We start from the raw sequence: 54,941 nt of genomic DNA on the forward strand, positions 1-54,941 counted from the left end.
TCCTGGCTGTTCGAACCGTACCGCTGGCACCTCGGAGCGCAGACCCGTGGCACCGTCCTGGCATCCGAGTTCGACGCGGAGCGCATCCGCGCCGCGTGCGCGCAGGACCCCGCGTTCGGCCTGGCGGTGACGAGCGGTGTCGCCCAGGTCATCGCCCGGCGGCTGGAGGCCACCCGCACCCGCCTGCTCGACCTCTACGGGCCCCCCGGCGGCGGGGCACCGTGACGACGCCCCTCCCGTACCGGGTGGTCGAACGCCAGGCCGAGACGCCCGACACCGCCACGATCGTCCTGGAGCCCGTCGGCACACCCCTCCAGCCCTTCGCCCCGGGGCAGTTCGCCATGGTGTACGCCTTCGGCACCGGGGACGTCCCGCTCTCGGTCAGCGGCCTCGACGGACATCGGCTGACCCACACCGTCCGTGCGGTCGGCGCGGTCTCCGGCAAGCTGAACGGTCTGCGGCCCGGCGAGACGGTCGGCGTACGCGGCCCCTTCGGCACCGGCTGGGACCTGCCCGCCGCGGCGGGGCTCGACCTGCTCGTGGTCGCCGGCGGCATCGGACTGGCGCCGCTGCGCCCGGTGGTCCGCGCCGCGCTCACCGGATCCGGGCGGAACGGGCGGCTGAACGTCCTGATCGGGGTCCGTACACCCGCTGATCTGCTCTACGCGGCGGAGGTGCGCGACTGGCAGGCTGCGGGGAAGGCCGCCGTCACCGTCGACCGCCCCGACGCGCAGTGGCAGGGGGAGGTGGGCGTCGTCACGAGCCTGCTCGTCCGGGCCGAGTTCGACCCGCGGGAGGCGGCGGCGTTCCTCTGCGGCCCGGAGCCGATGATCCGGGCCACCGCCCGCGACCTGGTGCGGCGCGGCGTCGACCCGGACCGGATCAGGGTCTCGCTGGAGCGCACCATGCACTGCGGGACGGGCCACTGCGGGCACTGCCAGCTCGGCCCGCTCCTGCTCTGCCGCGACGGCCCGGTCGTCAGCTGGACCCGAGCCCGACCTCTCCTAGCAGTCAGGGAGTTGTGACGATGCCGAACAGCTCCGACCGGCGACCTACGGTGGCCGTGTGGAAGTTCGCCTCCTGCGACGGCTGCCAGCTCACCCTCCTGGACTGCGAGGACGAGCTCCTCGCGATCGCCGAGCAGGTGGAGGTCTCGCACTTCCTGGAGGCCTCCAGCGCGAGCGCCCCGGGCCCGTACGACCTCTCGCTCGTCGAGGGCTCGGTCACCACCCCGCAGGACGCCGAGCGGATCCAGCACGTCCGCGCGGTGTCGCGGCGCCTGGTCACCATCGGCGCCTGCGCCACCGCCGGCGGTATCCAGGCGCTGCGCAACCACGCGGACGTGGCCGAGTTCCAGGCCGTCGTCTACGCGCGCCCGGACTACATCGACACGCTCGCCACCTCCACGCCGATCAGCGCCCACGTCCCCGTCGACTTCGAGCTGCGCGGCTGCCCCATCGACCGGCGCCAGCTCGTCGAGGTGATCACCGCCTACCTGGCCGGCCGCACACCGGACATCCCCGCCCACAGCGTCTGCTTCGAGTGCAAGCAGCGCGGCACGGTCTGCGTGACCGTGGCCCACGGCACCCCCTGCCTCGGCCCGGTCACCCACGCCGGCTGCGGCGCAATCTGCCCCGCGTACGACCGGGGCTGCTACGGCTGCTTCGGGCCCTCGAACTCCACGAACCTCCCCTCCTTCATCCCGCTGCTGCGCCGCGACGGCATGGACACCCTCGACGTGGTGCGGGTACTGCGCACCTTCAACACCGCCGCCCCCGAGTTCGACGCGGCCTCCCGGAAGGAACTCGAACGGTGACCCACCGCGGCTCCAGGACGCTCCACGTCGGGTCGCTCGCCCGCGTCGAGGGCGAGACCGCGCTGCACCTGCGCACGGACGGCGGCGAGGTCACCGAAGCCCGGCTGGCGATCTACGAACCCCCGCGGTTCTTCGAGGCGCTCCTCCGCGGACGCTCGTACACCGAACCACCCGACATCACCTCCCGGATCTGCGGGATCTGCCCGGTCGCCTACCAGATGACCGCCTGCCGCGCCGTGGAGGACGCCTGCGGTGTCACCGTCGACGGGCAGCTGGCCGCGCTGCGCCGGCTGCTCTACTGCGGCGAGTGGATCGAGAGCCAGGCGCTGCACATCCACCTCCTCCACGCACCCGACTTCCTCGGGTGCGACAGCGCCATCGACCTGGCCCGCACCCACCGCGCCGACGTCGAACGCGGCCTCCGGCTCAAGCAGGCCGGCAATACGATCATGGAACTGCTCGGCGGCCGGGCGATCCACCCGGTCAACGTCCGCCTCGGCGGGTTCCACCGCACCCCGACCACGGCCGAACTGAGGCCACTGGCCGAGCGGCTGCGCCGCGCCCTGGACGACGCACAGCGGACGGTGCGCTGGGTGGCGGGCTTCGACTTCCCCGACGCCGACTGCGACCACGACCTGCTCGCGCTGGCCGTCCCGGGAAGCTACGCCATCGAGTCGGGCACCCCGACGGTCATGCCGGCTCCCCGGGCCGCCGGGCTGCCGGCCGGGTCCGACCGGGCACTCCCCACGCGCACCTTCGCGGTCCGTGACTTCGGCGATCACGTCGTCGAGAACCAGGTGCCCCACTCCACCGCGCTCCAATCACTGCTGGACGGCCGCCGTCACCTCACCGGCTCGCTCGCCCGCTACGCGATCAGCGGGCGATGGCTCTCCCCGATCGCCGTCCAGGCGGCCCAGGACGCCGGACTCGGCGACCCACGGCAGGGCACCGTCTGCCGCAACCCGTTCCGGAGCATCGTCGTCCGGGCGGTCGAGGTGCTCTACGCGGTCGACGAGGCGTTGCGCATCATCGACGCCTACGAGCGCCCACCGCGTCCCCACGTCGACGTGTCACCACGGGCGGCCACCGGTCACGGCGCGACCGAGGCACCGCGAGGCCTGCTCTACCACCGCTACGCCGTCGACGGCGAGGGGACCGTCACCGACGCCGCCCTGGTCCCTCCGACCGCGCAGAACCAGGGCGCGATCGAGGCCGACCTGCGCCGCGTCGTGCAGGAGCGCCTCCGGGACGGCGAGCTCACCGACGCCGAACTGACCGCCCTGTGCGAACGGGCGATCCGCAACCACGACCCGTGCATCTCGTGCTCGGCCCACTTCCTCGACCTCACCGTCGAGCGCACCGCGTCCCGTGGCTGAACCGGCTACGGCGCCCCCGTTCGGATGCCGCCCCCGTGCATCCGGAGAGACCATGAGAGTGTCCGAGGACGTACCACGCCGGATCCGCCCGCCCCGCCGTCCGGCCGGGCAGGGACCGCCGTCCGGCGTGCCGCTCCGGAGGTGATGGCCGTGGCAGGCACCGAGACGTCGCCCGTCCGGGTGGAGGCCCGACTGGACCTTCCGCTCTCGCGCTGGCTCTGGCTGGTCAAGTGGATCCTGGTCATCCCGCACTGGATCGTCCTGTGCTTCCTGTGGGTGGCCTTCGTCCTGCTCACCGTGGTCGCGTTCTTCGCGATCCTGTTCACCGGCCGCTACCCGCGCGGGATCTTCGACTTCAACCTGGGTGTGCTGCGCTGGTCGTGGCGGGTGTCCTACTACGCCTACGGCGGCCTCGGGACCGACCGCTACCCGCCGTTCAGCCTCGGCGCGGAGCCCGACTACCCGGCGACACTGGACGTCACCTACCCGGGAGAGCTCTCACGCGGTCTGGTGCTCGTGAAGTGGTGGCTCCTGGCCCTGCCGCACTACCTGGTGGTCGGCATCTTCGCGGGCGGCTTCCAGGAGCGCTGGGGCGGCGGCGGGCTGATCGCCCTGCTGGCACTGTTCGCGGGGGTGGCGCTGGCCGCCACCACGCGCTACCCGCCGGGCATCTTCGATCTCCTGGTCGGTCTGAACCGCTGGGTGCTCCGGGTCGCCGCGTACGCGGCCCTGATGACCGACTCCTACCCGCCGTTCCGGCTCGACCAGGGGGGCCTCGGCCCGGCCGACCGGGACGTGCGGTGACACGGGCGCTCCGCCGACCGGCCGGTCTGACCGAGGAACGGGCCGCCCGGCTCCTGTCGGAGCACGGCCCGAACACGGTCGGGGCGGTGCCGAGCCCGCCGTTGTGGTCCCGGGTCGCCGCACAGTTGCGCGACCCCCTGATCCTGGTGCTGCTCGCCGCCGTGGTGCTGACCGTGGCCACCGGCGACCACGCGGACGCGATCGTGATCGGCCTCGTCGTCGTGGTGAACACCGCCGTGGGCGTCACGCAGGAGGTCCGTGCGGACAACGCGGTGGCAGCCCTCTCGGCGCTCTCCGCCCCCGCGGCCCGGGTGCTGCGTGACGGCCGGGAGCGCGAGGTGGCGGCCGCCGCCGTGGTGCCGGGGGACGTTCTGCTGCTCGCCGAGGGAGACATCGTCCCCGCCGACGCGGACCTGATCGAAGCCTCCGCGCTGTTGGTCGACGAGTCGATGCTGACCGGGGAATCCGTACCCGTCGACAAGGATGTGACCGCCGCGACCGGGCTCAGCGCCGGCACGGTGGTGGTCCGTGGCCGGGCGGTGGCGACCGTCACCGCCACCGGCGCCGGAAGCGCACTGGGCCGGATCGCGGCCTCGCTCCACCCGCGTCCCCGGGCCACCCCGTTGCAACGGCGACTCGCGGGGCTCGGACGGGTGCTGGCCCTGGTCACCGTCACGCTCTGTGCGGTGGTCTTCGTCCTCGGGCTGGCGCGCGGCCAGGCTCCGGAGGCGATGGCGGTCACCGCGATCAGCCTGGCCGTCGCGGCCGTACCGGAATCGCTGCCCGCGGTGGTGACGCTCGCGCTCGCGATCGGTGCCCGTCGGATGGCCGCCCGCCGTGCCGTCGTCCGCAGGCTCCCGGCCGTCGAGACCCTCGGCTCGGTCACCGTGCTCGCGACCGACAAGACCGGCACGCTCACCGAGGGGCGGATGGTGGTCGAGCGGCTCTGGGCACCCGGGTGGGAGGCCGCGGTGACCGGCACCGGCTACCGGCCGGAGGGCGAGGTCCTGGTGGAACCTCCGGACGGACGGGACCGGGCCCGGGCGCTGCTGAGGGTGGCGGCGCTGTGCAACGACGCCTCGTTGCGGCCGCCGCAGCCCGGCGGGGACGGGGAGTGGACGGCGTCGGGAGACCCGACCGAGGCGGCCCTCCTGGTGGCGGCGACCAAGGCGGGCCTGGACCCCGTTGTGCTCGCGGAGCTGTCCCCGCGGGTCGACGAACTCCCGTTCGACAGCATCCGCAGGCGGATGACGACGGTGCACCGCACGTCCTCCGGAGGCCTGGAGGTCTGCTTGAAGGGCGCTCCCGAAGCAGTTCTCGACAGCTCCCTGGTGGATGACGACGCAGGAACCCTCGCCCGGGTGGCGGAGCACGCGGCGCGCCTCGCCGCCGAGGGCTACCGGGTCCTGGCCGTGGCGTCCGCCCTACGGGAGCGCCCGGGCGGCACGGTCGAGTCGGGGCTGCGACTGCTCGGGCTGGCGGCGCTCAGCGACCCGCCCAAGCCGGCGGCCGAGGCCACCGTCGCCGCGTGCCGGCGCGCCGGAATCACGCCGGTCCTGATCACCGGCGACCACCCCGCCACGGCCCGCGCGATCGCCGAGCGGGTCGGCCTGCTGGAACGTGGGTCGGCGTCCGGCCGGGTGGCGACAGGCCGCGACCTCGCCGCAGGTCTGGTGCCCGACCCCACCGCCGTGCGCGTCTTCGCCCGGACGGACCCGCGGCAGAAGCTCGACATCGTCGAGGCCTGGCGCGCTGCCGGCGCCGTCACCGCGATGACCGGCGACGGCGTCAACGACGGCCCGGCGCTCCGGCACGCCGACATCGGCGTGGCCATGGGCCGGCGCGGCACCGAGGTGGCCCGCCAGGCGGCCGACCTCGTCCTCGCCGACGACGAGCTCGCCACCCTGGTCTCGGCCGTGGAGGAGGGGCGCCGGGTCTACGACAACATCCGCCGCTTCCTGCTGTACGCCATGTCCGGAGGAGCGGCGGAGATCCTGGTCATGCTGCTGGGCCCGCTGTTCGGTCTCGCACTGCCGCTGCGCGCCGGCCAGATCCTGTGGATCAACCTGCTCACCCACGGGCTGACCGGCGTCGCGGTCGGCGCCGAACCCGTCTCCGCGCGGGCCATGCGGCGACCGCCCCGAGCCCCGCAAGAGCACGTCCTCGGCGCCGGCCTCTGGCAGGGGGTTCTCGCGCTCGGCGCGGTGGTCACGGCGGTGAGCCTGACGGCCGCCCTGTGGGCCGATGCCGCCGGGCGGCCGTGGCAGAGCGTGCTGTTCCTCGCCCTTCTGGTGGCGCAGCTCGGCGTGGTCCTCGGGCTGCGAGAACGACTGTTCACCCGGGCCAACCCGTTCCTCCCGGTGGCCGTCCTGGCGTCGGCGGGGCTGGCGGCGGCCGCCCTGTACCTGCCGCTGCTCCAGGACGTCCTGCAGACCGAGCCGCTGTCCCGGACGGACGTCGGGGCGGCTGCGACGGCCGGACTGGCGGCCTTCGGCGCGGCAAGGCTGGGCGCACGCGGGCTGATCCTCCCGTCACGGCGACAGGGCCGAGCACGACCCGCCGCGGAATGAGATCACCGACTGATCGCTCACGGAGACCGGAGGGGCCGGCCCCGTCCGTGGTCGGGTCCTCGGCGTTCGAAGCCGCCGTCAGGGCCGCCCGTGGCGGAATCGGTCGGTGAGGGTGTCGGGGTCGATGATCGGTGCGGGGTAGCCCTCGGCGAACAGCCCCGGGCGGTGGACCGCGGGGCCCGGCAGATGGGCGAGTTCAGGGATCCAGCGGCGCACGTAGGCGCCGTCGGGGTCGTAACGGTCGGCCTGACGCAGCGGGTTGAGGACGCGGTTGGGCCGGGTGTCGGTGCCCGTGCCGGCCACCCACTGCCAGTTGAGCTGGTTGTTGGCCACGTCACCGTCGACCAGCAGGGAGAGGAAGTGGGCGGCGCCGATCCGCCAGTCCTGGTAGAGGCTCTTGGCGAGGAAGCTCGCGGTGATCAGCCGGGCGCGGTTGTGCATCCAGCCCTCGTGGGCGAGCTGGCGCATGCCGGCGTCCACGATCGGGTAGCCGGTGCGGCCCTGCCGCCAGGCCTCGACCTCCTCCTCGTCGTGGTGCCGGCGGTCGTCGTGGTCGCGGTAGTCCCGGCGGGCGGCGTCGGGGCGGGCGGCGAGGACCTGGTGGTGGAAGTCGCGCCAGACGAGCTGCCGGACGAAGGCCCGGGCGCCCTCGCCGTCGTGCCGCAGGGCGTGGGCGACGAGCTCCGTCGGGGAGAGACAGCCGAAGTGCAGGTACGGGGAGAGCCGGGAGGTGTCGTCCGCCGCCAGGTCGTCGTGGACGTCGGCGTAGGCGTCGACGTCCCATGCCCGCCACCGGGCCCGGCCCGCGCTCTCGCCCCCGGGCGGCAGGCCGGGGGAGGCGGTGCCACTCACCAGCAGGGTGTCGCTGCGGATGCCGCCCGGCGTGCGCAGCGCCCCGGGAGCCGCCAGCACGGTGCGGCGCGGTGCCTCCTGCCAGGCCCGGTGGTACGGGGTGAAGACCGCGTAGTGGTCGCGGCCGACCGGGGTGATCCGGCCGGGCGGCACCACGGTCACGGAGGCGTCGTGGACGTGCAGCCGGTCGCCGAACGCCTTGCGCAGCCGGGCCTCCCGGCGGTGGGCGAAACCGGTCACGCCGGAGGCGACGTGCACCGTGCTGGCCCCGGTCTCGGTGGCCAACCTGGCGGTCTGTTCGGCGGCGTCGCCCCGGCGCACGGTCAGCCGGGAGCCGATGGCGCGCAGCGAGGCGTCCAGGTCGGCGAGGCAGTCCGAGAGGAACGCCTGCCGGTTGGGGGTGGCGAAGCCCGCGGACTCGACGGCCGGATCGGACACGAACAGGGGGACGACCTGGTGGGCCGAGGTGTGCGCGGCGTGCAGCACGGGGTTGTCGTGCAGGCGCAGGTCCTGGGTGAACAGGGCGATCGAGACGGTCATGGAAGGGACCTCGGTGACGATGGGACTTTCGGGGTTCGGCGGGGTGGCAGGGGCAGGAAGCCGCTGGTACGGGCCGCGTAGTCGGCCCAGCCGGGCCGCTGAGCACCCAGCTGGCGCTCCAGCATGGGTTTGCCGCTGCCGAACGCCAGCAGGTAGGTCATCAGGAGGGGGCTCAGCACGAAGGCCCAGCCGATCGGAGTGTCCGCGGCGAGGAGGAACAGGCCCCACCAGACGCACGCGTCGCCGAAGTAGTTGGGGTGGCGGGTGTAGCGCCACAGCCCGCGGTCCATGATCCGGCCGCGGTTGGCGGGGTCGGCCTTGAAACGCGTGAGCTGCCAGTCGCCCACCGCTTCGAAGAACAGGCCGAGCGCCCACAGCGCGGTACCCGCCGCGGCGAGTGCGCCGGGGGGACCGGGCAGGTACTGGGCCGCCTGGACGGGCAGGGAGACGAACCACACGAGGGCGGCCTGGAGCAGGTAGACGATCCGCAGCGCGTACCGGGTGCGAGCCGCACCCTCGGGCGCGCGGGCGAGCATCCGGGCGTAGCGCGGATCCTCCGGTGCGCCCCGGGAACGCCACCAGATGTGCGCGGACAGGCGAAGACCCCACACCACGACGAGGACGGTCGCCAGCAGCCGCCGTTCCAGGTCGCCGTGGCCGTCAGAGAGGACGTAGCCGCTGAGTGCGACCGCGGTGAACGCCAGGCCCCAGGCGACGTCCGCACCGCGGTGGCGGCCGCTGCGCACGCCGACCGCGAACGCCACGAGGAACACGGCCAGGGCCGTACCGGCGCTGACGGCCACGTTGAGGGCGAAGGCGTCGCCGTTCACGTCAGACCTCCGATCCCGGGCCGACGGACCGTGCACGCGTTCCCGCCGCGGTGGTGCGCGACTCCGACGCCACCTCCCGAGCAGGGGCCGGCGAGCCGTAGGGGGCTTCCGGGGGCAGCGGCGGCGCGCCGTCGAGCACGCTGCCCGGCCCCCGGTCGAACGGGTCGGCGGTGCTCATGCCGCCACCTCGTCCCTGGTCAGCAGCAGTTGGTGGACATCGAGGTAGCCGGTGCGGAAGCCGGCCTCGGAGTAGGCCAGGTAGAACTCCCACGTCCGCCGGAACACCTCGTCGAAGCCGAGGCCGGCGAGCTGCGCGGACTGCTCGGTGAACCGCTCGCGCCACAGGCGCAGTGTCTCGGCGTAGTGCGGCCCGTACGCGTCGGCACGGGTGACCCGCAGCCGGGTGTGGCGCGCAGCGGTCTCCCGGATCGCGCGCACGGAGGGGATCTGGCCGCCGGGGAAGACGTACTTGAGGATCCAGGTCTGGGTGCGGCTGCTGGCGAGCATCCTGTCGTGCGGCATCGAGATCGCCTGCAGGGCGACCCGGCCGCCGGGTGCGAGGACCCGGTCGAGGGTCCGGAAGTAGTCCGGCCAGAACGGCCGGCCGACGGCCTCGATCATCTCGACGCTGACCACGGCGTCGTACACGCCCTCGGCGGCACGGTAGTCGCAGAGCCGGACCTCGGCGCGGTCGTCGAGCCCGGCCCGGGCGATCCGGCGGCGGGCGAGGACGAGCTGTTCCTCGGAGAGGGTGAGGCTGACCACGTGTGCGCCACGGGCGGCGGCCCGTACGGCGAGTTCGCCCCAGCCGGTGCCGATCTCCAGCAGCCTGGTCCCGGGACCGACGCGGGCGAGGTCGAGCAGGCGGTCGATCTTGCGGTGCTGGGCGGTGGGCAGCGCCTCCCGGCTCGCCTCCGGTGCGCCGTCGGGTGCGGTCGGGAAGACCGCCGACGAGTAGGTCATCGTCGGGTCGAGGAAGAGGGCGAACATGTCGTTGGACAGGTCGTAGTGGCGGTGGATGTTGCGCCGGGCGTTCGCGGCGGTGGGGAGATCCGCCGCCGGCGGCCGACTGACGTAGAGCCGGCGCAGCCACTGCGTGCCGCGCGGCACCAGGGTCTGCGGTGCGGTGGCCAGTTCGGTGAGAAGCGTGATCAGGTCGGGGCTGTCCCAGTCGCCGGCCTGGTAGGCCTCGCCGAACCCGATCAGACCGCCCTCGCCGACCCGGTGCAGGAAGTCCCCGGGGCGGTGCAGGCGCAGGACCGGAGTGCCGGGCGGGGCCGGTTGCCGGCACAGACCGGCGGGGTGTTCGATGCGCAGGCCTCGGCGGGCGGCGAGCCGGTGGAGCAGGCGTGCGGCGACCACTGCACGCAGCGGCACGTGCGGCACCCGGGCGACGTCCGGCCAGCGGGCGGGGTCGAGGGCGGGTGTCGGCGTCGTGGTCGTCGGGGCCGTGGTCGTCATGGTGCGGGGACCTCCTCGGTGGGCTCGGGGTGCTTGGCGGGGCGGGACGGGTCGGCCGTCGGACGGGGGTGGACGGGCAGGCCGCTGAGCCACAGGCGGATCCCCCGGTAGCGGATGTGCAGGGTGACGGCCCAGGTGGCGAACGGGTGGGTGAGGACGGCGTGCAGCAGCGCGGCGGGGCCGGCGGGTCGGCCGGTGCCGTGGACGGTGGCGGTGAAGGCCCGGGAGGCCCCGCGTTCGAGGTGGACGGTCAGGTTCAGCCGCTCGCCCGGTTCGGGCAGCACCATCCGGTAGTGGCCGTCGACGGGAAAGAACGGCGATACGTAGAAGTCCTTCGGAGTGCCGCCGCGGCCCGCGGGGTCGGGCGGCAGCAGGTAGCGGTGGCGGCCTCCGTAGGTGTTGTGGACCTCGGCGACCGTGCACAGCGGCCGTCCGGTCTCGTCGCGGCACCAGTACACGGTGAGCGGGTTGAACACGTGCCCGAGCGAGCGGGCCTGGGTCAGCATCAGGACCTGCCCCCGACCGAGCCGGACACCGTGGTCGGCGAGGTAGCTCTCCAGGTCCTGCCGGACGGTCGGTTCACCGTCGCCCGTTCCCAGGACGTGGTCCGCGTGCCGGAATCGGGCCAGTGGACGCAGTGGCCGCGGCACCGGTGGGAGGCGGTCGAGGTCGACCAGCCACAGGTAGCCGCGGTGCCGGAAGGCGGGCCGGCGGGGCGCGGTGCGCACGTGGGTGGTGCGGACCTCGTAGATCACCGCGCCCCACGGGCCGGGCAGGACGGTCACGGCGCGGCCACCCCCAGCAGGGCGCGGGCGGCCTCGACGCCGGACCGGCAGCCGTCCTCGTGGAAGCCCCAGCCGTGGTAGGCGCCGGCGAACGCCGTCCGGGCGGTGGTGAGTTCGGGAAGCCGACGCTGCGCGGCGACGGTGCGCGCGGTGTAGATCGGGTGCTCGTAGACGGTGCGCGAGACCACCAGGTGCTTGGGGACCGGGGCGTCCCGGTCCTCGTTGAGGGTGACCAGGTAGTCGTCGGCGGCGTCCAGGCGCAGCAGCCGGTTGAGGTGGTAGCTGACCCGTACCCGGTCCGACGGTGCCTCGCAGTGGGGCATCCGGTAGTTCCACGATCCGCGGGCCGGGCGCGCGGAGGGCAGGACGGAGGAGTCACGGTGGAGCACGGTCGGGTTGCGCGAATAGGTGAAGGCGCCGAGGACCTCCAGCTCGGCGTCGGTCGGGTCGGCGAGCAGCCGCAGTGCCTGGTCGGCGTGGGTGGCGATCACCACGGCGCCGGCCTCGGTGACGTGCCCGTCCCGTGTGGCCACGGTGACGCCGTCGGGGTGGCGGCGCACGGCCCCGACCGGGGTGGAACGGTGGACCGCGGTCAGCCGTTCGGCGATCTTCCGGACGTACGTGCGGGAGCCGCCGACCACGGTGCGCCAGGTCGGTGAGCCCGTCACGCTGAGCATGCCGTGGTTGTCGAGGAAGGTGAACAGGTAGCGTGCCGGGTAGTCGCCCACCAGGTCGGGGGCGCAGGACCACACGGCGGACACCACCGGGGTCATGAAGTGGCTGACGAAGTAGGGCGTGAAGCCCCCGGCGGTGAGGAAGTCGGCCAGGCTGGGGTCACCGGCGGCCGGGTCGGCGAGCAACTGCCGCGCCCGCCGGTGGAAGCGGGGCACCTCGGCGAGCGCCCGGAGGTACCGGCCGCGCACCACTGCGTCGCGCTTGGCGAACAGGCCGACGGGCCCGCGTGCGCCGGCGTACTCCAGGCCGCAGCCGTCGCAGCGCACGGACATGCTCATCTCGCTGTCCCGGGTCTGGACGCCGAGTTCGGCGAACAGCCGCACCAGGTGCGGATACGTCCGCTCGTTGTGCACCAGGAACCCGGTGTCGAGCGCGAGTCGTCGCCCGTCCGGGTCGGTCACCTGCTGGGTGTGGGCGTGACCGCCGAGCCGGGAGTCGGCCTCGAACAGCTCGACCTCCACCCCGGCCCGGGACAGCTCGTACGCCGCCGTGAGGCCGGCCACTCCGGATCCGACCACCGCCACCCTGCGTGGACGGCCGACGCCGAGCACGGCGGCGGCCGGGGTGGTGGATGTGGTGTCGAACGTGGATGTGGTGCCGGACACGGTCACGAGGAGCCCTCCCACCGGGGCCACGTGAGGCCCGCATAGTCGTTTCACGAAACCTTCGGAACCGGACCGGATGCGGATTGGCACGAGAACACGGCCGGCACGCGGCGACCGGAGGTGCGCAGCCGAGGCCTCAGCCCGTGACCGCGTCTTCGAGAAGGTCGACGGCGGCCGTGAGGGTACGGGGGCTGACGGTTCCGGAGGGGAGGCGGGTACGGGCCCAGCCTGGGCCGGCGGCCACCACCAGGGCCTGGCTGCGGGAGCCGTGCGGTCCCCACATGCTGCCGCTCACCTGGCCCACCAGCTCCGGGTCCGCGGTGCGGTGGTCCTGGGACCAGATCATCGCGGCGCCCGGTCCGAGTCGGTGGACGGCGTCCAGGAGCGCTCGGGGCGGGACGGTCGCACCGAGCATGCGGAAGGGAAGGGCGCGCTCGGTCAGTGCCGCGGCGGTGGCTTCGAGCGGCAGGGTGTGCTGCTCGGCGGGCATCGCCGCGAGCAGTACCGGCTTCACGGGCCGGGCAGCGGCCGGCCCGACCGCCACACCGCGCAGGACGCTGGAGACGTGCCATGACAGCAGGTGCTCCACCTCGACGTACTGCTCGCCGTCCGCCGCCCACTTGCGACCCGCGGCCCGCAGGGCCGGCATCATGACCTCCGTCCATGCGTCGATCACCCCGAGCGCCGCCACCGCTTCTCGCAGGATCCTGGCGATCTCCGGCGCATCGAGCCGAACCGCGGCCCGGGACAGGCCGCGGCACTCGGGGCGCACCGTCCCGACGCGCAGGGCGCGGCTGCCACCCGGGGCTCTGCCGCCGCCCGCGGCACCGGCGGGTCCGGGCCGGGACCGGACGGGGATCGGGCCGGTGTCACGGCTCGCCGCGGCGCGTTCGGCCAGCACCGCTCGAGCGGCTTCACCCGGCGGCACTCCGCGGGCCGTCAGCCGGCACATGGCTTCCAGGACGGCGATGTCCTGCGGGCTCCACCGGCGGTGGTGCCCCTCCTCGCGATGAGCGGGGCCGATGCCGTAGCGGCGTTCCCAGGAGCGGACGGTGGTCGGTGACACGCCCAGGCGCTGGGCCACGCCTCCGGTGGCGAGGCCCACGGCCTCGGCGGAGCGCGCCGTTCCGTGCGGGCCGTCGTCCCGCGCCTCGGCCTCGTGCCCGGTCGACGGCGTCACCATCCCGCGATCCTCCCCACCGCGAAGCCCACGCAGCACAGGACCAGGACGGTGATGACCGCCAAGGGGATCCAGCCGGGCCAAGCCGTGTGCAGCTCGACCGACTCCGGAGTGGAGATCCCCGCACACGTGGAGGCCTCGCATTCGGGCGTCTCCGCCGGCGGACTCACCGGAACGGCTCGCTCGTGGACGGAGGCCTGTTGGCCGGGTGTCATGACGTCCTCCCGCAGTGGTGGTTCCGGGGTTGGGGGGCCTGGACGCGTCATCGTCGGGCTCCGACCCGTTGGCCGGGTGGGCTGAGCAGTGCCGGCGACCGGCCCGGTCGATCGGGGACGCCCGCGAAGACGGCCCTGAGACGGGTCAGGCCGTCGCGGATCCGGGTCTTGACGGTGCCCAGCGGTACGTCTGTCAGACGCGCGATCTCCCGCTGCGAGTACCCACCGTAGTAGGCCAGGACCACGGCTTCGCGCTGTACGCGGCTCAGAGCCGCGAGAGCGGACCTGACCCGCACCCGCTCCAGGGACCGGACCACCTGGTCGTCCAGAGGGTCACCGTCGGCGGACTCCCGGAACGCCATGCGGTGGTCTCGCGCGGTGGCGGCCGTGGCGGCGCGCACCCGGTCCACCGCACGGTGGTGTGCGATGGTCAGGACCCAGGTCATGACCGACCCTCGCTCGGGCCGGTAGGCCGCGGCGCAGCGCCACATCTCCAGCAGGACCTCCTGGGCGACCTCCTCGGCGTGGGCCGGATTGCGCAGCGTTTGAAGGGCCACTCCGCAGATCGGCCCGGCGACCGCGTGGTGGAGCAGCTCGTAGGCGGCCTGGTCGCCGCGCGCCGAGAGCGCGAGTAGGCCGCGCAGATCGTCGGCCGTCGGCCGCCGCGGCCGACCGGCGGAGCACGCGTCCTCGTGGCTTTGCGTTTGCGGAGTCACGCTGTCCACGGTGCAGCGATTCACCGGGCGGGGGCCACTTGGAGCGTTTGTGCATCGTTTTCACCGACGCCGTGGCCGGCGCGCCGGCTCGGATGCTGCGGCGGCGCAACCTCTTCCGCCCCGCGCGAGCGGGCGTCGGACGACCCGGCCGGGTGCACGGTCCTTCGACCGCGTCGAAGCGATGCGCCACCGATGCGACTGTCGCCTCCCGCCCCGGCGGCCGAACCTGCAGGAGAGGCGGCGCACCGCGCGGCCGACCGACCTGCGACGAACGGAGCGGACCATGAAACTGCACGACGAAGTACCGGCCGACCACCGCCTCTCCCAGGTCTACCGGGTGGGAGCCGGACTGTGCGGTGCGGCACTGCTGGTCTTCGGCTGCCTCGGGCTGGCGGACGGGCTGCCGTTCTTCAGCACCGACGGGGAGGAGATCGCGGGCCTGTCCGGCAACGGCTTGCTCAGTCTGGTGTCGATCGTGGTGGCCGCGGTGCTCGTCGCCGGTGCCGTCATGGGCGGGAACTCCGCATCCACCGTCAACATCGCCGTGGGAACGCTGTTCGTGCTCAGCGGGTTCGTCAATCTGATGGTGCTGGACTCGTCGGCCAACATCCTGGCGTTCCGGCTCCAGAACGTGCTGTTCAGCTTCGTCATGGGTCTCGTGATCGCGACCTTCGGGATGTACGGAAGGGTGAGCGGCAAACTGCCACTGGACAACCCGTACTGGCGCCACCGCCACCCGCAGTCCGCCGACCCCTCCACCGCGTCACCCGCACCGGCACCCGACGGCCGCCGCCGGGGTGCCGCCCTCCCCGGACGGCCGGTGTGAGCGGCCCGCGTCCGCACTGGGTGTTCGGCGACCAGCTCGGCCCGCACTTCCTCGCCCCGGGTGAGGACGGCCCGGACGAGGGCGCCCCGATCGTCATGATCGAGGCCCGGTCGGTGCTGCGGCGGCGCCGGTTCCACCGGGCCAAGGTCCACCTGGTGCTCTCGGCCATGCGCCACGCGGCCGACGCCCTCGGGGACCGCGTGCGCTACGTGCAGGCCGGGACCTACCGGGAGGGCCTGGCCGAGGCGGTGGGGCGGTGCCGGCTGACCGTGTCCCACCCGACCTCACGGGCGGCGCTCGGCCTGGTGACGAGCCTGCCCCAGGTCACCGTGCTGCCGCCGCGCGGTTTCCTCGTCCCCTTCGCCGACTTCCGCCGCTGGGCGGGCGGACCGGGTGAGCGGCGGCTTCTGCTGGAGGACTTCTACCACCGGGTGCGCCGCGCCGAACACCTGCTGCTGGAACCGGACGGCTCGCCGACCGGCGGCCGCTGGAACCTCGACCGGGACAACCGCGAGCCACCGCCCAGAGGGGCGACCACGCTGCCGCTGCCACCGCCGTTCGAACCGCAGGAGGACGAGATCGACCAGCGGGTTCGGGCCGATCTGGACCGCTGGGAGCGTGCCGGTGAAGTCGCGTTCGTCGGCCGCGACGGACCGCGCCGCTTCGCCGCGACGCGCGCCGAGGCCGAGCAGGCCCTCGCGCACTTCGTCGACCACCGCCTCGCCGACTTCGGCCGCTTCGAGGACGCCATGCTCCGCGCCGACCCGTGGATGGCCCACAGCGCCCTGTCCGTCCCGCTCAACCTCGGTCTGCTGCACCCGGGCGAGTGCGTGCGCGCCGCCGAGAGCGCCCACCGCGCCGGCCGGGTGCCGCTCAACAGCGCCGAGGGCTTCGTCCGGCAGGTCGCGGGCTGGCGCGAGTACGTCTGGCAGCTCTACTGGCACCTCGGCGAGGGCTACCGGGACGAGAACCGGCTCGGCCACCACGAGCCGCTCCCGGCGTGGTTCCTCGACCTGGACGCCGGGGCCGTCACCGCCCGCTGCCTCTCCGGCGTCCTGGCGGAGGTCCGGGACCACGGCTGGGTCCACCACATTCCGCGGCTGATGGTGCTCGGCAACTGGGCGCTCCAGCACGGCTGGGACCCGCGCGAACTCACCGACTGGTTCCACCGCTGCTTCGTCGACGGCTACGACTGGGTGATGACCGCGAACGTCGTCGGCATGTCCCAGTACGCGGACGGCGGGCTCGTCACCACCAAGCCGTACGCCGCCGGCGGTGCCTACCTGCACCGGATGGGCGACCACTGCGGACCGTGCCGCTACCGGCCCACCGAGCGCCTCGGTCCGCGGGCCTGCCCGTTCACCACCGGCTACTGGGCGTTCGTCCACCGCCACCGGGAGCTGCTCGCCGCCAACCACCGGACCTCCCCGGCGGTGGCCGGCCTGCGTCGCCTGACCGGGGTGCCCGAACTCCTCGCCGCCGAGCACGACCGCGGCCAGTCACCGCCCTGAGCCGGCCGGCGCCGCCACTCCGTGCCCGCCCGGGGACGGGCGGCACGGCACCGGGGCCGGTTCCTCCGTCACCAGTGCCACTCGACGGCCTTCCGATCCGGCGCCGCCCCGCTGGACGCCGTCGCCCGGATCGCCGCGACCGGTGGAACGGCGCGGACCTGTGCCGGGTTGCGAACGGGGTCAGGCGGGGGAGCCGACGGGCAGGTCGAGACCGCGGGCGGTGACCAGCTGGGCGGTGCCGTCGGCGAGCCGGTACGAGAGGCCTACCACGGCTGCGTGGCCCGAGTCGACCGAACGGGCGAGGGTCCGTGAACGTTCGAGGAGGAGGTCGACGGTGTGCTGTATGTGGGTGTCGATGAAGTCGGCCTCCTCGGTGTGGCCGGCGGCGCGGGAGGCCAGGACGCTGGGGGTGACGCGCTCGATCACGTCGCGCACGTAGCCGGTGGCGGTGGTGCCGTCCTGGACGGCGGCGCGGGTGGCGGCGACCGCGCCGCAGGAGTCGTGTCCGAGGACGACCACCAGCGGGCTGCCGAGCACGTCGACGCCGTACTCGATGCTGCCGAGCACCTCCGGCCCCATGACGTGGCCGGCGGTGCGGACCACGAACAGGTCGCCCAACCCGCGGTCGAAGATGATCTCGGCGGCGAGGCGGGAGTCCGAGCAGCCGAACAGGACGGCGAACGGACTCTGGGCCGGGGCGGTGGCGGTGCGGCGCGCGGCGTCCTGGTTGGGGTGCTCGGGAGCGCCCGCGGTGAAGCGCCGGTTGCCGGCCAGCAGCGTCTCAAGTGCGGTGCGGACGGTCATACGATCACTGGTCATGGCCGCAGCCTACGACGTGCGGCCGCGGTACGGGCCACCGGCACCGGCCGCCGGGGGCGGGGTGCGGGCGGCTGTACGGCGTCGGAGCGTGTCCGCGGTCCGGGTGCGGAGAGCCCCGCGCCCGGGCCAACCCGGTCACACTCTCCGCCCGTGGACCGGCGGATTCCTTTCAACATGTGCGCACTCGTGCACATGTGGGCTAGCCTGAAGGGGTCACCTCCCTCCGAGCCGGGATACGTCCGCATGGTCGCCGTTCTGCGCAACCGCACGTACCGCCACCTCTTCACCGCCCAGGTCGTGGCGCTCGTCGGCACCGGGCTGGCCACCGTCGCGCTGAGCCTGCTCGCCTACCGGATCGCCGGCGAGGACGCCTCGGCCGTCCTGGGTACCGCGCTGGCGATCAAGATGATCGCCTACGTCGGGATCGCCCCGGTGCTCGGCGCGACAGCCGACCGGATACCCCGGCGGGCGGTGATGGTCGCGATGGACCTCACCCGCGCAGGTGTCGCGCTCGCCCTGCCGTTCGCCGACCGGGTGTGGCAGATCTACGTCCTGATCTTCCTGCTGCAGTCCGCCTCGGCGGCGTTCACCCCGACCTTCCAGGCCACCATCCCCGAGGTCCTCCCGGCCGAGCGCGACTACACCCAGGCGCTGTCCATGACCAGGATCGCCTACGACCTGGAGAGCCTGTTCAGCCCCGCGCTCGCCGCGGCCCTCCTGACGGTGGTCACGTACAACTGGCTGTTCATCGGGACGGCGGCGGGCTTCCTCGCCTCGGCCGCCCTCGTCGTCTCCGCCGTGCTGCCCAGGCCGAAGCCCGTCGAGCGTGCGGGCGGGCTCTACGGCAAGGCCGCGTTCGGCACCCGCCTGTACTGGGCCACCCCGCGGCTGCGCGCCCTGCTCGCGCTGGACCTCGTCGTGGCGTCGGCCGGTGCCATCGTCTTCGTCAACACGGTCGTGATCGTGCAGGGGCACTTCCACAAGCCGCCCGGCTTCGTCTCGCTGGCCCTCGGCGCGTACGGCGTCGGCTCCATCCTCGCCGCCCTCCTCCTGCCCCCGGTGCTGCGCAGGCTGGGGGACCGCGCGGTCATGCTGCCCGCCGCCTTCGCCCTGCCCGGGGTGCTCGCCGCCGTCGCGGCCGTCACCTCGGCCGGCACGGGCGCCCCGTCCTGGACCGCGCTCCTGGCGGCCTGGGCCGCGATCGGCGCCGCCTGCTCCGCGGTCCTCACCCCGGCCGGGCGCGTCATCCGCCGCTCGGCCGGCGACGCCGACCTGCCCGCCGCCTTCGCCGCACAGTTCTCGCTCTCGCACAGTTGCTGGCTGCTCACCTACCCGCTCGCGGGATGGCTCGCCGCGGGCGCCGGCCTGCCGATCACCGCCGTCGTCCTCGGCGTCGTGGCGCTGGCCGCGGCCCTCGCCGCGACCGTCCTCTGGCCCCGGCAGGACCCCGCGAGCCTCGGCCACGTGCACCACGACCTGCCCGCCGACCACCCGCACCTCGCGGACGCCCGCCGGACCGCCGACGGCTGGTCGCACGGCCACGACTTCGTCATCGACGCCCTGCACGCGCGCTGGCCACGCCCGGTCGAACGCATGGCGGGCCGGGTCTGACCCGCTCCCGTCGGCCCCGGCCTGGCGCCGGCCCCCCGGAAGACGGCGTCGCTGCGGTGCCGGTGGGAGTCCCGGAGGGAACGGATCGGGGACGGCGGCCGAGCCGCCGCCGCGAGGGAGCCGGGGGAGACCGGTGGATCCGTCGTACCGGCACAGGCGCACCTGTCCTTCGCCGCCGCCCGCCGTTCGGGGGATGACCGCCGCCGTTCGGCGGCCCGTGCCACGACCGGCGGCGTCATCGGGGATGATGTGCGGCACGATGCCGTGCCCGACCACGCCGAACCGCTGCCGACCGGGCCCCGGTCGCAGGGCCGGCCGTCGCCCCGCGCGCTCCGGTGCGGGAGGCCACCCCGCACCGGACGCGCTCCGGCCTGAACCCCGCCGTCGCCCCGGACGCCCGCCGGTCCACCGGCCGGGTGGCGGACACCCCCCGCTCTGGAGAAGCGCTCCCATGAACCTCAGCCGCACCACCGCCCGGGCCGCCGTCGTCGCGGCCGCCGTCACCGGCGTACTCACGCTGGCGTCCCCGGCCTTCGCCCACGTCGAGGTCGAGTCCGACGGCGCCCGGGCACTCGCCACGGACGTCACCATCGCCTTCAGCGCCGAGGCCGAGTCCACCACCGCCGGCGTCACCGCGCTGCGCGTCGTCCTGCCCGAGGGAATCGCCCCGGCCGACGTCACGCTCACCGAAGCGCCGGACGGCTGGACGCTCGCCGTGACCGACGACGGCTACACGGTCTCCGGACCGGCCGTGGCGCCCGGCAAGGACGTGGCCTACAAGATCACCGTGCGGCAGCTTCCGGACGCCGGGGAGCTGGCCTTCAAGACCCTCCAGTCCTACAGCGACGGTCGCATCGACCGCTGGATCGAGCTGCCGAAGAACGGCACCGAGCCCGAGAAGCCCGCCCCGGTCCTGGCCCTCAAGGCCGCCGCGCCGGGTGCCACGCCGATCGCGCCGAGTCCGTCCGCCACCGCCACGGCACCTGGGCCGACCACCTCGGCGGCGCCGACCGCCTCGACGACAGCCGCCGCTCCGGCCGAGGCGTCGTCCCCGACGGCCGTCGCCGCGGCACAGGCGGTGTCGGAGAGCGGGGGCGACGGCTCCTCGGCCGTGCCGATCGCGGTCGCCGCCGTCGCCGTGCTGGCCGTCGCGGGCGGCGCCGCCTGGTGGTGGCGCCGACGGCGCACCACCGGTGCCTGACCGGGCCTCCCGTGCGGGGCGGCGGTGCGTCCGCCCCGCACCCGCCGGGCGGACGGCGCGTCCGCACCCCCCCTGGTGGACGGCCGCGGCCGTCGTGCTCCGCGCCGATGGACGACGAGCGGTCACGGCGGGGCGCCGTTGTCGCGGGCGAGGTCGAGAAGCGCGGTCGTCACCATTGCGGCGAGTGCCGTGACGAACGGTACGAATCGGCGGGCCTCCGCGTGCTCGCCGATGCGGAGGGTGAAGTACGCCGGCTGTCCGGGGCCGCGATGCCTGATCTCGTCGTCCAGGAGTAGATGCGCGAACAGCGCGGCCGTGACGGTACTCCAGCGCTGCCGCGTGAAACCGTGGTAGACGATCTCGGTCCTGACCTCGGTGAACCCGACCGAGCCGGGCAGCCACCCGGCGATCGTCAGCGTCAGCGTGCCGTAGTCGCTGGGCGTGTCGCCGTAACTCCGGTACCACCAGCGGTCTCCCCTGTTCGCCCAGGGCATCGGTGGGAGTGTGACGACCGGCGGCGGGACGTGTGTCGGCCAGTCGAGGAGCACCCTCCACCCGCGCACGGACTCGGAGGTGCCCGCGCTGTAGCTCTGGATGCCGGGTTCCCCTGCGGCGACCAGTGCCGCCACCACGCGCTCGGCCGTGGCGACGATCTCCTGCTCGGCGGCCTCCCGGGCCTGTGCGTTCACCGTCGTGCCGAGCAGGGCACGCCACCAGAGAGGGAAGGTCCCGACGCCCGTCACCTCCTCCACCCGACGGCGGGCCGCCGGCTCCCACGCCACCCGGAGGGGGCCGCGACCAGCGAGGACGACCAGGATCTTTGCCAACTCCCGGGCGGTCAGGGGAGCCTGCGTGTGGCGGTTGGCGTCGTGCAGCAGAACGCGGAGCACGTCCGGCTCGTGCTCCCAGCTCCACAGCCGCAGATCGGCGGCCTGCGCCGCGTCGGTCCGTCGCTTCGTCCACTCCTGGAACTCGGCGTACCGGGTGAGCCGTTCGGCCTCGGCACGGGCAGCGGCCCGCTCCCGGGCCACCCGTTCCTCCTCCCGCACGACGGCGACCCGCACCTCGATCTCCTCCACCACCGGACGGTAGGCCGCGGCGGCAGCCGCCATCCGGGCCGTGTACGCCTCCTCGGCGCGGAGCCGGCGCCGCGCCAGCCGCGCGCGGACCACCGGCACCCGCCGGGCCGACGACCGGCGTCCGCCTCCGGCCAGGGCCCTCCGCACCTCGTCGGCCGCAGCCTCGGCCTCCGCGATGTAGGCGACGGCGGCGTCACGCCAGCGGTTCACCTCGCCGGCGGTCGCCGGCACCCGGACCTCGTGTGCCGCCAGGCCCCCCAACGGCCGCGACGGATTCCCACCCCGGATGCCGCCGGGCCACGGCTCGCCCGTGAACCAGTACACGACGCACTCCGGCACAGCCGGATCCGCGGCTCGCCAAGTGCACCTCACCAGAGTCCACCGCTGCTCGGACACCCCTGACCTCCCCGGCCCGCACGTACCTCCCCCATACCCACACCGCGTGCGGAGGTCACGCCCGGATGGACGTCACCACCGAGCCCCCGCCCGAGCTACCCTCCCGCCGGGCCACGGCCCCGCCGACCCGGGCGGCGGGGGCGTCGGCGGTTGCATCCCGGCCTGCGACCATGGGCTCGTCGACACATCGGGCAGGGGGATCACATGGAGCTGCGGCAGCTGCGCTGCTTCGTCGCCGTCGCGGAGGAGCTGCACTTCGGCCGGGCCGCCGACAGGCTGTTGCTCGGCCAGCCCGCCGTGAGTCAGCAGGTCCGCCGTCTGGAGCGGGAGTTGAAGGTCGAGTTGTTCGACCGCTCGCCCCGGTACGTCCGGCTGACCCCGGCCGGCGAGCGCTTCCTGCCCGCGGCGAGGGGTGTACTGGCGGCCGAGGACGCCGCCCGCGCCCTCGCCGCCGATCTGGCCGCACCCAACGTGCTCCGGCTCGGCACCGTCACCGGGCTCGGCGAGAAGCTCGACCTGATCCTGGACACCTACCAGCGACGGGCCCCCGACGTGCTCGTCGAACTCCATGCCGCCCCGGTGCGGGACCGGCTCGCGCGGCTGTCGGACGGCCGCCTCGACGCCGCCTTCGTGCGCGGTACCATCGCCGAGGCCAACGCCGATCTCCGCTTCCTGCCCGTCTGGCAGGACGAGCTGGTGATCGCGCTACCGGCCCGGCACGCCCTCGCCGACCAGGCCGAGGTCGATCTCGCGGAACTCGCCGCGCTGCCGCTCCGGCTGACCGAACGCCGCAACCACCCGGCGCTGGTGGACCTGGTGACGGACGCCTGCGCGCAGGCGGGCTTCCGGCCGATCCTCGGCCCGGCCCACACCACCCTGCAGGACACCCTCGCGTCGATCGGCACCGGAACCCCGATGTGGACGGTCGTGTACGCCGCCAACGCCCGGATGACGAACACCCACCGGATCGCCTTCCGGCCCTGCCGAACCCCCCTGGCGCTGCCCACCTCGGTCGCCGTGCGCCGCTCGGCCCCGCTCCCTCGACTGCTCCTGGAAGCCTGCCGCCGCACGACTCCGACCAGGGACGATCAGGATTCGTGATCGCTGCCGGAGCGATTCGGGTCTGGGTGGCGGGCGGCCCGATCGGGTGGACTGTTCCTGGCCGGAACACCCGGCAGAGAAGAGCCGAGAAGAACCAGGTCAGGAGCCGAAGATGCCGATCGTCACCATCCAGCAGGGCCCGCGCGGGGTCGAGCAGAAGCGCGAGTTGGTCAAGAAGGTCACCGAGGCCTTCGTGGAGGCGCTGGAGGTACCCGCCGAGAGCGTGTTCGTCTGGATCCAGGAGTACCCGGCGGAGAGCTGGGGCGCGGCCGGGAGGCTCACCGCGGACCGGTAGCCGGCGCATCGGGGTCGCCGGGCAGGCGCTGCGAGTCGACCACACCGCCTGGCACCCACCGTCGTCGGGGTCCCGGCGTGGGCAGGGCGGTGCCCGGCGCAGCCCGGGTGCAGCACCGCCGGGAGCCGGGTGCCGCCCGGGGCGTCAGGTGCGGGTGAAGGTCAGGTGCGTCACCCCGCTCGGGCTGGTCACCGCCTCGGTGCGGAACCGCTCCTCGATTCCTTCCAGCCCGTCCCACAGGCGCTCCCCGCGCCCGAGGACGATCGGTACCACGACGACGTGCAGGTGGTCGACCAGGTCGGCGGCCAGGAAGGCACGGACGGTGCGGGGCCCGCCACCGATCCGGACGTCCAGGCCGCCGGCGGCCTCCCGGGCCTGGCGGAGCGCCTCCTCGGGGGAGGCGTCGACGAAGTGGAAGGTGGTGCCGCCCGCCATCTCCACCGACGGCCGCGGATGGTGGGTCAGCACGAAGACCGGGGTGTGGAACACCGGGTCCGGCCCCCACCAGCCGGTCCAGTCGTGGTTCTCCCAAGGGCCGCGCTGGGGACCGAACTTGTTGCGACCCATGATCTCCGCGCCGATGCCGTCGCCCCAGGCGCGGGCCATCGCGTCGTCCACGCCGGTGTCGCCGCCCTCCTGCCCCTGCATCCGGCGGAACGTCCTGGTGCGGAGGAACCAGCGGTGGAGGCGGTCGCCGGCGTGGCCGAACGGGGCCTCCGGGCTCTGCCCCTCGCCAGTGCCGTAACCGTCGAGCGAGACCGAGAAGTTGTGGACGCGGACGAGGGACACGGAAGACCTCCGGCGTTCGGCGGTCCGGCGGGCGGGCCGCACCGGCCGGAGTCCGAGGCTATCCCGCGTCCGCCGGGCCGCCCGGTGACCGACTCGCCCACGGGGCGGCCGGGCCGGCCGACCAGGTCGCCGCGCTGCGGCCTGAGATCGAGCGGAAGCTGGCACGGCGGCTGCCGGTCGACCTGTCGCAGGCGCTGGCGGAGTATCTCTGCGGGGAGCTCCTCGCGGCGGATCCCCCCGCGGCGGACGACGGAGCGGAGACGGGCGCTCGCGCCGAGGTGGGCACTCGCGCCGAGGCGGGCATCCGCCGGGGGAGGGGAAACCGGTCCGCCACGGCGGAGCCGGACGGGGACGGTGCGCGGCCCGGACTCGACGGCTGAGGCGAGGCACCGTGTCGGCCGCCCGTGAAGACACCGTCCGCCCGCCCGCGGCGAGTACCGACGCCGTCCTTCAGGCCCCGTCAGCCACCTGGACGCGCTTCGTCCTCTTCGGCGCGACGTTGCTGTTCGCGGCGATCCCGTTCTACCACTGGCTCCTGGAGATCGCGTTCCGCTGGACCCCGGACGTGGGCGCATGCCCGCGGCGGAACGCCGCGACCAGCGACCCCGGCGCATACGCGCCGGCCCTCGCCGGCTGCCCGACCGAGACCTTCCGGTCGGCCACGCTGCTCGACCTCGCCCCGCTCGTGGCGCTCCTCGCCCTGGCGGGCATCCGCTACCTGCGCCACCCGGTCAGGATCCGTCGTCGACGGCACCTCGTCCCGCTGGCGCAGTCGAGGGTCCTGCCCGCGGACCACCGCCCGGTCATGGAGGCCGAGCTGGTCCGGCTCGCCGGCGAGAGCGCGGTGCCTGAGCTCCCGGTCTTCCTGACCCACGACGACGACCAGGGCAAGGCCTCGACCTTCGGCCTCCCGCCGCGTCACGAGATGCGGCTCGACGCCGGACTGTTGATGAGGGCGAAGTCGGACGACGAGGCCGACCGGCAGCACTTCCGCGCACGGTCCGCCATGAGCTGGCCCATCTGCGCAACCGCGACATCGGCATCACCCAGCTGACGGACGCGCTGTGGTGGGCGTTCGTCGTCCTGACGGCCGGCCCGGTGCTGGCCGTCGCCGTGTTCGACCTCACCCGGGACACGGCATGGGCGGACTTCGTCGCGGGCGAGGTGCGAGGTCTCGCCGCCGTGGTCGTCCTGGTGCTCCTCGCCCATCGCGCGGTGCGGCGCGCTCGTGAGCACTACGCGGACCTGCGAGCCGCCCTGGTCGACGGCGGCGTGTGGTTCGCCCGCTCCGTGGCACGGGCCGTGGAGGAGGAGCAGGAGGAGGCGCGACGGCTGCACGGGTGGGCCCGGCTGCGCCACTGGTACGACCGGGCCGTCGACCGTCACCCGTCGCCCACGAGGCGGGTCGAGGTCTTCGGTGATCCGACCGTCCTGCTCCGGTTCCACCTGGGCGAGGCTGCCGCGGCCGGGACGGCGGCCGGGCTTGGCTACCAGGGCGTGCAGCTGGCGGTCTCCCGGCTCACGGGGACGTGGCCCTGGGCCCCGGTCCTGGTCGGCATGATCCTGGCGCTCCCGGTGGCCGCGGTTCTTGCCGCCGGAGCCCTCCGCGAGGCCTGTGCCGGGCCGGCACGCCGCCGGTTCGTCCTCGCCCGGGCCGCGGCGGCTGCGCTGGTGACGACGGCGGGGCTGCTCCTCGGCGAGGGCCTGAGCTGGAGTGCGCTGGTCGTCCGGTGGTGGCGGGCCACGCTGACCGACCCCGGGGCCGGGCCCGCCGGAGCCTCCCCCTCGCGGACCGCTCCGGCAGGGTTCACCCTTCCACCGCCGGGCGGCGACGCCTCCTGCAGCCGATGCATCGACCTGCACCCGGCCGCCGCGGAAGTCACCCACACCCGAGGCCGGCGCTCGCCGACCCCCTCTGGCGAGGCGTGCGTTCGGCCCGCGGGCCCGCGGTCCTTTCGCACTGATTCGGCGGATGTCAATATTGGTGCATGTCGAACACCGCGTCGTTGCCGTTGCTGGAGACGGATGAGGCCGCCCCGTGCTGCCCGCCGCTGACCTCCGCCCCGCTGTCGGAGGAGGACTCGGTGCGGATGGCGGCGATGTTCAAGGCCCTCGCCGACCCGGTGCGGCTGCGGCTGTTCTCCCGCGTCGCCTCGCACGAGGGCGGCGAGGCGTGCGTGTGCGACATCCAGGACGTCGGCGTCTCCCAGCCCACCGTTTCCCATCACCTCAAGAAGCTCCGTGAGGCCGGCCTGCTCACGTCCGAGCGGCGCGGCACCTGGGTCTACTACCGCGTCGCCCCCTCCGTACTCGCCGGCATGGCCGGTCTGCTCACCGCCGCCGGCCGCTGACCCGAGCGGCCTTCGCCTCGGGACTGCCAAAGGAAGCATCCATCGACTATCGTCGATTATCGATGAATGACTCGTGGAGCACCAGCCCCGCCCTGCCCGCCGATGCCGCGCGACTGTACGCCTCGTGGTTCAGGGCGCTCGCCGACCCGACCCGCGTGCAGTTGCTGCACCTGCTGGCGGCCGAGGCGCGGCCGATGAGTGTCGGCGAGATCGTGGAGCGCGCCCCGGTCGGGCAGTCCACGGTCTCCCACCACTTGAAGGTCCTCGCCGAGGTCCGCTTCGTGCTGCCCGAGAAGCAGGGCACCTCCACCCGCTACTCGGCCAACCGCACCTGCCTGACCGTCTTCCCGGAGGCCGTGCGCACCATCCTCGGCGAATCCCCGCCCCCTTGCTGACCCCTGTGGAGGACTCCATGCCCCAGGCCGCGATCACCATCGTGCCGATGACCGCCGCCCACGCCGGCCAGGTCCTGGCCATCCTCCAGGCCGGGATCGACGAGGGGAACGCCACCTTCGAGACCGAAGCCCCGACCTGGGAGGCGTTCGACACGGCCAGGCTCCCCGAGCACCGGTACGTCGCCCTCGGCGAGGACGGCCGGGTGCTGGGCTGGGTGGCCGCCTCACGGGTCTCGGAGCGGTGCGCGTACGCCGGGGTGGTCGAACACTCCGTCTACGTCCACCCCGAGGCCCGGGGTCGGGGCGTGGCGGGCCGACTGCTGGGAGCACTGGTCCTGTCGACGGAGGCGGCCGGGATCTGGACGATCCAGTCCGGCGTGTTCCCGGAGAACGCCGCCAGTCTCGCCGTCCATGCCAAGGCCGGGTTCCGGGTGGTCGGCACCCGCGAGCGCATCGGCCGCATCCGCGGCACCTGGCGGGACGCCGTGCTGATCGAGCGCCGCAGTCCGGTGGTCAGCTGACGCCGGCGCAGGCCTCGGCCGGGACGCCTGAGCACATCTGCGCGGTCCGCCCGGCGCCTGGGCGGCGTCGAGGACGGCGAAGTCGAGTCCGGCGCGCCGCAGGTGGTAACCGGCGGCGAGGCCTGCCTGGCCCGCGCCGACGAGGAGGACCTGGGCGCGCCGGACCCGCTCACTTCGACCCGGCCGGACGGCGGTGGGTGAAGATCAGCGCCACGAGGGCCAGGCCGACGGCGCCGCCGATCAGCTGCATGCCGATGAATCCCGGCACGGAGCTCGGGGCGATGCCGGCGAAGGTGTCGGTGAACGCGCGGCCGATCGTCACGGCGGGGTTGGCGAAGGAGGTGGAGGAGGTGAACCAGTAGGCGGCGCCGATGTAGGAGGCGACGGCGACCGGGGCGAAGCGCAGGTGGTCGGTCTTGGCCAGGCCGAAGATCAGCAGAATCAGTCCGGCGGTGGCGACGACCTCTCCGAGCAGCAGGTGCCCGGCCGAGCGGTCGTGCGTGGACCATTTCACCAACTGCTCGCCGAACATGGCGTCCGCGAGGATCGCCCCGGCGATCCCACCCGCGATCTGCGCAGGGACGTACGCGGCGACCTCGCGCAGCCCCGGACCCTTGGGGTCCTTGCGGCCGCTCCACCACTCGGCGAGCGTGACGACGGGGTTGAAGTGCGCCCCGGAGACCGGGCCGAGCAGCAGGATCAGGACGCCGAGGCCGAAGACGGTGGCCAGGGAGTTGGCCAGCAGCTGCAGACCGACGTCCTGGGTGAGCTCGGTGGCCTGGATGCCGGATCCGACCACGACGGCGACCAGGGCGGCGGTGCCGACCAGCTCGGCCGCCACCCGGTTCGGCAGCGGAACCGCGGGCGGCTCGGCCGCCAGGGGCTCGGCGTCGGTGGCATCGGGTCTGGCCTCGTCTATGGCGCTCAACTGGTGCTCCTCGTGCAGGGCGGGGTGGGGCCGCCGGGGTCGGGGCCGGGGTGGTTCAGCAGGACCGCTTGCGGTTGTTCACAGCGGCTTCGCGGGCGGTGGCGGCCAGCCCTGCGAACTCCGCGGCGACGGCTTCCAGGGCGTCGGCGCGGAGCTTGTAGTACGTGAAGCGTCCGCAGGGCTCGGTGTCGACGAGCCCTGCGTCGCGCAGGATCTTCAGGTGGTTCGACAGGTTCGTCTGCTTGGCGCCGGTCTCCTCGACCAGGTGCGTCGTGCACAGGGCCTCGCCCGCGAGGAGCGAGACGATCTGCATCCTCAGCGGGTCGGCAAGCGCCTTCATTACGTCACTGTCGACTGATGTCACCATGGGCTGATACGTTACCCGTGTCGGGCCCGCTGAGCGAGCCCCGTCCCGGCCGCCACCGGGGTCGGCTGCGCGCCCTCGCGGCACGGTCCTTCCCCCGATGCTTCGGCCGGGGGTGTCCTCACCCCTGAAGGGCTGGTACTCCTGATGAGCGAATCCCCGCCTACGTCGCCGGCTCCCAGACTCTCGGCGGGCGCTGCCCGCCCGACCCCGCGCCCCGACGTCTTCCGTGAGCCGCTCACCGAGGAGACCGTGGCCGCCGCCGATGTGGTGATGGCCACCATGGGCTGCGGCGACGTCTCCCTCCTTCCGAGCGTCTCCCGCGTCGAAGCCCTGCTCGCCGAACTCACTCCCGGCGAGCCGAAGTAGCCCTTGCCCGTCTCACCACGGGAACCGCACAACCGAAGGACACCCCACACCATGACCGCCGTGCCGACCGCCTCCGTGCTGTTCGTCTGCATCCACAACGCCGGCCGCTCCCAGATGGCCGCCGGCTTCCTCACCCACCTCGCCGGCGACCGCGTCGAGGTCCGCTCCGCCGGCTCCGCGCCCGGCGACCAGGTCAACCCGTCCGCGGTCGCCGCGATGGCCGAGCTCGGCATCGACATCTCCGACCAGAGGCCGAAGATCCTCACCACCGAGGCGGTCCAGGCGTCCGACTACGTCATCACCATGGGCTGCGGCGACGCCTGCCCGTACTTCCCCGGCAAGAAGTACCTCGACTGGAAGCTCGACGACCCCGCCGGCCAGGGCGTCGAGGCCGTCCGCCCGATCCGCGACGAGATCAAGGGCCTCATCGAAGGCCTGATCGCCGAGATCGACGCCCAGGCCGCCGCCGGACAGGAGAGCTGACCTCCCACGGCCGGCACCGCTCAGGTGGTGTGGGGGCGCGCCTGCGTCGGCGAGGCGACCGCTTCGAGAGGCACGGCGCGGTCGAGGCGATCCACGGCGACCCGAAGCCGAACGGCGTCACCCTGCGCACGGTGTCGAACGACGGGTGCACCACGGGCGAGACCCGCGAGCCGGCCGATCGCTCGGGCGCGGTCCGGTCCCCGGGCGGCAGGCGGTGGGCGGCAGGCGGCAGGCGGTGGGAACCGCCCGCCCCGCCGGCGGCTACCGGGAGGATGCGAGCTGTACGGCGGTCCTGACCAGGCGGGCCAGGGCTGGTGAACGGCTGTGCGCGGGCCAGGCGATGTGGGTGACGACGGGGGGCGCGTCGGTCACGGGGACGGCGGCGTGCTCGGACCACAGCCAAGCGCGCGCGGACTCCGGCACGACGGCGACGGTGCGTCCCAGGGCGACGAGTTGCGCCAACTGCGTCTGATCGCGGATCTCGGGGCCGGGGCCGGGCGCGTAGACGCCGTGACGGGGCCAGCGCGCCGATGGCAGGTCGGGGACGTCGCTGATGTCGGCCAGGGACAAGGTCTTGCGCGCGGCCAGGGGGTGTCCGGCGGGCAGGATGGCGAACTGGTTCTCGGTCATGAGCTCCTCGCTGTCGAACCCGGCGAGGGAGTTGAACGGCACGTGCATCAGCGCGACGTCGGCGCTGCCGTCGCGCAGCCGTGCTTCCTGATCGCACATGCCGCACTGCAGGACCTCGACCTCGGCGGCGTCAGGCTCGGCCGCATTTGCGTCGAGGAGCTTCTGCAGCAGCTCGTGAACCGCGGCGGTCTTCACCGCCAGCACCAGACGGCTGCGCTCCCCGCTCGGGTTGTCCGCTCCGCCGGCGCGGCGGGTGCGGCGTACGGCGGCGAGGGCCGCGTCGAGCGTCGCGCGGCCCTCGTGCAGCAGCACCGATCCGGCATCGGTCAGCGCGACGCCGCGGCGGTTGCGTTCCAGGAGGCGGACGCCGAGACGCCGTTCGAGCTGCTGGACCGCCCGCGACAGCGGCGGCTGGGCCATGCCCAGGCGTTCGGCGGCCCGGCCGAAGTGAAGCTCCTCGGCCACGGCGACGAAGTATCTCAGCTCGCGGGTCTCCAAGGCGTCCACGGCGACAGAGTACTCCAGTGATACCTGCCGGGTATCACAGCCGACCCGATCGGTATTGGCCGGCGCGCTCACCTGGGAGCGAGCATGGACGGCATGAGCGAAACGAAGACCGCGCTGGTCACCGGCGCGAACAAGGGAATCGGCTACGCGATCGCCACCGGCCTCGGAGCCCTCGGATACCGCGTGGCCGTCGGAGCGCGGGACGCAGGCCGACTCGAAACCGCCGTCGAGAAGCTGCGCGCCGCCGGGGCCGACGCGTTCAGCGTGCCGCTGGACGTCACCGGCGACCAGAGTGTGGCCGACGCCGCGGAACTGATCGAGCGTGAGGCCGGAGGGCTGGACGTGCTGGTCAACAACGCGGGCATCTCGGGAGAGATGGGTCCGGGCTGGGTGCAGGACCCCACGACCCTCGACCTCGACCTGGTCCGCACGGTCGTGGAGGCCAACGTCGTCGGGGTCATCCGGGTGACGAACGCGATGCTCCCGCTGCTGCGTCGCTCGTCGTCGCCGCGCATCGTCAACATCTCCAGCAGCGTCGGCTCCACGACCCGGCAGGCCGACCCGGACATCGAGCTCGGACCGGTCATGGCGGCCTACGCGCCGTCGAAGGCGTTCCTCAACGCCGTGACCGTGCAGTACGCCCGACAGTTCGCCGACACGGACATCCTGATCAACGCCGCCTGCCCCGGTTTGTGCGCGACCGACTTCACCGGCTTCTTCGGGAACCGCACCCCGGAGCAGGGCGCGGCCACGGCGATCCGGCTCGCCACGCTGCCGGATGACGGCCCGTCCGGCGCGTTCTTCGACGACGAGGGTGTCATCCCCTGGTGAGCGACGAGCGGTCCCGGATGCGAGATCGAATCAGAGGCGCGAGCGCGATGGCGAGGCCGAGTCGCAGGTCGGACCTGAGACGGCACCCGCCCGCGTCGGCGGTCGCCGAGCTCCACGGCCGCCGTCGGTGCCTGCCGCGCGCCGGGGCTTCACGGCGGGTGCCTGGGCGATCTCCTCGCGGATCGGCCGGTGCTCCACCACCTACCACGTGAAACGCGTTTCGTCGTAGGTCAGGGGCATGCGAACCGTCTACGGTCAGCAGATCGTCAGCATCGGAGGGCCGGAGACTGCAGACGATGGCCCCCTTCTCGAATCTGCGCGACTTCACGGCCTCTCCTGCTGTCCTCCTGCGCTGTGACGGGCGTGCACGTGGTTCCCCTTCGAGGTGGTGCCGGGGACGACGGTGCACCAGAAGGGCAGGAGTGCCGCTCATGGTCAAACCCTTGTTCGACGGAGGTCTTGTGCGGGACCGACGCGGACGGTCTTCGCAGGCCGCAGGGGTTGCCCGGTCCGGGTGACCCGTAAACTGTGAGGCCGGTCGAGCAGCGGGGGGGGGGGTAGTGGCATGGGCGATTGGATATGGGCAGTGATCCCGGCCGTGATCATCGGCGGGGGATGGGTCGGTGACACGGTCCGGGGCGCGCTGAAGACGCGTCACGAGCGGAAGGTGGAGTTGCGGCAGCTTGCCGAGCGCCGGCAGCTCGCACTCGACGCGGCGAAGCGTCCGCCGGAGCCCGTCTGCGGATGCACTCATCACCTGGCCAAGCACGACAAGCAGGGTAAGTGCCACGAGGTGGTCGAGGCGCCGGCGGCCTGGGACGCCGAGCGCAAGCCCCTGAGCTACGAGCCGCGGCCGTGCAACTGTCAGCAGTACGTCGGGCCCGAGCCGTTGGGGACGGTCTTCGCGCCGGAGATCGTCGATCCCCGCTGAAACCGTACCGGCCTCGTCCGCGGGTGGCGCCGCGTGCGTGCACGATGCGGCTTTGGCACGCCTTTCCCGTGCACGTCGAGGGCCTGTGACGCTGGCGATCGCGCGGTGTCGCAGGTCCTCGACCGAGGGTGTGTCGAACCTCAAGGAATGGTCAAGGGGCGGCAAAGGATCCACTGGTGGCTACCCGCCCTGATGCTCTACAGTGCTGTAGACGTGACTGTTGATCACCGCCCGTCGTAGCGGTTAGGGGAGTTGCTTTTCATGGGGGTCAGCCTGAGCAAGGGCGAGAACGCCGTCCTGAACCGGGACGGTGCGCCGCCCGCCGACGTCACGGTCGGCCTGGGGTGGGACGTGTCTGCTCCCGGCGGTCCGAAGGTCGACCTGGACGCGTCGGCGATCGTGGTCGGCGCCGACGGCAAGGTCCTGTCGGACCGGCACTTCGTCTTCTTCAACAACCTCTCCGTCCCGGACGGCTCGGTGCGCCACACCGGCGACAGCCGGACCGGGGAGGGGGGTGGCGACGACGAGCAGATCGCCGTCAACCTCGACGGCCTGGCCGCCGAGGTCGAGCAGGTCCTTTTCGTCGTCTCCGTCTACGACGCCGAGGCGCGCGGCCAGAGCTTCGGTCAGGTCGAGGACGCCTTCATCCGTGTCGTCGACAATGTGACCGGCCGTGAGATGTGCCGCTACGAACTGGCGCTCGACGCCGCGAAGGAGACCGCAATGGTCTTCGGTGCCCTCTACCGTCGCGGTGGCGAGTGGAAGTTCCGCGCCATCGGGCAGGGCTACGCCTCCGGGCTCGCGGGGATCGCCGCCGACTACGGCGTCAACGTAGGGTGACCGGGCCGCGACTGTCGACGCACCTGCCCGACCCGCGGCCCGGTCGGTGGGGCGCGGATCGCTCGGCCGCCGGGTCTTCGGCCCGGCGGGTTCGCAGGTGGTCGCGGCAGGGGTCGACGAGAGTGGGCCGGTTCTGCGGCGCCCGTCGCAGGCCTTCGGGCTCGGGAGTGCGCGCGTATCGCTATGACGGTGTCCAGGGGCGGGTTCAGGCGTGAGTGGTTGTTGCCGGTACCGATCTCGAAGGCTGTCGATCGAACGGGAGTCTCGATGGGGTGACTGCGGCGGTTTCCGCGCGTGAAAGCAGGGCTTCCAGGGAGCTCGGGGGTGCGATCCCATTCCGAGCGGTTCCCGGAGGCCCTGTTGCCCTTGTTGTGCGGCGATCACGTGCCGGTCCAGCTCGATCTCGGCGGCCTCCAGCACCTCAGCCAACCGGGCGACTTCCTCCCGTAGCCCTTCCACCCGCAGACGGGCCGTCGTCTCCCGGGTCAGCGGGCGTTTCCGCGGGGCTTCAAGGGGATTCCCGGGAGCTCCGGAGCGGGCAGGCGGTCGCCCGGGTAGCCCTGGACCTCGCCGAAGCGGTCGGGGTTCGCGGAGCTCATCCACTCCTCGCGGGCTCGGGTAACGTCCTCGTGGGACCGCCCGATGAAGTTCCACCACATCACGATCTGCTCCTCGAACGGCGTCCCGCCGAGCAGGATCAGGCAGGCGGGGGCGTCGGAGGTGTTGGTGATGGTCAGTGTCTCGGAGCCGGGGGCCAGGTAACCGAGGTCGGCGGGGTGCAGCGGGGTGCCCTCCAGCAGGACGTCGCCGCGGTCGACGAGCAGGCCGTGCTCGAAGGCGGGGTCGACGGCGAGAGTGGTGGTGGCGCCGGGGGTGAGGGTCAGTTCGGCGCCGAGCAGCGGGGTGAAGCTGGGGACGGGCGAGGTGTCGCCGGCGAGGGAGCCGAGGAAGACCCTGGCCTCGCCGCCGGGGACGGGCACCGGGCTCGGGGCGTGGTGGTGGAAGTCGCGGCCGGTGTTCCGGTGCTCAGCGGGGAGCGCCACCCAGAGCTGGACGCCGTGCAGCACGGTGGTCTCGGGTGTCGAGACCTCGGAGTGACTGATGCCGTGCCCGCTCGTCATGAGGTTGAGCTCGCCCGGACGCACGAACGCGTGGACGCCGAGGCTGTCCCGGTGCTCGATCTCGCCGGTGAACAGCCAGCTCACCGTCTGCAGGCCGGTGTGGGGGTGCGGGGCGACGTCCATGCCGCCGGTGTCGGAGACATCGTCCGGCCCGTAGTGGTCGGCGAAGCACCAGGCGCCGATCAGGGAGCGGTTCCGCTGCGGCAGGGTGCGTCGTACCGTCATCGCCCGGGGTCCGCCCAGGGGTACGTCCCGCGGGGAGAGCACCTCCACGCGGGGTCCGGACGGTCCGGTGGCAGTCTCTGGCGCTTTTGTTTCGGATTCAACTATCATGGAGTCGATCATAGCCGCCGAGGTCGGTCGGCGCACCCCTGCCCGAGCGGCCGATCCCGGCTCGCTCGACCGAAGGGCCGTCAGCGGCCCATCCACCGAAGGAGTCCAGGTGACCACGGCATCCCAGACCCGCGTCTTCGTCGACAAGCAGAGCCCGAAGGCCTTCCACGCGCTGGTCGCCACCTCCGAGGCCGTCCGCACCGTCGCCGCCGACGCCGGACTGGACCGCAGGCTCGTGGAGCTGGTCAACCTGCGCGTCTCCCAGATCAACGGCTGCGCCTACTGCCTGGACGTCCACACCCGGGCCGCCCAGCGCGCGGGGGAGACCGCGCAGCGGCTCGGCGTGCTGCCGGCCTGGCGCGACACCGAGGTCTTCACCCCGCGTGAGCGCGCCGCGCTCGCCCTGGCCGAGGCGACCACCAGCCCCGCCGACCGTGCCGTGCAGGACAGCGCCTACGAGCTCGCGCGCGAGGTGCTGACGGAGGACGAGATCTCAGCGGTGATCTGGGTGTCGATCACCATAAACGCGTTCAACCGCGTCTCCATCCTGAGCAAGCACCCCGTGCGCCCTGCGCAGCCCTCCTCGGCGTCCTGAGGCCGAGCCGGAGGCTCCCCCGCGGCGTCGGCGTCGGCGTCGGATCGACCCTACGAGCCCGGGCTGGATCACCTTGCCTTCCGGTGACGCGGTTCTGTCCCAGGAGAGCTCTGTGGCGCTCGCCCGGGGCCGTCTCACAGGGTCGCCCGGGTGATCGCGCCGACGAGGCGGAGGATGGCCTGGCCCCAGGGGGTCGCGGCGATGAGCACCCCGAAGACGGTGCAGAGGACGACGGTCAGCCGCTCGTCGGAGCGGCTGCGGGACTCCGTCCGGCGGGCCAGGCGGATGAAGATGACGACGGCGAGCGCCGCGGACGCGCTGACGGTCAATCGAGGGTCCTCTTTCTCTGGAGGGTCGGCGGCGACGGTGGCCGGAGCGGCGGACGGTTCGGGTGGCTCAGCGGCCGCGACCGCTGCGCGGTGCGGGGATCCGGGGGAGCAGCTCCCAGAGCGGCAGACCGCTGGAGGCCCAGCGGCCGAGGAGCGCGCGGTCGACCAGGGCGACGTTCTGGTCCTGGCCCCACCTCACGGCCGGGGCCGAGAACCTGCCGTTGGTGACGACGACGGGGACCTGCGCCCGGTGCACCCGTTCGTTGGCGCCGACCAGCGCGTACAGCACTCCGACGCCGACCGCCGCGCCGCCGACCGGGTCCTGCTTGTGCTTGCACTGCAGGACCCAGCGCCGCCCCATCGGGTCCGTGGCGAGGACGTCGGCGCTCTGGTCGCCGCCACCGCCGACCTGCTCCGCGCGGCAGCCGTCGCGGCGCAGCAGGTCCCGCACGGCGAACTCGAAGGCGCGGTGGCCCATGTGGTCCAAGCCGCCGGGGCCGGTGAGGGCGAGCCGCAGGCGGCGCTGCCGTTCCAGGGCCGCGGCCTGCTGGGCCAGCCGCGCCCGGACCACGGCCGTGGCGACGGCTCCGCCCGCCACCAGCAGCAGGACCGGGATCCACCAGTGGGCGATCAGCCAGCGCACCAGTGCGAGTGCGAGGCTGACGGCGAACACGGTGCCCAACAGCAGTGCGACGGCGGACTCTGCGCCGCCGCTCCTCCCCGGACGCCGACGACGCGCCGGTGGTCTGCGCGATCCCACCCGTACCCCCGTGATTCGGCCGGCAGTCGAACGATTCATGACACCAGCCGCCACGGGTGGCGCAGGAAGCGCGCACGGGCGCACGGGGATGGCGTCCGGCAGGCGCGTCGATCGAACCGTTCGCGTTCGGCTTCGACTTGGCCTCGGACCGGCTCGGTCGGGTTCGGTTTGTTTCGGCCCGGGGCTGCTCGGCTCGGGGACGGTTCGGCGGTCGACCGGTCGCTGCACCGCCGCCGAACGGCCTCCGGGCAGCCGCCGGACCGGGCCCCGCTCAGCCGGCGTGGTCGGCGAGGACCTCGGAGACGGCCCGTCCCATTCCGGCTGGGCGAGCGCGTGCTCCCAGGCAGCGAGCACGGCGGGAGCGTCGATCACGTCCGCCGCCTTCGCCGTCCATGTGCGCACGGACGCGTCGCGGCTGCGCAGCGGCCCGCCGCGGTAGCCGCGCGGTGCGCCGGTGGGATCGGCTGCGCGCAACGCCGTCACGAACTCGCCGAGGTCCCGGGCGAACCGGTGGTCGGCGCGGTCCTCCTCGGTCAGGTGCGCGCCGTCGATCCAGCGGCTGACCGCCCAGGGGAACGGGTAGCCGAGCCCCGGTCGTCCGACGGCGATCCGCTCGGGTACGGCGACGGGCAGGAGTGGGGCCAGTCGCTGGAGCCAGTCCGTTCGAGCTCCACCTGCCCGACGGCCGCTTCGAGTCGGGGCAGCCGGACGGCCAGGTCGCCGAAGAGGCGGTAGGTCGCGTTGTCAGGTCTCCGGAGGTCCGCCTCGGGACCAGGGGTGGGCGCCTCGGCGGGAGACGGATCGCCGGCGGCCGGGTCGTCGTCCGGCTCGGCGAGGCACGGGCGATGCGCGGCGACGCACCTCTCAACCGCCCCGTACAGGTCCTTCCGGCGTGAAACCGGTTCGCGACCTGCGTCGCGTCGGGCGCGGTCCGCCACCGCGAGGTCGGCCAGGCGCTTCCGGCAGCCACCGTGAACACCTCGGAAGCCGTGCCCGCACCCGGGGAAGTCCGCCTGCCGAGTCGAGCCCCTCGCCCCTCGCCCCTCGCCGAGAAGACCACGCTCTCGGCTGCCACGATGACCTCCGCGGCGGTCACGGGAGCGAGGTGGGAGAAGGCCGTCCGGAACGCGCTGCAGTCACAAAGACGTTGGTCGTCCCACGGTTTCGGGCGACGTGACGGACCGGCATCGCTCCACCGGCGGATGGCTTGAGACAACGAGCCGAGGGGTCGCGGTCCGCGCATCAGGACCGGACGGCTCCCGAGTGCACCGGCCGACCCGCGCCGGCGTTGCGGCAACCGTCATCCACGTCTCGGTCAGCGCCCGGCGACGGAAAACCGTTGGAGCTCGCGGACCCGGCACGTCAGACTGGCCGGCGGACCCGACGGTCGGGCCATGAGACAGCTCAACGGGAGCATCTGAATTGACGGAGTCCACGCCGTACGATGCCGAGCGCAGTGCCTTCACGCGAGCGGCATTGGCACGCCTGGTCCTGAGCGACACCAGCGTGGACCTCGCCGGCGCGGCGGCCAACCTGGCGATCACTCGGTTCGACGATCAGACGGGCATGGGCGGACGGGTCAGCGAGGCCGCCGCCTTGCGGGTAGTCGCCGACCGACTGCTCACCAGGGCAGTGATCTTCGAACGCGAGCGCGGCAGCTCGTGGGAGCAGATCGCTCACTACCTCGACACGGACGCGGCCGACGCACGTGAGCGGTTCACGCCCGCCGTCGACCGATGGGAGCGCGCGTTCGAGGAGCCGTACGGCCTTGACGAGACGGGCCGCAAGCGCGTGCGCCAGTTGCCCGCCGCGGCCTACGACCCCGAGGCCGCGTGCCGTCAACTCGACCTCGCCGTGTGCTTTCGCATGTACTTCCACGACGAGCACCCGGTGAGCGGCGCGCTCCGCCCGAGCCCCCCGACCGATGGCCGGCCTCCGCTGGACTACGGCCTCGAAGGCCGGATCCACCGCCGGAACCTCGGCCTGTTCGTGAGCCTGCTGGCCCAGTTCACGGACGCGGACTTCACGCAGTCGGACTGGGATGCTGTCGCAGCGCACGTGCGAAGCACCGACGAGGACGACCGCAGCACGTGGGACACCCACCCGGTCGAGGGTTCGACCGCCTCGCTCCACGTCCGCATCGCCAACGTCACGCGTGACGACGACCTCGTCGAGGTCGTCGTCACGGGGGCGACCGACGCCGGACTGCGGCTGCGGATCGACACGCTGTTCGAGGCGCTGGGTCCGGGCGCCTGAGTCCGCCGGGCTTTCTCCTCGGTGCGACGCCGCGAGGAGCCTCCGACGGGACGAACTCCCGTGTGTCCGGCGCATCCTGCGGTCTGTGCAGGATGCGGCAGGTTCGCTCGGGTGGGTGGTGGCCGGCCGGGGGTCTCGGTCTGTCGCGCCGCGCCCGGCGGAAATGTGGCGCCCGCATCCTGGCGGTGGCGTCGGCCCTGGAACCGTCCGCTCGGCAGGGGCCGATCGGGAGGCCGACGGACCTTGATCTTCCCGTGGCGGGCAACGGCGGTGGACCGGCATCGCTCCACAGGGACCGGATCGGAACCTCCCCATCTCCCCTGCCCCGCGGGCGGTCTGACGTCGATCCCGGCATATGGTCCAGACCATTGACGGCGCCGGCGGGCGCCGCCTAGGGTGTGGGGCGCCGTCCTGGCGCAGACACGCCAAGAGATCCGTGGCAGGCGCACCCCCACGCGCTCTCTGTGTCGGGCGTACTCGCACTCGCACTCTCCATCCACCCCCACGGAGGAGCACCATGCGCAGGCGTCACATCATCGGTGCCGTTCTGGCGGCCGCGGCCGTCCCGCTCGCGACGGCCTTGCCGGCCCAGTCGCACGGCTTCATCAACCTCCCGCCCAGCCGTTCCGCACTCTGCGGCACGGGCGTCGTCACCGACTGCGGCGACATCGAATGGGAACCGCAGAGCGTCGAGGGGCCGAAGGGCTTCCCGAGCAGGGGGCCCGCCGACGGGACCATCTGCGCGGCAGCCGACGCCCGCTGGGCGCCGCTCGACAACCCCCGGAACGGCACCTGGCCGACCACGAAGGTGACGGCCGGCCAGCAGCTCGAGTTCACCTGGGAGATCGAGGCCAGGCACGCGACCACGAACTTCAAGTACTACCTGACCAAGCCCGGTTACGACGCGACCCAGAAGATCACCCGGGCCAACCTCGACCTCACCCCGTTCCTGACCGTCCCCTACAACGGCCGCCGGCCCGCCGCCACGACCACCCACACCGCGACCCTCCCCACGGGCCGCACCGGGCACCACGTGGTGGTCGCGGTCTGGGAGATCGCCGACACGGCCAACGCCTTCTACTCCTGCACGGACGTCCTGTTCTGAGCCGCGCAGCCGGTGCGGACTGCCCCCGCACCGGCTCCAAGCAACGGCTCCAGCCCCGCGCCGCCCTGCGCACCTCCGGGCCATCCGCTCCGAGGCCGGACGGGTCAGGACCCGACGGGCGCCGGCTCCAGGCGCTCGGCGCCCGCGTAGACGTTCATCGACGCGCCGCGCAGGAAGCCGACCAGCGTCAGCCCGCTCTCGGCGGCGAGGTCGACGGCGAGCGAGGAGGGGGCGGAGACGGCCGCCAGCATCGGGATGCCGGCCATCACCGCTTTCTGCACCAGCTCGAACGAGGCCCGGCCGCTCACCATCAGTACCGTCCCGCGCAGTGGCAGCATGCCCTCGCGCAGCGCGTGGCCGACCACCTTGTCCACCGCGTTGTGCCGGCCCACGTCCTCCCGCAGGCAGAGCAGGTCGCCGTCGGCGGAGAACAGCCCGGCCGCGTGCAGACCGCCGGTGGTGTCGAAGACCCGCTGGGCCGCCCGCAGCCGGTCGGGCAGGGCGGTGAGCACGGCGGGCGTGGTGCGCAGCGGGTCCTCGTCCACGGACCAGGCCGCCGTGGTGCGGACGGCGTCGAGGCTGGCCTTGCCGCAGAGCCCGCAGGACGAGGTGGTGTAGAAGTTGCGCTCCAGCGAGGCGTCGGGGGCGGGCACGCCCGGGGCGAGCGCGATGTCCACCACGTTGTAGGTGTTGCTGCCGTCGGCCGTGGCGCCCGCGCAGTACCGGATCGCCGCCAGGTCGTCGGCGGAGTGCAGGGCACCCTCGCTCACCAGGAAGCCGGCCGCGAGATCGAAGTCGTCGCCGGGGGTGCGCATGGTCACGGTGAGCGGGCGCCCGTTGACGCGGATCTCCATCGGCTCCTCGGCCGCCAGGGTGTCGGGGCGGTGGGAGTGCGCTCCGTCCCGGATGCGCAGCACCCGCCGTCGCACGGTCACTCGCCCCATGGTCTCGCTCCTTCGTCTGCTGCCGGCGCCGCTCCGGCGGCCGCGCCGGGCCGCGATCGCCAGGCACGGCAAGCCTACGGCCGTCGGCTCGACACGACCAAGGCCGTCGCCCACGGCTCGCCCGCCCCGCGGCCCCGCTCACCTTCAGCGGCCCGGCGATGCTCCGCGGGCTCGTCGCCGCCGTCCCGCCGTCGCCGCCGTCCCGCCGTCCCGCCGTCCCGCCCTCGCCGCCGTCCCGCCGGGCGGCCGGCCCCCGGCCGCCCGGGCGCCCTCGGGGAGGTCGTCACCGTCCCCGGCCGCTGAGGCGACCCTGCCGGTGCCGCGGAACGGGCAGGGCCGGTCTGGCCAACAGGGTGTCGTTGCAGGAGGGCGTGGTTTCGACGGCAGGACGGGGGACAGGAGTCCGTCATGCCCCGCGATCTGACCTCCCTCCACACCGACCTGCCCGTCTGGGCCGCCCCGATGGCCGGCGGCGCCGGCAGCCCCGACCTCGTCGAGGCCGCGGCCCGCGCCGGAGGTCTCGGCTTCCTGGCCGGCGGCTACCGGACCCCTGCCGACCTCGCCGCGCAGATCACCCGCGTCCGCGCCAACGGTGCGGTGTTCGGCGTCAACCTCTTCACCCCCAACCCCGTTCCCGTCGCGCCGGACGCGTACCGCACCTACGCCCGCGTCCTGCAGCGGGAGGCCGACCGCTTCCACCTCATCCTCCCCGCCGGGAACGTGACCGAGGACGACGACGCCTGGGAGGAGAAGGTCGCCCTCCTCCTCAGGACGCCCGTTCCCCTCGTCTCCTTCACCTTCGGCCTGCCGCACTCCGACACCGTCCGGGCGCTCCAGAACGTGGGCAGCCTCGTGGCCCAGACCGTCACCACCCCGGCCGAAGCACTTGCCGCCGCCGAGACCGGCGCTGACCTGCTGATCGTCCAGGCCGCCGCAGCCGGCGGACACTCCGCCACACTCACCCCCTCTCGGCCCCTCGCCCCGACCCCGCTGCCCGACCTGGTCAGCGACGTCCGGCACTCCGTTCCGCTGCCCGTGATCGCCGCAGGCGGTATCGCCACCCCGGCGGACACCGCGGCCGCCCTGCGGGCCGGCGCCGACGCCGTGATGGTCGGAACCGTCCTGCTCCGCACCCACGAGAGCGGTGCCTCCGCACCGCACAAGGCAGCCCTGGCCGACCCGGCGTACACGGACACCACGCTGACCCGTGCCTTCACCGGCCGCCCCGCCCGCGCTCTGCGCAACCGCTTCACCGACACCTACGAACAGGCCGCGCCGCTCGGCTACCCGGCCGTCCACCACCTCACCAGCCCTTTGCGCAAGGCGGCCACCGCCGCGAACGACACCGAGCTGATCCACCTGTGGGCAGGCACCGGCTACCGCCAGGCCCGGGACGAACCCGCCGCCAAGACCCTCACCCGCCTCGCCGCCGGGCGCTGAGTCCCGGGCCGGGCGCTGGGTCTTGCGCCGGACCCGCTCGACGCTCCAGTTGCCGTGTCGGTCGCGGCCGAACCGCTCCAGAACCTGCGCGACGCCTGCAACCGCTGTCGTCCGGCGACGTCGAGTCCCGGCCCGGGGCCTCCTGTGCCGCGTGCCGCACGGCCGACCGGCGAGAGGCGACGCTAGTGTCAGGGCATGCGACGGGGCGAAGCGGTTCTGCTCGACATCGACGGCGTGCTCACGGTCGACTGGGAGCCGCTGCCCGGCGCAGTGTCGGCCGTGCAGGAACTGCGTGCCGCCGGCGTTCCCTTCGTCCTGTTGACCAACACCACCTCCCGCACGAGGCGTTCGATCGTCGCCACCCTCGCGGAGGCGGGCTTCCCCGTCGGCGTCGAATCCGTCCTCACCGCGCCCGCCGCGAGCGCCGCCCGGCTCGCGGGCTCCCGGTGTCTGCTGCTCAACAGCGGCGACATCGGCGAGGACCTGGCCGCCGTGGAGCTCGTGGAGCGGCCGGAGGACGCCGAGGTGGTGCTGATCGGCGGGGCCGGCCCCGAATTCGGGTACGAGGCGCTCAACCGTGCGTTCGCCGCGCTCCAGAGCGGAGCACGGCTCGTGGCGATGCACCGCAGCGCCTACTGGCGCACCGGAGCGGGACTGCAGCTCGACAGCGGCGCCTTCGTCGCCGGGCTGGAGTTCGCGGGGGACGTCCGGGCCGAGGTGCTCGGCAAACCGGCCGAGGCGTTCTTCGCCGGCGCCCTCGCGCACCTGGGCGCGGAGGCGGCCGAGGCGGTCATGGTCGGCGACGACATCGAGTCCGACGTGCTCGCCGCGCAGGGCTGCGGAATCACCGGTGTGCTCGTCCGTACCGGCAAGGCGGCGTCGGGCGGGCCCCGGCAGGGCAGCGGCCGGCCGGACCACGTACTCGACTCGGTGGCGGACCTCCCGGACCTGTTGTCGCGGCTACGGCGGGGTTGAGCAGGGTCGGCCGGTCCGCTCCAGCGCCTCGTACGGTGATCCGTCGCCCGCCCGCACGGAAGGCTTCGCCGGCTACTGCCACGCGACCCGGATGCGCATCGAGCCCGACTCCGCCCGAGCCGGCGGGAGCATGCGTCCCGAGCGACGCGATCCGGACCGGTGCGGCACCGGCGGAGAGATCGAGTCGGTAGAGGCCCAGGGTTCCGGCCTTCTGCCACAGGAACGCCAGGGACCGGCCGTCCGGGGACAGGGCCGCGCCGGCGATGCGGGCCTGCTCCTCGGGTATGAGGGTCTCGACCTCGTCGACCTGGCTGTGGTCCGGGGCGGACGTCACCCTGAGCAGGGTGCTGCCGGCGTTGCACAGCAGCGAGCGGTCGTCGAACCCGAGACGGGCCGCGCACGCCGGCATCGCCTCCGAACCGGGCAGCGCCGTCCGGCCGTTGACGGGCGGGCCGAGCACGGCCGGCTCGACGTACTGCTCGGCGAAGGGCGCCGCCGGATCGGTGCGACGCCACAGCAGGTTGGGCTCGGGCACCCGGTTGAAGTACAGCACCGGTCCGTCCGCCAGCAGCACCTGGGTCTCCCGGTCACCCGGCTGGTTCTCCGGATCCAGCGGACGGCCGGTCACCCTGCTCCAGAACCTGGCCAGCTCGTAGGCGTCCGCACAGTCGATCGCCACGTTCTGCACTACCGAAACCATGCGCGCAGTCCTTCCCGACTTCCACGCCGGGCGCCACCGGCGGTCCGCTCGGGCCACCGCGTCAGCCGCGGGGGCGCCACCGGACGTGCAGGTGCTTGAGACCGTTCTGGAAGTTGGACACCAGGTGGTCGGGCGCGGGCCCCGGAGCCAGAGTCAGTTCGGGCAGCCCGGTGAGGAGGGCGCCGAGCATCGAGGTCATCTGCAGACGCGCCAGCTGAGCCCCGACGCAGAAGTGCGGACCGTAGCCGAAGCTGACGTGGTCGTTCGGCGTGCGGGTGACGTCGAAGCGGTCGGGGTCCGTGAACACCGTCTCTTCCCGGTTGGCGGAGGCGTGGTAGACCACCACCTTCTCGCCGCGCCGGATCCGCCGCCCGCCGAGCTCGACGTCCTGCGTGACGGTGCGTCGGAAGTCCACCACCGGTGGCCAGTAGCGCAGCATCTCCTCGACGGCCGAGGCGACCGACTCCGGCCGCCGCACCAGCAGCCGGTACTGCTCGGGGTGGCTGAGCAGGGAGTACAGGCCGCCTGGCAGGGCGTTGCGCACCGTCTCGTTGCCGGCCACGGCGAAGAGGAAGAACATCGTCTCGAACTCCGCCGTCCCCAGCCCGCCTTCCCGCATCCGGGCGAGCACGCTGCCGGGGCGCGGCCGCTCGGCGAGCGCGTGGGCGTAGGCGAACATGTCGGCCAGGGCGGCGCGGGACCGCGGGTTCACCGGTCGGCCGTCCGGCGCCGTCCGGATGCCGGGGCGGTGGGCGAGGGCCGCCCGGCCGGCGTCGCTGAGCGCGGCCGGGTCGACGGTGCTGGAGTGCGCGTAATCGGCGTCCTGGTAGCCGATCACGCGGTTCGCCCAGTCCTGCAGGAGCCGGCGGTCCTGTTCCGGTACGCCCATGATGCGGGCGAGGGTCCGCACCGGGAGGTCGGCGACCAGGCGGACGACGTCCGCCTCCCCTCGCGCCCGCACCTCCCGGACGGTGGTCGCCGCATGGTGCTCGATGCCGACGGCCAACTCCCGCAGGGCGCGCGGGGTGAAGGCACCCGCGACGATCCGGCGTAGCCGGGAGTGGTCCGGCGGATCCTGGTTGAGCATCATCGTCCGGGCGAAGTCCAGGTCCGCGGGGGAGTCGGGGTCCCGGATCTGGGTGGCGCCCAGGTGGGAGGAGAACACGTCCGGGGTGCGGAGGACGTGCTTGACGTCGGCGTGCCGCAGCACCGCCCAGTACCCGGGCCCGGCCGGCCACGGACCCACCGCCGGTTCCTCCACCCACCACACCGGGGCCGCACTCCGCAGCTCCCGGAGGAGTTCGTACGGCACGCCTTCGGCGTAGGTGGAGGGCAGGAAGATCCGGTTCACGTGTGCCTGGTCGAGGATCACAGCGTCCGACGGTACGACGGACCGGGGCGGCGCGCCAGGATGCCGTCGACAGCGGACGCCGCCCGCCCCGCCCACGAACGATCGTGTCGGAGCCGGTCAGCGGAGCCCCGGGAACGACGAGGACCACACCGCCGGAGCGTCCAGTGGACCGCGGGCTCGTTCCCGCTCGCCCGCTCGTCCGCCCGCACCACCGCCTTCCCGTGCTGTGTCGTGCTTGACTCGTCGTGACGGTGCCAGCACAGTGCGAATCCATGACCACCGACCAGATCCTCCTGGGCCTGGGGCTGATCGCCGTTCTCGCGGTCGGCTCCCAGGTGCTGGCGAGGTGGCTGCGCATCCCCGCCCTGATCGTCCTCCTCCCGGTCGGCTTCACGGCCGGAGTGCTCACGGACGACATCGACCCCGACGACCTCCTGGGCGCGGCCTTCTCGCCACTGGTGTCGCTCTCGGTGGCGCTGATCCTCTACGACGCCGGTCTCGGCCTCGACCTGAAGCACCTCCAGGGGCACAACCGGCGGGTGGTGGTGCGGCTGCTCCTGCTCGGTACGGTCGTCACCTTCGTCTCCGCCGCCCTGCTCGCGGCGGGGTTCCTCGGGATGTCCGCCAGGGCGGCGCTGATGCTCGGGGCGATCCTCGTGGTCAGCGGCCCGACGGTCGTGGGGCCGCTGCTCGGCTTCGTGCGGCCGGTGGAACGGCTCCAGTGGATCCTCACCTGGGAGGGGTCGCTGATCGACCCGATCGGCGCCATCCTGGGTGCCCTGGTCTTCCACTCGGTCGTCGCGAGCACCCGCCCCGCCCTCGGAGAGCGGATCGGCGAGCTGCTGCTGAGCGTCGTGGCGGGGCTGGCCGGGGGCTTGGTGGGAACGCTGCTGCTGTGGCTGCTGCTGAGCAGGATCCGGATCCCCGAGCCGCTCGGCACGTCGGTGCAGCTCGCCACGGTGATCGGCACCGCGGCGGTCTGTGACGTACTGCGCGACGACACCGGGCTGATCGCGGCGGTGGCCATGGGGGTGGCCGTGGCCAACCTCCCGGCCTTCGACGTCCCCTCACGCAACCCCTTCTTCGAGACGCTGGTGCAGCTGATCATCGGGCTGCTCTTCATCTCCATCTCGGCGACGATCGATCCGGACTCGCTCAAGGGCGTGGTGTTCCCGAGCCTCGGCCTGGTCGCGGTCCTGGTCCTCGTCGTCAGGCCGCTGGTGGCGGCGCTCGCAACGGTGCGAACGGACCTCGGCCGCGGCGAACGCGGTTTCGTCGGGTGGATGGCGCCGCGCGGCATCGTCGCGGCCGCCACCGCGTCGACCTTCTCCACCACACTGGTCCAGAAGGACGTCGCAGGGGCTTCCAAGATCCTCCCCGCCACCTTCCTGGTCATCGTCGCGACGGTGGCGGTCTACGGCTTCACCGCGGTGCCTGCGTCGAGACTGCTCGGCGTCAGACGCCGTGCCCGTTCGCGGCCGTTGCTGGTCGGTGGCGCGCACTGGGTGGTGGAGCTGGGCCGGGCGCTGCGGTCGGCGGGCCTGGACGTGCTGATGTGGGCAGGCCGCGAACGGGAGCGCGAGCTGATCAGGGAGTCCGACCTCGAACTGGCGCCCGGCGAGCTGTTGGCGGCGGCCACCGGGCAGGGCGCCGAACTGGAGGGCATCACGGCCGTGCTGCTGCTCACCGACGAGGACGACTTCAACGCGCTCGCCTCGACGATCCTGCAGGGCAGCATCGAGGGCCCGGTCTTCCGTCTGGGCCCGCCCCACGGCAGTCACGGGGTGGTGGCGCCGTACACGGGCGGGGAGATCCTCTTCGGCACCGCCCTGACCAGGCCGGCGCTGGCCCGGCGTTACGCGCAGGGGGCGCCCGTCGTGACGCGGCCGGGCGCGGAGGGGATCCCGGCCGGACACGACCTGCTGTTCCTGGTGCGGGCCGACGGTTCGCTGGCCCCGGTGACCGAGGGCGGCACGCCCGAGGATCGGGACGGGGACGTGCTGGTCCTCCTCGGCCCGGACCGGCGGCCCGCACCGTACTGAGCGGGAGCTCCCGCGACGACCGCCGGTGCCTTCGACCGCCGGTGCCTTCGACCGCCGACGGGGCATCGCGCGGTCAGGGCGCCGGGCGATTCTTTGGTGCGGGCCGGCACCGGGTCATCCGCGCCGCTGCAGCTCGTCGAGCGCGTCGTCGAGCGTGGTGGCCGCCATGATCAGCGCGAGATGGGTGAACGCCTGGGGGAAGTTGCCGAGCTGCTCCCCGCTGGGCCCGATCTCCTCGGCGAACAGGCCGACGTGGTTGGCGTAGGTGTGCATCTTCTCGAAGGTGTAGCGCGCCTGGCGCAGCCGGCCGGCTCTGGCCAGCGCGTCCACGTACAGGAACGTGCACAGGCTGAAGGTGCCCTCCGAGCCGCGCAGGCCGTCCGGCGAGGCCGCCGGGTCGTAGCGGTAGACGAGGCTGTCGGAGACCAGCTTGCGCTCCATGGCGTCCAGGGTGTTCAGCCAGCCCGGACTCCTCGGGGCGATGAACCGGACCCGGGGGATGATCAGCAGCGAGGCGTCCAGGACGTCGCCGTCGTAGTGCTGCACGAGTGCCTGCTCGGCCTGGCTCCACCCCCGCTCCATGACCTGTTCGAGGATGGCGTCGCGGGCGGCGGTCCAGCGCGCGGTGTCGGCGGGCCTGCGGTACGTCTCGGCGAGGTGCAGGGCGCGGTCGAGGGCGACCCAGCACATCACCCGGCTGTAGGTGAAGTTCCGGCGCCCGCCGCGGGTCTCCCAGATGCCCTCGTCGGGCCGGTCCCACGTCTCGGCCAGCCAGTCCACGGTGCGGGCGAGCCCCTTCCAGCCGTGGTAGCCCGCCTGTTCGCCGAGCTCCTGACCCTCTGCCAGGGCGTACATCACCTCGCCGTAGATGTCGAGCTGCAACTGGTCGGCGGCGGCGTTCCCGGCGCGCACCGGGTAGGAGCCGCGGTAGCCCTCCAGGTGGCTCAGGACCTCCTCGGAGAGGTCGGGGTCGCCGTCGACCCGGTACATGATCTGCAACCGCTCGCCGGGGGAGTCCGCGCGGTCGCGCATCCGGTCGCCGAGCCAGCGCGAGAACCTGGCCGCCTCCTCGACGAACCCGAGGTCGAGCAGCGCGCGGACGGAGAGCGAGCCGTCGCGGATCCACGAGTAGCGGTAGTCCCAGTTGCGCTCGCCGCCGACCTGCTCGGGCAGGCCCATGGTGGCGGCGGCGATCGGGGCGCCCGTGGGCGAGTAGGTGAGCAGCTTGAGGGTGATGATCGAGCGGTTCACCATGTCCGGCCAGCGGCCCCGGTAGCGGGAGGTCCGCACCCAGCTCTGCCAGAAGTCGACGGCCTCCCCCATCTGCTCGTGGAGCACGTCGGCGTCGGCCGGCGCGGGTGCCTCGCCGTCGGGGCCGCACACGGTGAACACCGCCCCGGCGGACTCACCGGCGTTGAGGACCACCTCGCCGCGGACGTCGTCGCCCTCCCGCTCCAGGGGGAAGGTGGTCCGCAGGTGCGCGGTGATGCCCGGCGCGTGGAACGAGGCGCCCTCGGGGCCCAGCCGGAGCTCGTGGGCGGCCCGCCCGTAGTCGAACCGCGGCCGGCACTCCATGGTGAAGCGGACGCTGCCGCGCACGGCCCGTACCAGCCTCGTCAGGGTGTGCCGGTCGGTGGGGCGGTCGGTGCGGTCGGGTGGCATCCAGTCCACCACCTCGCCGACCCCGTCGGGTGACATGAAGCGGGTGACCAGCACCGCGGTGTCCGGGTAGTAGAGCTGCCGGCGAATGTCCTCCGGGTGCTCCGGTGACAGCCGGAAGTAGCCGCCCCGGTCGTGGTCGAGTAACGCCGCGAACACGCTCGGCGAGTCGAACCTCGGGGCCGCGAACCAGTCGACGACCCCTTCCGCGGATACCAGGGCCGCGGTCTGCAGGTCCCCCACGAGGCCGTGGTCGGCGATGAGTGGATAGCGCTCCATGGCGGTTCTCCGAAGGTCTGCCGGACTCCGTCCGAATGAAAGTCCCCTGTTGCCCACTGTCCGGTATGTTCTGCCGGCGCGCGCGACGAGATCGGGGCTGCCGCCGCCAGCCGGCAGCCCCGATCACACCGGGTTCTGCAGCGGAGTGCCGGGCGTTCTACCGGTCGACCGGCCAGCCGTCCACGGTGGTGATCGTGCGGTGGTACGGCCCCTCCGGGCCGGTGGTGCGGTAGTCCTCGACCGAGCCGCCCGTGCGGACGGTGGTGTCGCCGTCGTGTCGATGGGCGGTCGGGCGCAGCGTGTGGTCGACGGTGGCGCGGTCGGTCACACGGGCGCCGGTCGCGGCGGTGGCCTCTCGGTGGTAGCCGAGGTTCATGGTCGTGCGCTGGTCGGTGTTGCCGGCCGCGTCCCTGGCGTACCGGTAGTCGACGTCGAGGGGTTGTCCCTCGTGGATCGTGGTGGTGCGGCGCGGACCGGAGCCCCAGGTGGCGGTGGTGCGGGTGAGGTCGCTCCGGTTGTGCAGGGTCAGGCCGTTGCCGCTGTCGCGGAACTGCTGGGCGGAGGTGAAGACGAGGTCGTCGCGGACCTCGGTGGTGACCCGCCCGTGCGACGTCTGCACCCAACCGCGCGCCAGGTCGTGGCGGCCCGCCGTGACGGTCCAGTCGCCGCTGCCGCCGCCGTGGTCGGTGAGGGCGGTGGCCACCGCGGCCTCCGGGGCCACCCGGTACTCGGTGAGCTGCCCGGACGTACGGGCGGTGCCGTGGTCGACGTCGGCGAAGAGGTTGACCTGGCCGGTCCAGAGGTCGTTGCTCTGGGCCTCGGCGGCGTTGACGGCGACGGCGACGGTGTGCGGTCGTCCGTCCACCAGGAGCCCGACGTAGGGGGTCAGGTCGAGCCGGTAGGCGGGCAGGTCGAAGGCGAAGATGCCGGGGGTGGGTCGCCAGAGCAGCGGGTCCCACCCGCCGGTGTAGATCACGGGGTACGGCCAGACCGCGCCGGCCACCCGGCCGTCGATGCTGACCCGCAGCTCGCGGAACGGACCCTTGCCGCAGACGCCGGCGCCGGAGTCGGCGCGGGCGAACTCGTCCGGCGCGGAGGCGTACGCGAACTCCTCGCAGGCGCCGCCGCCGCGCGCGTACACCTCGGCGGTGAGGCGTTCGAGGTTCGGCGGGAAGGACAGCTCGCGGCCGGCGGAGGGGGTGGCCTGGGTGAGCCCGAACGCCCCGGTGGTGAGCAGCCGGTCGGCGGTGCGGGCGGCGGGCCACCGCGCGGAGGCGGTGTAGAAGGTGAGGCTCGCCGAGATCCGGAACACCCCGGTGTAGGTGGCGTCGGTGACGTTGGCGAGGTCGAACTCGAAGGGCTGCCGCCCGGCCGCGAACAGCGGTGCGTAGCGGGTGACGTCCCGTTCGAGCGACCACTCGATGCCGTCCTTGGACGGTTCGGGGGTGGAGGAGAGCAGCACCTGGACGCCGCCGACGCGGACGGTGAACAGCCGGTCGAACTGCCGGCCGGCGACCTGGCCGTGCAGGTCCAGCACGACCGCCGACCAGGGCCCGGCGCAGGCGGCCGGCGGGGTGGCGGTGGCCGTGTACGGGGTGTCGGGCGGGCTGCCGTAGCCGTTGCGGAACGGCTGATCGTGCATCACCTCTACGGTGCAGGAACGGGTGTCCGGCCGGGTGAGCGGCTTCGTGGCGGTGAGCGGGTCGTGGTAGTCGGTGCCGAAGTCGGCGTGCGCGGGCCCGGCCGCGGCCAGCGCCCCGGCGAGGGCGAGGACGACGGTGCCGGCCAGGCGGCCGACGCGGCGGCCGGCTCGGCGGATCAGCGGGTGGGCGGCCAAGGGGGTCCCTCTCGGTCGGGCGGAAGCGAACGGTCGGTCCCGGGCATCCTTCCGGCGGTGGCATGTGCGCGTCAACAGCTCGGGGCGCCGCAGCGGCCCCGCGCGCCTGCCGGCGGCCTGGCGGACGACGCTCTCGGCGGCTCGCCGGGTGCTGCGTCCGGGCGGCCACCTGGTGTTCGAGACCCGAGTCCCGGCGGCGCGCGCCTGGGAGCGGTGGAACCGCACGGACTCGTACGCGGTGACGGCGCTCCCGGGTGTCGGCGCCGTGGAGACCTGGGTCGACCTGATCGATGTCGACGGGCCGTTGGTGACGTTCCGGTGGACGTACGTGTTCGCCGCGGACGGGGCGGTCATGACCTCGGACTCCACGCTGCGCTTCCGTGAGCGCGACGAGGTGGAGGCCGACCTGGTGGCGAGCGGGTTCGCCGTCGAGGAGGTCGGCGACGCCCCCGACCGGCCGGGCCGGGAGTTCGTCTTCCTCGCGCGACGACTGGTGTGACGACTGGCGTGACGACTGGCGCGGCGACGGGTGCAGCGCACCGCCTCGGCGGCGCCGGAACGTACGGCCTGCGGCCGTCCGGCGCGCCGCCGTTCGGCCGCGACCGGCCTCAGGCCGCAGGTCCGGCAGCCGCCCTCGGGCCGCGGAACCGGTTGATCACCCGGTTCGCCGCCCGCCCGCCGTCAGCTGCGGCCGACGAAGGCGAAGCCGGCCGCGTCGACCGCGTTGCGGAGCAGCGCCTCGTCGAGCGGCTGGGCGGAGGCGACGGTGACCCGCCCGGTCGGCGCGTCGGCCGTGACCCCGGTGACGCCGGGGAGTGCGGACAGCCCGGCGCTGACCGTCCGCTCGCAGTGGCCGCAGCTCATGCCGTCGACGCTGAGGACCGTGGTGATGGACATGGGGATGCCTCCGTTGCCGTGTGCGTGTGACAGGGGCGCCGGTCACCGCCCGGGAGGGGCGGGGCCGGCGAACGACGATTCCCACCACAGCGCAGGAGAGGGCGGCGGCCCAGGGACACGCCGCGCAGGTGGCACGTTCGAGTGGACCGTGGAACCGATCGGGTCGCGCGTCCGACGGGGGCCGCCGTCGGCCGCCGTCGGACGCCGTCAGGGTGATTCGGTGGTGGGGAACACCCGGTCGAGCAGGCCGAGCAGGGCGGCACGCTCGGCGCCGTCGAGGCGGGCGAGGCCGGGCAGGCCGGCGGCGATCTCGGCGCGGATGCTCCCGACCGCGGCGACGCCGGCCTCGGTGAGCACCACGTTCTTGATCCGTCGGTCGGTGGGGTCGGGCTCGCGGTGGACCAGGCCGCGGGCCTCCAGGCGGTCGACGATCCCCGTGACGTTGGAGGCGTCGCAGCCGAGCGTGCCGGCGAGCGTGCGCATGGGCATGGGCCGGCGGAGCAGGCTCAGCACCTTGCCCTGCATGAGGGTGAGGTCCTGGCGGGCGGCGACGGTGGCGAAGTTCCGGTAGTAGTCGGCGGCGGCGCGGGCCAGCCGGTCCATGATCTGGACCGTGTCGGCGGCCTGGGCGGGCGGGGGAGTGGTCCTGGTCATGGGATCAGTCTAGGCGGCGTTGCTTGACATCCTCAATTATCGAGGTCTACCGTCTCAGTATTGCTTGAGGAGATAAACCATCAAGCAAATCAACACTTCTTGTCCAGCAGCACAGGAGCACTCCCATGAAGGCCATCACCTACCGCGCCTACGGCGGACCGGACGTCCTGGAGTACGGTGACGTGCCCGAGCCCAAGCTCGGCCCGGACTCCGTCCTGGTCCGGGTCGCCGCCGCCTCGGTGAACCCGGTCGACTGGAAGATCCAGGCCGGCTACCTGGACGGTGTGCTGGACGTCGTCTTCCCGGTCATCCCCGGCTGGGACGTCGCCGGCGTCGTCGAGCAGGTCGGCGTCGGCGTCACCGAGTTCGCGCCGGGCGACGAGGTGATGGGCTACGTCCGCGAGGACATGGTCCGTCGCGGCACCTTCGCCGAGTACATCGCGGCGCCCGTGCGCACCCTGGCCCGCAAGCCCGAGGCCCTCGACTTCGCCCAGGCCGCCGGCCTGCCGCTGGCCGGCCTCACCGCCTATCAGGCGCTGACCCGCGCCCTGGAGGTCAAGCCCGGCGAGACCGTCCTCGTCCACGCGGCCGCCGGTGGCGTCGGCTCGCTCGCCGTCCAGATCGCCGTCGCGCTCGGCGCCCGGGTGATCGGCACCGCCGGCGAGCGCAACCACGACTACCTGCGCGGCCTGGGCGCCGAGCCGGTCGCCTACGGCGACGGCCTGGCCGACCGGGTCCGCGCGCTCGCCCCGGACGGCGTCGACGCGGTGCTCGACCTGATCGGCGGCGAGGCCCTCCAGCTGTCGCCCGCCCTGCTCGCGGAGGGCGGCCGCCTGGCCTCCGTCGCCGACGGCGCCGTCCTCGCCCTCGGCGGCCGGTACGTCTTCGTCCGCCCTGACACCGCCGACCTCGCGGCGCTCGGCGAGCTCGCCGACAGCGGCCGGCTCACCGTCGAGGTCGCCGCGACCTTCCCGCTGGAGCAGACCGCCGAGGCCCACCGCCTCAACGCCGCCGGCCACACTCGCGGCAAGATCGTCGTCACCGTTCCCTGACCCGCGCCCACCGGTCGCCCCCGCACCACCCGGAAGGAACCCGCCGTGTCCCTCGTCGTCATCGCCGACTGGCTCGCCGACGCCGGCGCCGAGCAGCGCGTCGCCGACCTGCTGCCCGCCGTCACCGAGGCCGCCCTCGCCGAACCGGGCGTGCTCGCCTTCCGGGTGGTCCGCTCCCTGCGCGACCGGGCCGCGTTCGTCGTCTTCGCCGAGTACGAGGACGAGGCGGCCCTGGTCTCCCACCGCGAGAGCGGTTCCTACCAGGACCTCGTCCTGGACGGGATCACCCCGCTGCTCATCGACCGCCAGGCCGAGGCCTACGCGCTGGTGTGAGGCGGCAGGTCCCGCACCGCCCCTGGCCGCCCCGCCGGGAAGCGGTGCCCCAAGGCCCGGGTGCCGGCCGACACCGGCCGCCACCCGGGCCTGCCGGGTGCCGTCACCCGTCAGCGCCGACCCCTGGCTCCGGCGGGTCCTGGTCGACGGCCGGGTAGCAGTCGACGGTGGCGAGCAGGTTCGCGACCAGGGGGTTCTGCTCGTGCCTGCGCCAGGCGACGGCGACCCGGGTACGGGCGTCGCCGGGGGCCGTGCGGCGGAGGACGACCCCGTCGAGGCGGATCCGGCGGATGCTCGCCGGCGCCAGGGTGACGCCCAGGCCGGCCTGCACCAGGGCGCACAGGGTCTGCCACTCCACGGCACGCTGCGTGATGCGCGGGGTGAATCCCGCCGCAGCGCACAGGCCGATGATCTGATCGTGCAGCCTCGGGCCGACCTCGCGCGGCAGCATGACGAACGGTGAGTCCGCCAGGTCCGAGAGCCGGATCGTCCGTTGGGAGGCCAGTGGGTGGCCGGCCGGGAGCACCGCCGCGAACGGCTCGCGGAGGATCGTCCGGAAGCCGAGCTCCGGGTCGTCGGCGGGGGGTTCGCGCAGCAGCCCGACCTCGATGCTCCGGTCCTTCAGGGCGGCCAGCTGAGGGGCGGTCGTCATCTCGCGGACATCCAGTTGCACGTCGGGGAACCGCTGCCGGAAAGTCCGGAGCAGGCCGGGCAAGGACGGTCAGGGCGAGCGAGGCGGCGAAGCCGATCCGCAGACGGCCCGCCCGGCCACTGCCGACCGCCCGGGCCGCGGCGAGGCCGGCCGCGACGTCGGCGAGGGCCCGTCGGGCGGCGGGCAGCAGTTCCCGGCCCGCGGGAGTGAGCGTCACGCGGCCCGGCTCGCGGTGGAACAGCGGGTGGCCGACCTTCTCCTCCAGCCGGCGGATCTGCTGGCTCAGCGGAGGCTGGGCGACACCCAGCCGTTCGGCCGCGTGCCCGAAGTGGAGTTCCTCGGCGAGGACGACGAACGCGTGCAG

General features: G+C 73.6%; 53 protein-coding genes and 5 pseudogenes (2 of these 58 running past the window's edge). 31 read left to right on the forward strand and 27 right to left on the reverse strand.

Features of this window, described 5'->3' with window-relative positions; translation table 11 throughout:
• The 6 genes from ACF9IK_RS35850 to ACF9IK_RS35875 all read left to right on the forward strand — a co-directional run.
• Positions 1 to 225, forward strand: partial view of a Crp/Fnr family transcriptional regulator gene (locus tag ACF9IK_RS35850; RefSeq protein WP_395298239.1) — the final stretch only. It extends 234 nt beyond the left edge of the window; the window shows 225 of its 459 coding nt (coding positions 235-459); its start codon lies beyond the left edge, outside the window; it ends in the stop codon at positions 223 to 225.
• Entirely contained in the window at positions 222 to 1,025 is an 804-nt protein-coding gene (locus tag ACF9IK_RS35855) for an FAD/NAD(P)-binding protein (protein WP_395298240.1), read from the forward strand. The genes ACF9IK_RS35850 and ACF9IK_RS35855 overlap by 4 nt, the downstream gene beginning before the upstream one ends.
• Before the next feature lie 2 nt (positions 1,026 to 1,027).
• Positions 1,028 to 1,816 (forward strand): oxidoreductase, encoded by a 789-nt coding sequence (locus ACF9IK_RS35860; RefSeq protein WP_395298241.1) that lies wholly within the window; start codon positions 1,028 to 1,030, stop codon positions 1,814 to 1,816.
• Positions 1,813 to 3,192 carry a Ni/Fe hydrogenase subunit alpha gene (locus ACF9IK_RS35865; protein ID WP_395298242.1) on the forward strand — a complete coding sequence of 460 codons (1,380 nt, stop codon included), beginning with the start codon at positions 1,813 to 1,815 and terminating at the stop codon, positions 3,190 to 3,192. The genes ACF9IK_RS35860 and ACF9IK_RS35865 overlap by 4 nt, the downstream gene beginning before the upstream one ends.
• 144 nt (positions 3,193 to 3,336) lie before the next feature.
• Complete coding sequence (locus ACF9IK_RS35870; RefSeq protein ID WP_395298243.1) at positions 3,337 to 3,996, forward strand: DUF4389 domain-containing protein; 660 nt, start codon at positions 3,337 to 3,339, stop codon at positions 3,994 to 3,996.
• Positions 3,993 to 6,566, forward strand: coding sequence for a cation-translocating P-type ATPase (locus ACF9IK_RS35875; RefSeq protein WP_395298244.1), 2,574 nt, complete (start codon positions 3,993 to 3,995; stop codon positions 6,564 to 6,566). Before ACF9IK_RS35870 ends, ACF9IK_RS35875 begins: the two co-directional genes overlap by 4 nt.
• A 78-nt stretch (positions 6,567 to 6,644) precedes the next feature.
• On the opposite strand, the gene ACF9IK_RS35880 is transcribed toward ACF9IK_RS35875, so the two are convergent.
• The 8 genes from ACF9IK_RS35880 to ACF9IK_RS35915 all read right to left on the reverse strand — a co-directional run bounded on the left by ACF9IK_RS35880 (position 6,645) and on the right by ACF9IK_RS35915 (position 14,413).
• Complete coding sequence (locus ACF9IK_RS35880) at positions 6,645 to 7,958, reverse strand: cryptochrome/photolyase family protein (RefSeq protein ID WP_395298245.1); 1,314 nt, start codon at positions 7,956 to 7,958, stop codon at positions 6,645 to 6,647.
• Positions 7,955 to 8,788: a DUF1295 domain-containing protein gene (locus ACF9IK_RS35885; protein ID WP_395298246.1), complete on the reverse strand. Its 834-nt coding sequence runs from the start codon at positions 8,786 to 8,788 to the stop codon at positions 7,955 to 7,957. The genes ACF9IK_RS35880 and ACF9IK_RS35885 overlap by 4 nt, the downstream gene beginning before the upstream one ends.
• 1 nt (position 8,789) lies before the next feature.
• Positions 8,790 to 8,966: a hypothetical protein gene (locus ACF9IK_RS35890; RefSeq protein ID WP_395298247.1), complete on the reverse strand. Its 177-nt coding sequence runs from the start codon at positions 8,964 to 8,966 to the stop codon at positions 8,790 to 8,792.
• Positions 8,963 to 10,249, reverse strand: coding sequence for a class I SAM-dependent methyltransferase (locus tag ACF9IK_RS35895; RefSeq protein ID WP_395298248.1), 1,287 nt, complete (start codon positions 10,247 to 10,249; stop codon positions 8,963 to 8,965). The genes ACF9IK_RS35890 and ACF9IK_RS35895 overlap by 4 nt, the downstream gene beginning before the upstream one ends.
• On the reverse strand, positions 10,246 to 11,025 hold the full coding sequence (locus ACF9IK_RS35900) for a DUF1365 domain-containing protein (RefSeq protein WP_395298779.1): 780 nt from the start codon (positions 11,023 to 11,025) through the stop codon (positions 10,246 to 10,248). Before ACF9IK_RS35900 ends, ACF9IK_RS35895 begins: the two co-directional genes overlap by 4 nt.
• Positions 11,026 to 11,030: 5 nt before the next feature.
• On the reverse strand, positions 11,031 to 12,293 hold the full coding sequence (locus ACF9IK_RS35905; RefSeq protein ID WP_395298780.1) for an NAD(P)/FAD-dependent oxidoreductase: 1,263 nt from the start codon (positions 12,291 to 12,293) through the stop codon (positions 11,031 to 11,033).
• Positions 12,294 to 12,510: 217 nt separating this feature from the next.
• Complete coding sequence (locus ACF9IK_RS35910; RefSeq protein WP_395298249.1) at positions 12,511 to 13,557, reverse strand: MerR family transcriptional regulator; 1,047 nt, start codon at positions 13,555 to 13,557, stop codon at positions 12,511 to 12,513.
• Positions 13,558 to 13,816: 259 nt separating this feature from the next.
• Positions 13,817 to 14,413, reverse strand: a complete 597-nt coding sequence (locus tag ACF9IK_RS35915; RefSeq protein ID WP_395298781.1) for a sigma-70 family RNA polymerase sigma factor — start codon at positions 14,411 to 14,413, stop codon at positions 13,817 to 13,819.
• 355 nt (positions 14,414 to 14,768) lie between these two features.
• Between ACF9IK_RS35915 and ACF9IK_RS35920 the strand changes: the two genes are divergently transcribed.
• Positions 14,769 to 15,311 (forward strand): DUF4383 domain-containing protein, encoded by a 543-nt coding sequence (locus ACF9IK_RS35920; protein WP_395298250.1) that lies wholly within the window; start codon positions 14,769 to 14,771, stop codon positions 15,309 to 15,311.
• A complete protein-coding gene (locus tag ACF9IK_RS35925) occupies positions 15,308 to 16,822 on the forward strand; it encodes a cryptochrome/photolyase family protein (protein WP_395298251.1) in 1,515 nt (504 codons plus the stop codon). Before ACF9IK_RS35920 ends, ACF9IK_RS35925 begins: the two co-directional genes overlap by 4 nt.
• Before the next feature lie 180 nt (positions 16,823 to 17,002).
• Here ACF9IK_RS35925 and ACF9IK_RS35930 read toward each other — a convergent pair whose 3' ends face one another.
• On the reverse strand, positions 17,003 to 17,641 hold the full coding sequence (locus ACF9IK_RS35930; protein ID WP_395298252.1) for a carbonic anhydrase: 639 nt from the start codon (positions 17,639 to 17,641) through the stop codon (positions 17,003 to 17,005).
• 243 nt (positions 17,642 to 17,884) lie between these two features.
• On the opposite strand from ACF9IK_RS35930, the gene ACF9IK_RS35935 reads away from it, so the two are divergent.
• Together ACF9IK_RS35935 and ACF9IK_RS35940 are read left to right on the forward strand one after the other, a co-directional pair.
• Positions 17,885 to 19,252, forward strand: a complete 1,368-nt coding sequence (locus ACF9IK_RS35935; RefSeq protein WP_395298253.1) for an MFS transporter — start codon at positions 17,885 to 17,887, stop codon at positions 19,250 to 19,252.
• A gap of 451 nt (positions 19,253 to 19,703) precedes the next feature.
• On the forward strand, positions 19,704 to 20,453 hold the full coding sequence (locus ACF9IK_RS35940; protein WP_395298254.1) for a DUF1775 domain-containing protein: 750 nt from the start codon (positions 19,704 to 19,706) through the stop codon (positions 20,451 to 20,453).
• A gap of 122 nt (positions 20,454 to 20,575) precedes the next feature.
• Here ACF9IK_RS35940 and ACF9IK_RS35945 read toward each other — a convergent pair whose 3' ends face one another.
• Positions 20,576 to 21,763, reverse strand: coding sequence for a hypothetical protein (locus ACF9IK_RS35945; RefSeq protein WP_395298255.1), 1,188 nt, complete (start codon positions 21,761 to 21,763; stop codon positions 20,576 to 20,578).
• Between the two features lie 369 nt (positions 21,764 to 22,132).
• Here ACF9IK_RS35945 and ACF9IK_RS35950 point away from each other — a divergent pair, with 369 nt between their 5' ends.
• Positions 22,133 to 23,029, forward strand: a complete 897-nt coding sequence (locus ACF9IK_RS35950) for a LysR family transcriptional regulator (protein WP_395298256.1) — start codon at positions 22,133 to 22,135, stop codon at positions 23,027 to 23,029.
• Between the two features lie 112 nt (positions 23,030 to 23,141).
• Positions 23,142 to 23,324: a 4-oxalocrotonate tautomerase DmpI gene (dmpI, locus tag ACF9IK_RS35955; RefSeq protein WP_395298257.1), complete on the forward strand. Its 183-nt coding sequence runs from the start codon at positions 23,142 to 23,144 to the stop codon at positions 23,322 to 23,324.
• Positions 23,325 to 23,468: 144 nt separating this feature from the next.
• On the opposite strand, the gene ACF9IK_RS35960 is transcribed toward dmpI, so the two are convergent.
• Positions 23,469 to 24,113: a dihydrofolate reductase family protein gene (locus ACF9IK_RS35960; RefSeq protein ID WP_395298258.1), complete on the reverse strand. Its 645-nt coding sequence runs from the start codon at positions 24,111 to 24,113 to the stop codon at positions 23,469 to 23,471.
• A 391-nt stretch (positions 24,114 to 24,504) separates the two neighbouring features.
• Between ACF9IK_RS35960 and ACF9IK_RS35965 the strand changes: the two genes are divergently transcribed.
• The 5 genes from ACF9IK_RS35965 to ACF9IK_RS35985 all read left to right on the forward strand — a co-directional run bounded on the left by ACF9IK_RS35965 (position 24,505) and on the right by ACF9IK_RS35985 (position 27,380).
• Positions 24,505 to 25,167, forward strand: a complete 663-nt coding sequence (locus tag ACF9IK_RS35965) for a hypothetical protein (protein ID WP_395298259.1) — start codon at positions 24,505 to 24,507, stop codon at positions 25,165 to 25,167.
• 44 nt (positions 25,168 to 25,211) lie between these two features.
• Entirely contained in the window at positions 25,212 to 26,168 is a 957-nt protein-coding gene (locus tag ACF9IK_RS35970; RefSeq protein WP_395298260.1) for a hypothetical protein, read from the forward strand.
• Positions 26,102 to 26,464 carry a metalloregulator ArsR/SmtB family transcription factor gene (locus ACF9IK_RS35975; RefSeq protein ID WP_395298261.1) on the forward strand — a complete coding sequence of 121 codons (363 nt, stop codon included), beginning with the start codon at positions 26,102 to 26,104 and terminating at the stop codon, positions 26,462 to 26,464. Before ACF9IK_RS35970 ends, ACF9IK_RS35975 begins: the two co-directional genes overlap by 67 nt.
• A 62-nt stretch (positions 26,465 to 26,526) precedes the next feature.
• Complete coding sequence (locus tag ACF9IK_RS35980) at positions 26,527 to 26,859, forward strand: ArsR/SmtB family transcription factor (protein ID WP_395298262.1); 333 nt, start codon at positions 26,527 to 26,529, stop codon at positions 26,857 to 26,859.
• Positions 26,860 to 26,876: 17 nt separating this feature from the next.
• Positions 26,877 to 27,380 (forward strand): GNAT family N-acetyltransferase, encoded by a 504-nt coding sequence (locus ACF9IK_RS35985; RefSeq protein ID WP_395298263.1) that lies wholly within the window; start codon positions 26,877 to 26,879, stop codon positions 27,378 to 27,380.
• On the opposite strand, the pseudogene ACF9IK_RS35990 reads toward ACF9IK_RS35985, so the two are convergent.
• The 3 genes and pseudogenes from ACF9IK_RS35990 to ACF9IK_RS36000 form a co-directional block, all read right to left on the reverse strand.
• Positions 27,303 to 27,530: pseudogene (locus ACF9IK_RS35990) on the reverse strand (NAD(P)-binding protein); the annotation flags it as partial. The gene ACF9IK_RS35985 and the pseudogene ACF9IK_RS35990 overlap by 78 nt on opposite strands.
• Positions 27,531 to 27,549: 19 nt before the next feature.
• Entirely contained in the window at positions 27,550 to 28,308 is a 759-nt protein-coding gene (locus ACF9IK_RS35995) for an aquaporin (protein ID WP_395298264.1), read from the reverse strand.
• A gap of 55 nt (positions 28,309 to 28,363) precedes the next feature.
• A complete protein-coding gene (locus ACF9IK_RS36000; protein ID WP_395298265.1) occupies positions 28,364 to 28,675 on the reverse strand; it encodes an ArsR/SmtB family transcription factor in 312 nt (103 codons plus the stop codon).
• 144 nt (positions 28,676 to 28,819) lie between these two features.
• Here ACF9IK_RS36000 and ACF9IK_RS36005 point away from each other — a divergent pair, with 144 nt between their 5' ends.
• Together ACF9IK_RS36005 and ACF9IK_RS36010 are read left to right on the forward strand one after the other, a co-directional pair.
• Positions 28,820 to 29,041, forward strand: a complete 222-nt coding sequence (locus ACF9IK_RS36005) for a hypothetical protein (protein ID WP_395298266.1) — start codon at positions 28,820 to 28,822, stop codon at positions 29,039 to 29,041.
• A 51-nt stretch (positions 29,042 to 29,092) separates the two neighbouring features.
• Positions 29,093 to 29,524, forward strand: a complete 432-nt coding sequence (locus ACF9IK_RS36010; RefSeq protein ID WP_395298267.1) for an arsenate reductase ArsC — start codon at positions 29,093 to 29,095, stop codon at positions 29,522 to 29,524.
• 261 nt (positions 29,525 to 29,785) lie between these two features.
• On the opposite strand, the gene ACF9IK_RS36015 is transcribed toward ACF9IK_RS36010, so the two are convergent.
• A complete protein-coding gene (locus ACF9IK_RS36015) occupies positions 29,786 to 30,661 on the reverse strand; it encodes a LysR family transcriptional regulator (protein ID WP_395298268.1) in 876 nt (291 codons plus the stop codon).
• A gap of 93 nt (positions 30,662 to 30,754) precedes the next feature.
• On the opposite strand from ACF9IK_RS36015, the gene ACF9IK_RS36020 reads away from it, so the two are divergent.
• The 3 genes from ACF9IK_RS36020 (at position 30,755) to ACF9IK_RS36030 (ending at position 33,263) form a co-directional block, all read left to right on the forward strand.
• Positions 30,755 to 31,492 carry an SDR family oxidoreductase gene (locus ACF9IK_RS36020; protein ID WP_395298269.1) on the forward strand — a complete coding sequence of 246 codons (738 nt, stop codon included), beginning with the start codon at positions 30,755 to 30,757 and terminating at the stop codon, positions 31,490 to 31,492.
• A gap of 565 nt (positions 31,493 to 32,057) precedes the next feature.
• Positions 32,058 to 32,423 carry a hypothetical protein gene (locus ACF9IK_RS36025; RefSeq protein ID WP_395298270.1) on the forward strand — a complete coding sequence of 122 codons (366 nt, stop codon included), beginning with the start codon at positions 32,058 to 32,060 and terminating at the stop codon, positions 32,421 to 32,423.
• A 261-nt stretch (positions 32,424 to 32,684) separates the two neighbouring features.
• Positions 32,685 to 33,263 (forward strand): TerD family protein, encoded by a 579-nt coding sequence (locus ACF9IK_RS36030; RefSeq protein WP_395298271.1) that lies wholly within the window; start codon positions 32,685 to 32,687, stop codon positions 33,261 to 33,263.
• A gap of 485 nt (positions 33,264 to 33,748) precedes the next feature.
• Here the strand turns inward: ACF9IK_RS36030 and ACF9IK_RS36035 are convergent, their stop codons facing one another.
• Positions 33,749 to 34,717 carry a pirin family protein gene (locus ACF9IK_RS36035; protein WP_395298272.1) on the reverse strand — a complete coding sequence of 323 codons (969 nt, stop codon included), beginning with the start codon at positions 34,715 to 34,717 and terminating at the stop codon, positions 33,749 to 33,751.
• Positions 34,718 to 34,826: 109 nt separating this feature from the next.
• On the opposite strand from ACF9IK_RS36035, the gene ACF9IK_RS36040 reads away from it, so the two are divergent.
• Positions 34,827 to 35,312 carry a carboxymuconolactone decarboxylase family protein gene (locus tag ACF9IK_RS36040; protein WP_395298273.1) on the forward strand — a complete coding sequence of 162 codons (486 nt, stop codon included), beginning with the start codon at positions 34,827 to 34,829 and terminating at the stop codon, positions 35,310 to 35,312.
• 134 nt (positions 35,313 to 35,446) lie between these two features.
• Here the strand turns inward: ACF9IK_RS36040 and ACF9IK_RS36045 are convergent, their stop codons facing one another.
• From ACF9IK_RS36045 to ACF9IK_RS36055, 3 genes and pseudogenes are all read right to left on the reverse strand, one after another.
• Positions 35,447 to 35,641, reverse strand: coding sequence for a hypothetical protein (locus ACF9IK_RS36045; protein ID WP_395298274.1), 195 nt, complete (start codon positions 35,639 to 35,641; stop codon positions 35,447 to 35,449).
• Between the two features lie 67 nt (positions 35,642 to 35,708).
• Positions 35,709 to 36,314, reverse strand: a complete 606-nt coding sequence (locus ACF9IK_RS36050) for a restriction endonuclease (RefSeq protein ID WP_395298275.1) — start codon at positions 36,312 to 36,314, stop codon at positions 35,709 to 35,711.
• A 462-nt stretch (positions 36,315 to 36,776) separates the two neighbouring features.
• Positions 36,777 to 37,046 (reverse strand): annotated as a pseudogene (locus tag ACF9IK_RS36055) (phosphotransferase); the annotation flags it as partial.
• A gap of 777 nt (positions 37,047 to 37,823) precedes the next feature.
• Between ACF9IK_RS36055 and ACF9IK_RS36060 the strand changes: the two are divergent.
• Complete coding sequence (locus tag ACF9IK_RS36060; RefSeq protein WP_395298276.1) at positions 37,824 to 38,657, forward strand: hypothetical protein; 834 nt, start codon at positions 37,824 to 37,826, stop codon at positions 38,655 to 38,657.
• Positions 38,658 to 39,174: 517 nt separating this feature from the next.
• Positions 39,175 to 39,762 carry a lytic polysaccharide monooxygenase auxiliary activity family 9 protein gene (locus tag ACF9IK_RS36065; protein WP_395298277.1) on the forward strand — a complete coding sequence of 196 codons (588 nt, stop codon included), beginning with the start codon at positions 39,175 to 39,177 and terminating at the stop codon, positions 39,760 to 39,762.
• A gap of 104 nt (positions 39,763 to 39,866) precedes the next feature.
• Here the strand turns inward: ACF9IK_RS36065 and fdhD are convergent, their stop codons facing one another.
• Positions 39,867 to 40,706 carry a formate dehydrogenase accessory sulfurtransferase FdhD gene (fdhD, locus tag ACF9IK_RS36070; RefSeq protein WP_395298278.1) on the reverse strand — a complete coding sequence of 280 codons (840 nt, stop codon included), beginning with the start codon at positions 40,704 to 40,706 and terminating at the stop codon, positions 39,867 to 39,869.
• Between the two features lie 408 nt (positions 40,707 to 41,114).
• Between fdhD and ACF9IK_RS36075 the strand changes: the two genes are divergently transcribed.
• Positions 41,115 to 42,146: a nitronate monooxygenase gene (locus ACF9IK_RS36075; RefSeq protein ID WP_395298279.1), complete on the forward strand. Its 1,032-nt coding sequence runs from the start codon at positions 41,115 to 41,117 to the stop codon at positions 42,144 to 42,146.
• 195 nt (positions 42,147 to 42,341) lie between these two features.
• The gene (locus ACF9IK_RS36080; RefSeq protein ID WP_395298280.1) at positions 42,342 to 43,121 is read left to right on the forward strand and encodes an HAD-IIA family hydrolase; all 780 of its coding nucleotides are present in this window, start codon (positions 42,342 to 42,344) and stop codon (positions 43,119 to 43,121) included.
• A 505-nt stretch (positions 43,122 to 43,626) separates the two neighbouring features.
• Here ACF9IK_RS36080 and ACF9IK_RS36085 read toward each other — a convergent pair.
• Positions 43,627 to 43,821 (reverse strand): annotated as a pseudogene (locus ACF9IK_RS36085) (VOC family protein); the annotation flags it as partial.
• Between the two features lie 61 nt (positions 43,822 to 43,882).
• Complete coding sequence (locus tag ACF9IK_RS36090; protein WP_395298281.1) at positions 43,883 to 45,193, reverse strand: cytochrome P450; 1,311 nt, start codon at positions 45,191 to 45,193, stop codon at positions 43,883 to 43,885.
• A 251-nt stretch (positions 45,194 to 45,444) separates the two neighbouring features.
• Here ACF9IK_RS36090 and ACF9IK_RS36095 point away from each other — a divergent pair, with 251 nt between their 5' ends.
• Positions 45,445 to 47,214, forward strand: coding sequence for a cation:proton antiporter (locus tag ACF9IK_RS36095; RefSeq protein ID WP_395298282.1), 1,770 nt, complete (start codon positions 45,445 to 45,447; stop codon positions 47,212 to 47,214).
• A 114-nt stretch (positions 47,215 to 47,328) separates the two neighbouring features.
• On the opposite strand, the gene ACF9IK_RS36100 is transcribed toward ACF9IK_RS36095, so the two are convergent.
• Entirely contained in the window at positions 47,329 to 49,152 is a 1,824-nt protein-coding gene (locus ACF9IK_RS36100; RefSeq protein WP_395298283.1) for a glycoside hydrolase family 15 protein, read from the reverse strand.
• A 157-nt stretch (positions 49,153 to 49,309) separates the two neighbouring features.
• A complete protein-coding gene (locus ACF9IK_RS36105) occupies positions 49,310 to 50,989 on the reverse strand; it encodes a peptide-N4-asparagine amidase (RefSeq protein WP_395298284.1) in 1,680 nt (559 codons plus the stop codon).
• A gap of 109 nt (positions 50,990 to 51,098) precedes the next feature.
• On the opposite strand from ACF9IK_RS36105, the pseudogene ACF9IK_RS36110 reads away from it, so the two are divergent.
• Positions 51,099 to 51,488: pseudogene (locus ACF9IK_RS36110) on the forward strand (SAM-dependent methyltransferase); the annotation flags it as partial.
• A gap of 182 nt (positions 51,489 to 51,670) precedes the next feature.
• Here ACF9IK_RS36110 and ACF9IK_RS36115 read toward each other — a convergent pair.
• Entirely contained in the window at positions 51,671 to 51,886 is a 216-nt protein-coding gene (locus tag ACF9IK_RS36115; protein ID WP_395298285.1) for a heavy-metal-associated domain-containing protein, read from the reverse strand.
• Positions 51,887 to 52,093: 207 nt separating this feature from the next.
• Positions 52,094 to 52,540: a MarR family winged helix-turn-helix transcriptional regulator gene (locus tag ACF9IK_RS36120; RefSeq protein ID WP_395298286.1), complete on the reverse strand. Its 447-nt coding sequence runs from the start codon at positions 52,538 to 52,540 to the stop codon at positions 52,094 to 52,096.
• 125 nt (positions 52,541 to 52,665) lie between these two features.
• Between ACF9IK_RS36120 and ACF9IK_RS36125 the strand changes: the two genes are divergently transcribed.
• Complete coding sequence (locus ACF9IK_RS36125) at positions 52,666 to 53,592, forward strand: NADP-dependent oxidoreductase (protein ID WP_395298287.1); 927 nt, start codon at positions 52,666 to 52,668, stop codon at positions 53,590 to 53,592.
• A 45-nt stretch (positions 53,593 to 53,637) separates the two neighbouring features.
• The gene (locus tag ACF9IK_RS36130; protein WP_395298288.1) at positions 53,638 to 53,925 is read left to right on the forward strand and encodes a putative quinol monooxygenase; all 288 of its coding nucleotides are present in this window, start codon (positions 53,638 to 53,640) and stop codon (positions 53,923 to 53,925) included.
• 103 nt (positions 53,926 to 54,028) lie between these two features.
• On the opposite strand, the pseudogene ACF9IK_RS36135 reads toward ACF9IK_RS36130, so the two are convergent.
• Positions 54,029 to 54,941, reverse strand: a pseudogene (locus tag ACF9IK_RS36135) (LysR family transcriptional regulator) (it continues 30 nt past the right edge of the window).

The sequence above is a fragment of the Kitasatospora hibisci genome (assembly GCF_043950205.1).
GTDB lineage: Bacteria > Actinomycetota > Actinomycetes > Streptomycetales > Streptomycetaceae > Kitasatospora > Kitasatospora hibisci.

Excerpts from the sequence above, each read along its gene's own strand:
- ACF9IK_RS35895 (WP_395298248.1), bottom strand. The coding sequence starts at position 10,249 with ATGACGACCACGGCCCCGACGACCACGACGCCGACACCCGCCCTCGAC.
- ACF9IK_RS35980 (WP_395298262.1), top strand. The coding sequence starts at position 26,527 with ATGAATGACTCGTGGAGCACCAGCCCCGCCCTGCCCGCCGATGCCGCG.
- ACF9IK_RS36115 (WP_395298285.1), bottom strand. The coding sequence starts at position 51,886 with ATGTCCATCACCACGGTCCTCAGCGTCGACGGCATGAGCTGCGGCCAC.
- ACF9IK_RS35950 (WP_395298256.1), top strand. The coding sequence starts at position 22,133 with ATGGAGCTGCGGCAGCTGCGCTGCTTCGTCGCCGTCGCGGAGGAGCTG.
- dmpI (WP_395298257.1), top strand. The coding sequence starts at position 23,142 with ATGCCGATCGTCACCATCCAGCAGGGCCCGCGCGGGGTCGAGCAGAAG.
- ACF9IK_RS35880 (WP_395298245.1), bottom strand. The coding sequence starts at position 7,958 with ATGACCGTCTCGATCGCCCTGTTCACCCAGGACCTGCGCCTGCACGAC.
- ACF9IK_RS36120 (WP_395298286.1), bottom strand. The coding sequence starts at position 52,540 with ATGACCAGGACCACTCCCCCGCCCGCCCAGGCCGCCGACACGGTCCAG.
- ACF9IK_RS35975 (WP_395298261.1), top strand. The coding sequence starts at position 26,102 with ATGTCGAACACCGCGTCGTTGCCGTTGCTGGAGACGGATGAGGCCGCC.
- ACF9IK_RS36100 (WP_395298283.1), bottom strand. The coding sequence starts at position 49,152 with ATGGAGCGCTATCCACTCATCGCCGACCACGGCCTCGTGGGGGACCTG.
- ACF9IK_RS35860 (WP_395298241.1), top strand. The coding sequence starts at position 1,028 with ATGCCGAACAGCTCCGACCGGCGACCTACGGTGGCCGTGTGGAAGTTC.
- ACF9IK_RS36005 (WP_395298266.1), top strand. The coding sequence starts at position 28,820 with ATGAGCGAATCCCCGCCTACGTCGCCGGCTCCCAGACTCTCGGCGGGC.
- ACF9IK_RS36035 (WP_395298272.1), bottom strand. The coding sequence starts at position 34,717 with ATGATAGTTGAATCCGAAACAAAAGCGCCAGAGACTGCCACCGGACCG.
- ACF9IK_RS35910 (WP_395298249.1), bottom strand. The coding sequence starts at position 13,557 with ATGGTGACGCCGTCGACCGGGCACGAGGCCGAGGCGCGGGACGACGGC.
- fdhD (WP_395298278.1), bottom strand. The coding sequence starts at position 40,706 with ATGGGGCGAGTGACCGTGCGACGGCGGGTGCTGCGCATCCGGGACGGA.
- ACF9IK_RS36125 (WP_395298287.1), top strand. The coding sequence starts at position 52,666 with ATGAAGGCCATCACCTACCGCGCCTACGGCGGACCGGACGTCCTGGAG.
- ACF9IK_RS35940 (WP_395298254.1), top strand. The coding sequence starts at position 19,704 with ATGAACCTCAGCCGCACCACCGCCCGGGCCGCCGTCGTCGCGGCCGCC.
- ACF9IK_RS36025 (WP_395298270.1), top strand. The coding sequence starts at position 32,058 with ATGGGCGATTGGATATGGGCAGTGATCCCGGCCGTGATCATCGGCGGG.
- ACF9IK_RS36000 (WP_395298265.1), bottom strand. The coding sequence starts at position 28,675 with ATGGTGACATCAGTCGACAGTGACGTAATGAAGGCGCTTGCCGACCCG.
- ACF9IK_RS35870 (WP_395298243.1), top strand. The coding sequence starts at position 3,337 with ATGGCCGTGGCAGGCACCGAGACGTCGCCCGTCCGGGTGGAGGCCCGA.
- ACF9IK_RS35935 (WP_395298253.1), top strand. The coding sequence starts at position 17,885 with ATGGTCGCCGTTCTGCGCAACCGCACGTACCGCCACCTCTTCACCGCC.
- ACF9IK_RS36030 (WP_395298271.1), top strand. The coding sequence starts at position 32,685 with ATGGGGGTCAGCCTGAGCAAGGGCGAGAACGCCGTCCTGAACCGGGAC.
- ACF9IK_RS36095 (WP_395298282.1), top strand. The coding sequence starts at position 45,445 with ATGACCACCGACCAGATCCTCCTGGGCCTGGGGCTGATCGCCGTTCTC.
- ACF9IK_RS35985 (WP_395298263.1), top strand. The coding sequence starts at position 26,877 with ATGCCCCAGGCCGCGATCACCATCGTGCCGATGACCGCCGCCCACGCC.
- ACF9IK_RS35920 (WP_395298250.1), top strand. The coding sequence starts at position 14,769 with ATGAAACTGCACGACGAAGTACCGGCCGACCACCGCCTCTCCCAGGTC.
- ACF9IK_RS36020 (WP_395298269.1), top strand. The coding sequence starts at position 30,755 with ATGAGCGAAACGAAGACCGCGCTGGTCACCGGCGCGAACAAGGGAATC.
- ACF9IK_RS35930 (WP_395298252.1), bottom strand. The coding sequence starts at position 17,641 with ATGACCAGTGATCGTATGACCGTCCGCACCGCACTTGAGACGCTGCTG.
- ACF9IK_RS35890 (WP_395298247.1), bottom strand. The coding sequence starts at position 8,966 with ATGAGCACCGCCGACCCGTTCGACCGGGGGCCGGGCAGCGTGCTCGAC.
- ACF9IK_RS36065 (WP_395298277.1), top strand. The coding sequence starts at position 39,175 with ATGCGCAGGCGTCACATCATCGGTGCCGTTCTGGCGGCCGCGGCCGTC.
- ACF9IK_RS36080 (WP_395298280.1), top strand. The coding sequence starts at position 42,342 with ATGCGACGGGGCGAAGCGGTTCTGCTCGACATCGACGGCGTGCTCACG.
- ACF9IK_RS36010 (WP_395298267.1), top strand. The coding sequence starts at position 29,093 with ATGACCGCCGTGCCGACCGCCTCCGTGCTGTTCGTCTGCATCCACAAC.
- ACF9IK_RS36075 (WP_395298279.1), top strand. The coding sequence starts at position 41,115 with ATGCCCCGCGATCTGACCTCCCTCCACACCGACCTGCCCGTCTGGGCC.